The 57,671-nt window shown below is 52.1% G+C and carries 46 protein-coding genes and 1 tRNA gene (1 of these 47 running past the window's edge); 24 read left to right on the forward strand and 23 right to left on the reverse strand.

The features are described from left to right. Positions 1–1,007 (forward strand): FISUMP domain-containing protein (locus Q0W37_RS09330; protein ID WP_297700849.1); only part of this gene is annotated, 1,007 nt, incomplete at its 5' end. A 119-nt stretch (positions 1,008–1,126) separates the two neighbouring features. Here Q0W37_RS09330 and argH read toward each other — a convergent pair. From argH to Q0W37_RS09355, 5 genes are read right to left on the reverse strand one after another with little or no spacing between them, the layout of a single operon-like run. Then, positions 1,127–2,560, reverse strand: coding sequence for an argininosuccinate lyase (gene argH / locus Q0W37_RS09335; protein WP_297700851.1), 1,434 nt, complete (start codon positions 2,558–2,560; stop codon positions 1,127–1,129). An 11-nt stretch (positions 2,561–2,571) separates the two neighbouring features. Beyond that, positions 2,572–2,976, reverse strand: coding sequence for a hypothetical protein (locus Q0W37_RS09340; protein WP_297700853.1), 405 nt, complete (start codon positions 2,974–2,976; stop codon positions 2,572–2,574). Continuing rightward, positions 2,973–3,758, reverse strand: coding sequence for a lysophospholipid acyltransferase family protein (locus Q0W37_RS09345; protein WP_297700855.1), 786 nt, complete (start codon positions 3,756–3,758; stop codon positions 2,973–2,975). Before Q0W37_RS09345 ends, Q0W37_RS09340 begins: the two co-directional genes overlap by 4 nt. Next, a complete protein-coding gene (locus Q0W37_RS09350) occupies positions 3,755–4,369 on the reverse strand; it encodes a beta-ketoacyl synthase chain length factor (RefSeq protein WP_297700857.1) in 615 nt (204 codons plus the stop codon). Before Q0W37_RS09350 ends, Q0W37_RS09345 begins: the two co-directional genes overlap by 4 nt. A 28-nt stretch (positions 4,370–4,397) precedes the next feature. Continuing rightward, positions 4,398–5,489 (reverse strand): methyltransferase, encoded by a 1,092-nt coding sequence (locus Q0W37_RS09355; protein ID WP_297700859.1) that lies wholly within the window; start codon positions 5,487–5,489, stop codon positions 4,398–4,400. 118 nt (positions 5,490–5,607) lie between these two features. On the opposite strand from Q0W37_RS09355, the gene Q0W37_RS09360 reads away from it, so the two are divergent. From Q0W37_RS09360 to Q0W37_RS09425, 14 genes are read left to right on the forward strand one after another with little or no spacing between them, the layout of a single operon-like run. Further along, the gene (locus Q0W37_RS09360) at positions 5,608–5,877 is read left to right on the forward strand and encodes a phosphopantetheine-binding protein (RefSeq protein WP_297700861.1); all 270 of its coding nucleotides are present in this window, start codon (positions 5,608–5,610) and stop codon (positions 5,875–5,877) included. A gap of 11 nt (positions 5,878–5,888) precedes the next feature. Continuing rightward, positions 5,889–6,146: an acyl carrier protein gene (locus tag Q0W37_RS09365; protein WP_297700863.1), complete on the forward strand. Its 258-nt coding sequence runs from the start codon at positions 5,889–5,891 to the stop codon at positions 6,144–6,146. Then, positions 6,146–8,482: an AMP-binding protein gene (locus Q0W37_RS09370; protein WP_297700865.1), complete on the forward strand. Its 2,337-nt coding sequence runs from the start codon at positions 6,146–6,148 to the stop codon at positions 8,480–8,482. The genes Q0W37_RS09365 and Q0W37_RS09370 overlap by 1 nt, the downstream gene beginning before the upstream one ends. Then, the gene (locus tag Q0W37_RS09375; RefSeq protein ID WP_297700867.1) at positions 8,475–9,245 is read left to right on the forward strand and encodes a glycosyltransferase family 2 protein; all 771 of its coding nucleotides are present in this window, start codon (positions 8,475–8,477) and stop codon (positions 9,243–9,245) included. The genes Q0W37_RS09370 and Q0W37_RS09375 overlap by 8 nt, the downstream gene beginning before the upstream one ends. Then, entirely contained in the window at positions 9,242–10,222 is a 981-nt protein-coding gene (locus Q0W37_RS09380; protein ID WP_297700869.1) for a lipid A biosynthesis acyltransferase, read from the forward strand. The genes Q0W37_RS09375 and Q0W37_RS09380 overlap by 4 nt, the downstream gene beginning before the upstream one ends. Before the next feature lie 3 nt (positions 10,223–10,225). Next, positions 10,226–11,752: a histidine ammonia-lyase gene (hutH, locus tag Q0W37_RS09385; RefSeq protein ID WP_297700871.1), complete on the forward strand. Its 1,527-nt coding sequence runs from the start codon at positions 10,226–10,228 to the stop codon at positions 11,750–11,752. Between the two features lie 12 nt (positions 11,753–11,764). After that, the gene (locus Q0W37_RS09390; protein WP_297700874.1) at positions 11,765–12,202 is read left to right on the forward strand and encodes a thioesterase family protein; all 438 of its coding nucleotides are present in this window, start codon (positions 11,765–11,767) and stop codon (positions 12,200–12,202) included. Continuing rightward, entirely contained in the window at positions 12,199–12,897 is a 699-nt protein-coding gene (locus tag Q0W37_RS09395) for an outer membrane lipoprotein carrier protein LolA (RefSeq protein ID WP_297700876.1), read from the forward strand. The genes Q0W37_RS09390 and Q0W37_RS09395 overlap by 4 nt, the downstream gene beginning before the upstream one ends. Beyond that, positions 12,894–15,221: an MMPL family transporter gene (locus Q0W37_RS09400; RefSeq protein WP_297700878.1), complete on the forward strand. Its 2,328-nt coding sequence runs from the start codon at positions 12,894–12,896 to the stop codon at positions 15,219–15,221. The genes Q0W37_RS09395 and Q0W37_RS09400 overlap by 4 nt, the downstream gene beginning before the upstream one ends. 37 nt (positions 15,222–15,258) lie before the next feature. Then, positions 15,259–15,930 carry a DUF3261 domain-containing protein gene (locus tag Q0W37_RS09405; protein ID WP_297700880.1) on the forward strand — a complete coding sequence of 224 codons (672 nt, stop codon included), beginning with the start codon at positions 15,259–15,261 and terminating at the stop codon, positions 15,928–15,930. Further along, complete coding sequence (locus Q0W37_RS09410) at positions 15,927–17,123, forward strand: beta-ketoacyl synthase N-terminal-like domain-containing protein (protein WP_297700883.1); 1,197 nt, start codon at positions 15,927–15,929, stop codon at positions 17,121–17,123. Before Q0W37_RS09405 ends, Q0W37_RS09410 begins: the two co-directional genes overlap by 4 nt. Before the next feature lie 3 nt (positions 17,124–17,126). Beyond that, positions 17,127–17,600, forward strand: coding sequence for a thioester dehydrase (locus tag Q0W37_RS09415; RefSeq protein ID WP_297700885.1), 474 nt, complete (start codon positions 17,127–17,129; stop codon positions 17,598–17,600). A gap of 26 nt (positions 17,601–17,626) precedes the next feature. Beyond that, positions 17,627–18,355, forward strand: coding sequence for a 3-oxoacyl-ACP reductase FabG (fabG, locus tag Q0W37_RS09420; protein ID WP_297700887.1), 729 nt, complete (start codon positions 17,627–17,629; stop codon positions 18,353–18,355). Further along, positions 18,355–19,578 carry a beta-ketoacyl-ACP synthase gene (locus Q0W37_RS09425; protein ID WP_297700890.1) on the forward strand — a complete coding sequence of 408 codons (1,224 nt, stop codon included), beginning with the start codon at positions 18,355–18,357 and terminating at the stop codon, positions 19,576–19,578. Before fabG ends, Q0W37_RS09425 begins: the two co-directional genes overlap by 1 nt. Before the next feature lie 74 nt (positions 19,579–19,652). Here the strand turns inward: Q0W37_RS09425 and Q0W37_RS09430 are convergent, their stop codons facing one another. The 3 genes from Q0W37_RS09430 to Q0W37_RS09440 form a co-directional block, all read right to left on the reverse strand. Beyond that, entirely contained in the window at positions 19,653–21,137 is a 1,485-nt protein-coding gene (locus Q0W37_RS09430) for an NCS2 family permease (protein WP_297700892.1), read from the reverse strand. Positions 21,138–21,351: 214 nt separating this feature from the next. Then, positions 21,352–22,239: a TIGR01212 family radical SAM protein gene (locus Q0W37_RS09435; protein ID WP_297700894.1), complete on the reverse strand. Its 888-nt coding sequence runs from the start codon at positions 22,237–22,239 to the stop codon at positions 21,352–21,354. 15 nt (positions 22,240–22,254) lie between these two features. Continuing rightward, a complete protein-coding gene (locus Q0W37_RS09440) occupies positions 22,255–24,699 on the reverse strand; it encodes a DEAD/DEAH box helicase (protein WP_297700897.1) in 2,445 nt (814 codons plus the stop codon). A gap of 267 nt (positions 24,700–24,966) precedes the next feature. Here Q0W37_RS09440 and Q0W37_RS09445 point away from each other — a divergent pair. After that, positions 24,967–25,051 (forward strand) — tRNA-Ser (locus Q0W37_RS09445). A 619-nt stretch (positions 25,052–25,670) separates the two neighbouring features. Further along, positions 25,671–26,216 (forward strand): DJ-1 family glyoxalase III, encoded by a 546-nt coding sequence (locus Q0W37_RS09450; protein WP_297700899.1) that lies wholly within the window; start codon positions 25,671–25,673, stop codon positions 26,214–26,216. Positions 26,217–26,223: 7 nt separating this feature from the next. Here Q0W37_RS09450 and sufB read toward each other — a convergent pair whose 3' ends face one another. Continuing rightward, a complete protein-coding gene (sufB, locus tag Q0W37_RS09455) occupies positions 26,224–27,669 on the reverse strand; it encodes a Fe-S cluster assembly protein SufB (protein ID WP_297700901.1) in 1,446 nt (481 codons plus the stop codon). A 51-nt stretch (positions 27,670–27,720) separates the two neighbouring features. Here sufB and Q0W37_RS09460 point away from each other — a divergent pair, with 51 nt between their 5' ends. Next, entirely contained in the window at positions 27,721–29,127 is a 1,407-nt protein-coding gene (locus Q0W37_RS09460) for a sodium-dependent transporter (RefSeq protein ID WP_297700903.1), read from the forward strand. 61 nt (positions 29,128–29,188) lie between these two features. Then, positions 29,189–30,205, forward strand: coding sequence for a UDP-glucose 4-epimerase GalE (gene galE, locus Q0W37_RS09465; protein ID WP_297700905.1), 1,017 nt, complete (start codon positions 29,189–29,191; stop codon positions 30,203–30,205). A 179-nt stretch (positions 30,206–30,384) separates the two neighbouring features. On the opposite strand, the gene Q0W37_RS09470 is transcribed toward galE, so the two are convergent. Next, positions 30,385–33,315: a type IA DNA topoisomerase gene (locus tag Q0W37_RS09470; protein ID WP_297700907.1), complete on the reverse strand. Its 2,931-nt coding sequence runs from the start codon at positions 33,313–33,315 to the stop codon at positions 30,385–30,387. After that, positions 33,312–33,935, reverse strand: coding sequence for a hypothetical protein (locus tag Q0W37_RS09475; RefSeq protein WP_297700909.1), 624 nt, complete (start codon positions 33,933–33,935; stop codon positions 33,312–33,314). The genes Q0W37_RS09470 and Q0W37_RS09475 overlap by 4 nt, the downstream gene beginning before the upstream one ends. A gap of 217 nt (positions 33,936–34,152) precedes the next feature. Between Q0W37_RS09475 and Q0W37_RS09480 the strand changes: the two genes are divergently transcribed. Further along, the gene (locus Q0W37_RS09480; protein WP_297700912.1) at positions 34,153–36,927 is read left to right on the forward strand and encodes a fibro-slime domain-containing protein; all 2,775 of its coding nucleotides are present in this window, start codon (positions 34,153–34,155) and stop codon (positions 36,925–36,927) included. Positions 36,928–37,134: 207 nt separating this feature from the next. Here the strand turns inward: Q0W37_RS09480 and Q0W37_RS09485 are convergent, their stop codons facing one another. From Q0W37_RS09485 to Q0W37_RS09540, 12 genes are all read right to left on the reverse strand, one after another. Further along, on the reverse strand, positions 37,135–38,541 hold the full coding sequence (locus Q0W37_RS09485; RefSeq protein ID WP_297700914.1) for a tRNA (N(6)-L-threonylcarbamoyladenosine(37)-C(2))-methylthiotransferase: 1,407 nt from the start codon (positions 38,539–38,541) through the stop codon (positions 37,135–37,137). Positions 38,542–38,545: 4 nt separating this feature from the next. After that, positions 38,546–39,937 (reverse strand): SpoIID/LytB domain-containing protein, encoded by a 1,392-nt coding sequence (locus Q0W37_RS09490; protein WP_297700917.1) that lies wholly within the window; start codon positions 39,935–39,937, stop codon positions 38,546–38,548. A gap of 69 nt (positions 39,938–40,006) precedes the next feature. Further along, positions 40,007–40,546: a peptide deformylase gene (gene def / locus Q0W37_RS09495; protein WP_297700920.1), complete on the reverse strand. Its 540-nt coding sequence runs from the start codon at positions 40,544–40,546 to the stop codon at positions 40,007–40,009. Positions 40,547–40,564: 18 nt separating this feature from the next. Then, positions 40,565–40,945 (reverse strand): preprotein translocase subunit YajC, encoded by a 381-nt coding sequence (yajC, locus tag Q0W37_RS09500; protein ID WP_297700921.1) that lies wholly within the window; start codon positions 40,943–40,945, stop codon positions 40,565–40,567. A 128-nt stretch (positions 40,946–41,073) separates the two neighbouring features. After that, positions 41,074–42,009 carry a Crp/Fnr family transcriptional regulator gene (locus tag Q0W37_RS09505; protein ID WP_297700924.1) on the reverse strand — a complete coding sequence of 312 codons (936 nt, stop codon included), beginning with the start codon at positions 42,007–42,009 and terminating at the stop codon, positions 41,074–41,076. Next, positions 42,006–42,956 carry a hypothetical protein gene (locus tag Q0W37_RS09510; RefSeq protein WP_297700926.1) on the reverse strand — a complete coding sequence of 317 codons (951 nt, stop codon included), beginning with the start codon at positions 42,954–42,956 and terminating at the stop codon, positions 42,006–42,008. The genes Q0W37_RS09505 and Q0W37_RS09510 overlap by 4 nt, the downstream gene beginning before the upstream one ends. A 30-nt stretch (positions 42,957–42,986) precedes the next feature. Further along, a complete protein-coding gene (gene rplS / locus Q0W37_RS09515) occupies positions 42,987–43,334 on the reverse strand; it encodes a 50S ribosomal protein L19 (RefSeq protein WP_297700928.1) in 348 nt (115 codons plus the stop codon). Positions 43,335–43,349: 15 nt separating this feature from the next. Beyond that, complete coding sequence (gene trmD / locus Q0W37_RS09520; RefSeq protein ID WP_297700930.1) at positions 43,350–44,054, reverse strand: tRNA (guanosine(37)-N1)-methyltransferase TrmD; 705 nt, start codon at positions 44,052–44,054, stop codon at positions 43,350–43,352. Further along, entirely contained in the window at positions 44,051–44,608 is a 558-nt protein-coding gene (gene rimM / locus Q0W37_RS09525; RefSeq protein ID WP_297700933.1) for a ribosome maturation factor RimM, read from the reverse strand. Before rimM ends, trmD begins: the two co-directional genes overlap by 4 nt. Before the next feature lie 122 nt (positions 44,609–44,730). Next, entirely contained in the window at positions 44,731–45,171 is a 441-nt protein-coding gene (gene rpsP, locus Q0W37_RS09530; protein ID WP_297700935.1) for a 30S ribosomal protein S16, read from the reverse strand. Between the two features lie 220 nt (positions 45,172–45,391). Then, positions 45,392–46,870, reverse strand: a complete 1,479-nt coding sequence (locus Q0W37_RS09535) for an amidophosphoribosyltransferase (RefSeq protein ID WP_297700937.1) — start codon at positions 46,868–46,870, stop codon at positions 45,392–45,394. 100 nt (positions 46,871–46,970) lie between these two features. Further along, positions 46,971–48,755 carry an FISUMP domain-containing protein gene (locus Q0W37_RS09540; protein WP_297700940.1) on the reverse strand — a complete coding sequence of 595 codons (1,785 nt, stop codon included), beginning with the start codon at positions 48,753–48,755 and terminating at the stop codon, positions 46,971–46,973. 148 nt (positions 48,756–48,903) lie between these two features. Between Q0W37_RS09540 and Q0W37_RS09545 the strand changes: the two genes are divergently transcribed. The 4 genes from Q0W37_RS09545 to sprA form a co-directional block, all read left to right on the forward strand. After that, entirely contained in the window at positions 48,904–50,277 is a 1,374-nt protein-coding gene (locus Q0W37_RS09545) for a sensor domain-containing diguanylate cyclase (protein WP_297700942.1), read from the forward strand. Positions 50,278–50,366: 89 nt separating this feature from the next. Continuing rightward, positions 50,367–51,362 (forward strand): metallophosphoesterase, encoded by a 996-nt coding sequence (locus Q0W37_RS09550; protein ID WP_297700944.1) that lies wholly within the window; start codon positions 50,367–50,369, stop codon positions 51,360–51,362. Beyond that, positions 51,362–53,431 carry a cytochrome c biogenesis protein gene (locus tag Q0W37_RS09555; protein ID WP_297700946.1) on the forward strand — a complete coding sequence of 690 codons (2,070 nt, stop codon included), beginning with the start codon at positions 51,362–51,364 and terminating at the stop codon, positions 53,429–53,431. Before Q0W37_RS09550 ends, Q0W37_RS09555 begins: the two co-directional genes overlap by 1 nt. A gap of 141 nt (positions 53,432–53,572) precedes the next feature. Beyond that, positions 53,573–57,671, forward strand: the 5' portion of a protein-coding gene (gene sprA / locus Q0W37_RS09560; protein ID WP_297700948.1) for a cell surface protein SprA. Its footprint extends 2,726 nt past the window's final position; the window shows 4,099 of its 6,825 coding nt (coding positions 1–4,099); its start codon is at positions 53,573–53,575; the stop codon falls past the right edge of the window.

Genomic DNA, 57,671 nt, shown 5'->3' on the forward strand with positions numbered 1-57,671 from the left:
TGTGGAACGACGATCGCTCTGCAAGGATTAAGGCTGAAATTGCAGACTGGGCGTTCTTCCAGGATTTAGCGAAATTCCGCAAGAACGTGGAAGGCTGGGGCCTGAACACCAAGGAAGGCATCGGAGGCTTTGAAAAGTATATCAACAACTTTATTGCAAAATCTTATGACATCGATACGTGTGTCGCCGTAAACTACGATACCGTTCAGAAAATAAACAACTCGTTCAGCGCGTATAATGGAAGGACTTATCAATGCTATCCTGATTCCGGATACAAAAGACCTAATCGCATTACGTGGGTAGAAATAAAGGATAATCCGTACTTAAATGATACTATCGAGTACAAAACGATGATAGATTGGCGAAATCGTCGACTGTACCATATTATAGACGTAATGAATGGACGGAAATATTTAGGCTCCTGGATGGCGGAGGACCTGGATATTGAATATCGGGTGAAGGGGGCGCCCTACGGTAATTCGTATCAGTTAACGCACGGCTACACATGGGCTGCGGCAATGGATAGCGCTGCTGTCTATTCTTCTGCAGGGGCTAGTTGCGGTGACGGAAAGACCTGTAGTGCATCTGGCGATGTGCAGGGGTTGTGTCCTGACGGTTGGATTCTTCCGACTAAATCGGATTGGGTGGAACTTATTGAAACTGTAGACGGTGTTGATTACACGGAGGATAATTTCGACAAGAATACTGCCGCAAAGGCGCTCAAGGCGACAAGCGGATGGAACGGCGATGAAGGCAGTACTAATGAATATGGTTTTTCTGCCATTCCAGAAGGTAGTTCAGATTTCTATTGGGATAGTGACTTTCGTTCCGATTGGGGGGACAAACTCGGCTATTGGAGCTCTACGGAGAATGGCAACAGTCTCGTGTACATGGCTGGAATCTATTCTGAAGAGTATCAAGTTGAATTGACGAGCAGCCGAAACTTCAAGAGTGATGCCCATCCTATCAGATGTTTACAACGGCCCGTAATGGTTTTTCCGAATTAAATCTTGCGTCTAGTCCGAATTTCTATTTAAGAATCCTTTTATAACAGAAAATGCCCGCGAAAGCGGGCATTGCGTTTTAACAGGGGCATCCTGGAGCCTCGAAGAGGCGAATGGAAATATTACTTCTTGAATTTCTTCAAGAGAGCATCGGCCTTGCTGAACTGCTGCTTTACAGACTTCGGACCCGTGCCGCCTTCGATGTTACGTCGGGATACGCTGTATTCGAAGGTGAGCGTCTTTTTCATCTGCTTCACATTCGGCACACCGGCGCTTGCCCAGGCCTCATCGGAGAGGTCCGTGAATTCGAGGCCTTGGCGGGCGGCTTCGCCGACCAGGCTACCGACCACGTGGTGGGCATCGCGGAACGGCACGCCAGATTCGACCAGCAAGTCTGCGAGGTCGGTAGCCAGCAGCGCCGGCAGCATCTTCGCATGCATCTTGTCGAAGTTGAAACGTGCGCTTTCCAAGGCTTCCTTCATCACGCGGAGAATCACCTTCACGTTATGGACGGAGTCGAATACCGGTTCCTTGTCTTCTTGCAGGTCGCGGCTGTAGCTGAGCGGCGCACCCTTCACCAGAGTGTAAAGTGCGCTGAAGTTACCCAGCATGCGGCCGGACTTTCCGCGGATAAGTTCCATGGAATCGGGGTTCTTCTTCTGCGGCATCATCGAGGATCCGCTAGAGAATGCGTCGTGCAGGGTGAGGTAGCCGAATTCGCTGGTGCTCCAGTTCACAAAGTCTTCGGCGTAGCGGCTCATGGTGTTTGCGATAATCGCGAGGTCGGCTTCGAATTCAAGCATCATGTCGCGGTGGCTCACGGCGTCGATGCTGTTCGGACTAACACCGTTAAATCCGAGTTCCTTTGCAACGAGGGCGCGGTGATACGGGAATGCAGAACCGGCCATGGCGCCGCTACCGAGCGGAAGTTCGCTGTGCAGTTCCAGGAAGTTGTCGAGGCGCTTCACGTCGCGGCTCACGGCAAAGAACATGCTCATCAGGTAATGGCTGAAGTAGATGGGCTGTGCCTGCTGCAGGTGCGTGTAGCCCGGCATCATCTTGCCGAAGTATTTCTTGGCAAGGTCCAGCACCGTTTCCATAAGGTTCACTTCGAGAACGCGAATTTCGGCAGCGCGGTGACGCATGTAGAGCTTGAAGTCCGTGCAAACCTGGTCGTTACGGCTGCGGCCCGTGTGGATCTTTTTGCCGAGGGCGCCGATGCGTTCGGTGAGCACACGTTCCACGGCCATGTGGATATCTTCGTCAGATTCCTTCCAGAGCGGCTTGCCTGCCTTGTAATCCTTGAGGATGCTGGCGAGGCCGTCGCAAATTTTCTTGTAGTCTGCCTTGCTGAGTACGCCGGATTCCACCAGACCCTTGCCGTGACCGATGCTACCTTCGATGTCTTCTTCGATGAGCTCGGCGTCAAATTGCAGGCTGAAGCTCAGGTCCACCATGCTCTGTGCCATGCCGCTAGCAAAACGGCCGGTCCACATGTTGGTCTGGGTGCCTTTCTTGGCTTTGTTTTCGGGTTTCTTTGCGCTGGTCTTTGCCATAGTTTACCTTGTTAGAATTGCTGTGCGTTGACGTTCGGCATGGGGGCGCTTTGTGCGGGGGCGTTTGCGGCACGGAGCTTCATGCATTCGTTCAGATTTGTTCTTGTCTTACCCATGACAAGGCAGGTAGTGTAGCTTTCGTTGTCCTTGATGTACTTTGTCTTTGCGACCAACTGTCCACCAACGGCGAATTCAAATGTGCCGTGCTTCATACCCTTGGCGCAGGAACCCATAACATCGACCTGCTGACCGAAGTCATCAACAAAGTGCCACTGAGCGTGCTTTACATGAAGCCCTGCGCAGGTGTAAGGAGACATTTGCTCTTCCATGGATTGAACTTTTCTGTAGCTTCCGCCGCAGGAGGTGAGTAAAGCTGCAAGGCCGCAGAGGGCGAGTGTGAGAGTGATCTTTTTCATAATTTTTCCTGTTTATGTTCTTGTTCTAAAACTTCTTTCATCTTGTCGGTGAGCAAAATGGCGCTCCTGGACATCGGCATGTCCTTGTAGGGTGCTACCGGAATGTTCGGCAAGACCTTCAAATTGTACATGTAGCGTTCGGTCGGGTGGAACTCCAGCATCTTGTCTTCTTTGCGGAGTCCGATTTTTTCGTTACCGCCAAAGTAGATTGGCACTACGTCCGCCCCGGCGAACAGTGCAAAGCGTGCCGCCCCTTTCTTGAAAAACCAGGGCTCACCCGGCTTGGATCGGGTCCCTTCGGGGAAGATGATGAGGTTGTTGCCGTCTTCGATCATCGACTTCTTGGCGCGTTCCATCTGTTCTTCGAAGGGGAGCGTGTTTGGAATATAGAGGTCGCGAATAATCAGGGAAATGAATTTGTTCTGGATAAGCGCCCCTTTCACGATGCAGTTTGCGTTCGGAATGAGCGAAATCAGAATCACCACGTCTAAAAGCGAGGGGTGGTTTGCAATGACGACTTTTCCCTGGATGTTTTTCAGGAGTTCGCGGTTCTCGACGCTTAGGCGCATGGCGCCGGTCACTTCGATGTACTTGACAAAGAACTTGAAGAACTTGTTGACGAACCTTCGTGAAATCACGTTGAAACGTTTTTCGGAAAATCCGGCAAGTACATGGAACAGGGGCAAAAGCGTCGTGCCAAGAATCAGGCTGCTGATGCCGAAAACGGCAAAAGACGACAGCTTGGACACAAGACGCCGGATGTATTTAATCCGTCGGATCATGCAAGCCTCTGCTGAATGAAGGCAATCGCTTCTTCGGCGGCCGTTGCAAAGTTCCCTTCGAGGGGAGTCTCGTCAAGAACCTTACCGCCCTTGCTTGCATCGGTCGTGAGGCGAAGCGCTAATGCGCATACGGCGTTCGGGTACGGTGTTCCTGCCACGGGAGCGTAGGTTTCGGGAATCTTCTCGTCAGCGAAGATGAATACGCGTTCTGAATCGGAGCCCGCCTTGAGGGCGGCCATGCAGTCGCGGAGTCCTTCGCGGAAAGCCTCTTTCCCGGAGAACACGGCGGAGTAGCCTGCGGTGTTTTTCTCTAGGATAGTGGCGTTTGCAATCGAGGCGTTGAACACCGAAAGGCTGAAGTGGGCCGGCGAAACGTTCCCCGTATCGAGGAGCGCTTGCGATATCTTGAGCTGCTGCGTGATTTCGCCATACTGCGAGGCGAATGTCACCTTGCAGGGCGACATGTCCTTACTAATGGCGGCATTCACGTACACAACCATCTTCGACAGCTGGCTTAGGCGCCTGCGCGTAAGCATCGGCACGAACTTCACGTCGGGGAGCGGTTGCTCCTCGCTAGGAATAAAGTATTCGGCGCGTTCGATATAGATCATTTGATTTTCCCTAACCACTAATCCTTAATCACTTGATTCTGAAACGGAGCAGAGAGTAGCTGTTCGGGCCTACCGTGTGGTGCGCTTCTTTCAGCTCAAAGCCGGCGATTTCGATGGCGTGCTTGAGTTCTTCGAAGCGGTACATCTTGGAGTTGCCGTTTGCAATGCAGGTGAAGTAGAGCGAGGTTGCCTGGAGCGAGTAGGCGGCAGCCTCGAAACGCTGCTTGTCCCACAGCGGTTCGAGCACGTACACGTCGGTTTCGGGAGTGGCGGCCGTGTGAATCTTGGTGAGAATCTTCGTGATTTCTTCGAGCGAGAAGCAGTCGAGGAACTGGCTCATCCAGACGGCGTCGGCACCCTTCGGGAATTCGGTCGTTTCGTCGAGGACGTTGCAGGGGACCATGTCGATGCGGTTTTCGAAACCGGCGGCCTTCGCATTCTTTTCGGCGACGGCAGTCTGGCCCGGGAGGTCGATGATAGAAACCTTCACGTCGGCATTGTACTTGCAGCAGGCGATGGCCCACTTGGCGGTGTTGCCGCCGATGTCAAAGAGGCGCTTGCAGGGGTTCGAGAAGACGATGGGGAGCGCTTCGGGGAAGGCGAGGTCGGAATAGAAGTGGTCAAATCCGAACCAGCTCTTTTTCTGCTGGTCGGTCAGCTGCGACAGCCCCTGGTACACGGTCTTCCAGTTGCCGAGGTGCTTGAGGCCTGCGGGCTTCCCGTCGCGGATGGCTTCTTGCATGTCCTCTGCCCCCAGGTAGCAGATGTCTTCGGAAAAGTCCATGTTGACTTTCGTCATTTCGTCGCTCATCAGGAAAAATCCGATTTTGCCGAGCGTAAGCTTGAGGTCGTCCTCCTTGGAATCCTTATGAAGCTTGATGGCCCCCATGCCAAGTCCCATTTCGATCAGAACGCCAATGCCGTAGAGCGAAATGCCAAGCTTTTGCGAAAGTTCCGAAACGGTAATCCCTTTCTTGCGGGCGCTGCAGATGGCGTCCAGAATCCCCATGTCGCGGAGCGCTTTGGCGGCGTGGAAGCTGAGGGGGGCAAATGCGATTTTCTGGGCTTCGAACTTTGCGTCGGTAGCCGAAATCTTGTCATTATAGTAGTAGTCGAACATAGAACTCTTTTGTTTAGCTTTATTGATTTTGTCCACAAATTTAGCAATAATCACCGATGCCTGTACTTGACGGTTCTTTTTTTTTAAGTTATTTTTGCGCTCAAATTAAGGGTGAATTATGAACGAATTAAAATCTCGTATAAAAGAAATGATTGTGTCTGCTCTGGAACTCGAAGACGTTACGGCTGCAGATATCGTAGATGACGCTCCTCTCTTTGGCGAAAGCGAAAAGGGCCTGGGGCTTGATTCTATCGACGCCCTCGAATTGGGGATTGCGGTCAAGGAAAACTTCGGAGTATCTTTCTCTGTGGTGAACGAAGAAACCAAGAAGCATTTTTATTCTGTGGATACCTTGGCGGCATACATTTCGGCAAATATGCCTAAATAAGGGAGTTGAACGTGGAAAAACAAGCTATTTTTGACAAATTGAAGGCCGCCCTTATCGAAGATTTCGAAATGGACGAAGCCAAGGTGACTCCTGAAGCTCGCCTTTATGAAGATCTTGAACTGGACAGCATCGATGCCGTTGACCTGATCGTGAAGCTCAAGTCTCTCTTGCCGACCAATATTGACCCTGAAGTGTTCAAGACTGTACGTACCGTGCAGGACGTCGTTGACGCTATCTACAATCTGATCCAGAACGCGGAAAACAAGTAATGAAAACGGTGGCGGGGAAGGTAGTCTTTGCCACCTTTTCTGTTCTCTATCCTGCGCTCGTTTTTTGCGGGCTTGAATTCTGGGGGCTTTCTCCTCGCCGATTGAGCTTGCTGCTCATCGGTCTTGCTTTTGTACATTTCTTTAATGTGACGCGGGGGCGTTCCGGGGAGAGGAAAGGTGGAAATTTCGACAGGACGAATGTCGTTAAGGGGCTTGCCCTTGTCGCATTGATGCTTTTGTGCGGGGGACTCGCCTTTTTTGCAGATAACATAATGTTTCTCAAGTTCTATCCTGTAATGGTGAGCTTGAGCCTTCTTTCTTTCTTTGCCTTTTCCCTTTGGAAAAAGCCCAGTTTTGTTTTCCGTTTGGCAAATCTTGGGGACAAGACGCTAAGGACATCTCCGGAGCGCTTTTTCGTGGAGCGTTACTGTGACCGGGTGACTTTGGTATGGTGTATATTCTTTATTCTGAACGCCTCTATCGCTTTTGCCACTGCATTGGTGGGTAGCGACCGAATCTGGTCCCTGTACAACGGTTTAATCTCCTATATTTTAATCGGCATTTTGTTTGCCGTAGAATTTATGGTCCGTAAAATGATGCAAAAAAAGATGCACTCCTATATACCCGTCTGTGATTTGCAGCGGGACAGCCGCCCCGAAGGTTCCGTCGTCTGCTTTGACGGAGAAAATGTAAGGACGTGGGCTGAATTTGTCGGTGACGTGTCCAAGGTGCGCCGCTTCTTGGAATCGAGCGAAAATCGCCCGTGGATTCTTCATTGCGAAGATTCCTACTTCTTTATCGTGGCTCTCCTTTCGATGTTGCAGAGTGGCCGGAAGGCGATGGTGACTGCGAACCGTCAGGAAGCCTTTATCAGGGAAATTAAGAAACCCGAATACGGCTTTATTACCGATACCCCGTTTGGCGATGCGTCTGCCGGTGCGGTGCAGATCCAGGATATTTTGAATGGCCCCGCTGTCGAGACTTTGTGGAATTCCTTTGATAAAAATGATGCCCAGATGGTGATGTTTACCTCGGGTACGACGGGTGAACCCAAGTCCGTGCCCAAGCGTTTTTCACAATTTGAAAATGAACTGTTTGAACTGGTGAAGGTCTTTGGTGATGACTGGGTGGGCCGTAAGGTCTATAGCACGGTGAACCACCACCACATTTACGGTCTCCTGTTTACGGTGCTTCTGCCGACTGCGACGGGGCTACCGTTCCGCAGGCACCGTATCGACTATCCGAGCGAACTTACAAGCCTTGCCGCAGAAAAGGCGGTCATTGCATCGAGCCCGGCCTACTTGAAGCGCCTTGCCGCCGATACCGACAAGCCGATCGATTTCAAGTGCACTCCGATTATCTATTCGTCGGGTGGCCCGCTCCCGGAAGAGGTTGCACGCAAGTGCGAGGGCATCACGGGTTACTGGACCACTGAAATTTACGGCAGTACCGAAACCGGTGGCATTGCCTACAGGCAGTCCAAGAACGGCCCCATCTGGAAACCGTTCGAAGTCTGCAAGATGAGCATCGGTGAAAACGATTGCCTGAACGTGAAGTCGAGCTATATTCTGGAACCCGAGGGCTTTACCACGGGAGACCTCGTGGAAATTTACGAGGATGGCCGTTTCCTGTTGAAGGGCCGCGCCGATTCTATCGTGAAAATCGAGGAAAAGCGTATTTCGCTTCCGGAAGTGGAAAACCGCCTGAAGCAGACGGGACTGGTGCAGGATGTGCGCGTGGTTCCGATGGTGGGTAGTCGCCAGTACCTGGCTGCGGCGATCGTGCTGAATGCCGAAGGCTGCGAAAAGTTCAAGGGCCTGCCGAAGCTCGAAATCAACAATTTCTTCAAGAAGCACCTGATGCAGTTTATCGAGAATACGGTTTCGCCCAAGAAGTGGCGCTACCTCGAAGAACTCCCGCAGGACACGCAGGGAAAAATCAAGATGCGCGATATCCAGGCGCTGTTCGGCATTCCCGAAAGCCCGAATTTCAAGATACTGAAGATGCATCGTGAACCGGGCGCGGTCAAGCTGAAACTGGTTTTCCCCGAAACAAGCGATTTCTACAGCGGGCATTTCCCGACGTTCAAGTTGCTGCCTGCGGTGGCGCAGGTGGACATGGCGGTGATGTTCGGCCATGCGCTTCTCGGAACGTCGCAGACGGTGCAGCGCATCCAGCGTACCAAGTTCAGCTATCCGATTCTGCCGGGGGTCCCTGCGATTCTTGAAATGACCTACAAGGCCGAAACGGCCAAGCTTGCTTTCTCCTATACGCTCGAAGAGGGCCGTGCCCTTTCCGGCGGAACGCTCGTGATGACGGAGGCCACCGATGCGTGAACCTAAGATGAAACCCGAGGATATGAAATTTTGTGCCATTGTGCCGGTGTACCGTCACGAAAAAGCTTCGCGGAATGTCGCCGAGACGCTTGCCGCACAAAATCTCGCCGTGATTCTCGTGGATGACGGCAACACCCCCGAAGGTCACGAAATCCTGGAGCAGATTGCAAAGGACGTTCCGAATACGACGCTTGTGACGCGTGAAAAGAACGGCGGCAAGGGTGCCGCTGTCATTAGCGGTCTTGGGAAGGCTTACGAAATGGGCTTTACGCACGCGCTTCAGGTGGATGCCGACGGTCAGCATGACATGGATGCGATTCCGTTCTTTCTGAAGGCCGCCAAAAAGCATCCGTTCGATCTGGTCGCCGCAATGCCCCAGTATGACGGCTCTGTGCCCAAGGCGCGTGAACAGGGAAGAAAGATTACGAATTTCTGGGTCGCGGTCGAAACGCTTTCAAAGACGATTCCCGATTCCATGTGCGGTTTCCGCGTGTATCCGCTCCAGTTCGTGTGGCCGGTCGCCAAAAAGATCCGTACCTACCGCATGGGTTTCGATATCGAAATCCTGGTGCGTCTTTCCTGGGCGGGCCTCAAGATGTATTTCTACCCGATCAAGGTGAAGTACCCCGAAGATGGAGTCTCTAATTTCCGTGCCTTCGGCGATAATGTTGAAATTTCCTGGACGCATACCAAGCTCTGCCTTGGAATGCTGATTCGTTCCCCGATGATTTTGGGCCGTCGCCTTTTCAAGAAGAAAAAATGAACTCCGTGAAAAGTGAATCGCCGCAGTGGTACGAAGTGAAGGAAGTTGGCGGAAGCCTTTGGCATTTCCGTTTTATGCTGTGGATTACCTGCCACCTGCCGCTCCGTATTGTTGAAGTCTGCACGGCGATTATCTGCTTTTTCTTTTGGATGGGGGCGACCCCGGTGCGTGAACGCTCGGCCGCTTACCTAAAGCGCCTGTTTGCGGTGCGCGGGGAACGCATGCCGGTGCTTGGAACGTACAAGCACGTGCTTTCGTTTGCTCTTTCGATGATTGAAAAACTGCTCGGATGGCGCGGTGCCATCAAGCTCAATCAGGTGGAAACCCAGGGCGACGACCTGAATCTTCTGGTCGAACAGCTTGACCGTGGCGAAGGCGCCTTTTTGTTGTGTTCGCATCTTGGAAATATGGAAATGCTCCGTTCCTTGACGGGACACGGTGAAATCCACACTCACAGACAATTCAAGGTTTTTCCGGTCGTCGATTTTTCGGGAACCTCCAAGTTCAATGCGCTGCTTTTCGAGCTGAATCCGGACCTGATGAACTCGGTGCTCGACGCCAACAAGATTGGCGTGGATTCTGCCGTGTGGATGAAAGAGCAGATTGCAGGCGGTAACCTGGTGGTGATTGCGGGGGATAGAACCTCCGCCAATTCCACGGACCGAAACGTCGAAATGGAATTCCTCGGCGAAACGGCCAGTTTCCCGGAAGGCTCCTTTACGTTAGCGAGCGTCCTGCACGCTCCCATTTATTTTACGTTCGCCATTCGAAAGCACGACTTTGATATTCGCTCGCCCTACGAAATGCACGTGGTGAAGGCGAAGACGTCTTTTGACTGTAGCCGCAAGGAGCGTCCGGAAAGGATTCGGATGCTTGTGCAGGAATACACGGAACTTTTACAGAAATTGTGCCTGAAACATCCTTACCAGTGGTACAATTTTTACAATTTTTGGAAAACTCAAAATAAAGGATTGTAGATCATGAAGACTGTCGTTATTGGACCGGAAAAGTTGACCATCGAACAGGTGGTGGCCGTCGCAAAGCGCGAGGTGCCCGTGGAATTGGATTCGTCGTCCAAGTTCCAGAAGAAAATCGATGCGGGTGCGGCTTTTTTGGATGAAGCTCTCGCGAAGCACGGTGGCATTTACGGCGTGACGACGGGTTACGGCGATTCCTGCACGCAGGTGGTGCCGCCCGACCATTACTACGATCTTCCGGTGAACCTGACCCGTTTCCACGGTTGCGGAATGGGGAACTATTTCGACGAAGAGACGACGCGTGCTATTATGGTGGTTCGCCTGAACACCTTGGCCCGCGGCTTTTCCGGCGTGAGCTACGCCTTGTTGAAGATTATCATGGATTTCCTGCAGAACGACATCTTGCCGCTTATTCCGCAAGAAGGTTCTGTGGGTGCTAGCGGCGACCTGACTCCGCTTTCTTACTTGGCGGGAGCCCTGATCGGTGAACGCGATGTGCTTTACAAGGGTGAACGTAGGCCGTCGAAGGATGTGATGGCTGAACTCGGCATTACGCCGCACCGTTTCCGCCCGAAGGAAGCGATTGCCATTATGAACGGAACTGCCGTGATGAACGCTGTCGCTTGCATGGCTTTCTCCCGCGCACAGTATTTGGCCGACCTCTCTTGCCGCATTACGGCGATGAACACGATTGCCATGAAGGGGAACGCTTACCACTTCTATGAACGTCTGTTTGCAGTGAAGCCGCATCCGGGCCTGATCACCGCCGCAAAGAAAATGCGCGATGCCATGAACCTGGAAGTCGAGAAGAACGTGGTTCCCGAAAAGATACAGGATCCGTATTCCCTGCGCTGCGCCCCGCATGTGGTGGGCGTGTTCTACGATTCCGAACCGCTGCTCCGCCAGCTGATTGAAATCGAAATGAACAGCGCAAACGATAATCCGATTATCGACCCCGAAACCGAGAATATTTTCCACGGTGGACATTTCTACGGCGGACATATCTGCCTTGCAATGGATACGCTGAAAAACATTGTCGCAAACTTTGCCGACCTTCTGGACCGCCAGCTTGCAACGATTGTGGATATCAAGTTCAACCGCAACTTGCCGCCTAACCTTTCGGGAAGCCAGGGCGAATTCTCGCTCAACCACGGTTTCAAGGCGGTGCAGATTGGCGTGTCGTCTTGGACTGCAGAAGCTCTGCATAACACGATGCCGATGAGCGTATTTAGCCGCTCCACCGAATGTCACAACCAGGACAAGGTGAGCATGGGCACCATTGCCGCTCGCGACTGTATCCGTGTGATTGAACTTACCGAACAGGTGGCTGCCGCGGTACTCCTCGCCGCGTCCCAGGCTCTCCGCATTCGCCTCGAACGCGGTGAAATTTTCGACGTGCGCATTGCCGGTGTCCGTGCCACTTACGACCAGGTGTTCGAACACTTTGCACCTCTCGCTTGCGACCGTCAGCTCGAAGGCGACCTTCGCAAGACGCTCCAACTGATTCGCGAAAAGCATTACGCTGTTTAAACGGAGGCGTTTATGGCCGAAAAGAAACTGAAAACGACTGTGGAATTCAGGGTAGAATTCTACGACGTGGACTCCATGAAGGTTGCCTGGCATGGCAACTATGTGAAGTACATGGAGGTGGCCCGCTGCGCGCTCCTTGCCAAGATGAAGTACGACTACTTTGCCATGGAAAAGAGCGGTTTTGTGTGGCCTGTCGTTGACATGCATATCCGTTACCTGCGCCCGATGATCTTTATGCAGAAAATCCGTGCCGAGGTGACGCTCGAAGAATACGAGGTATGCATGAAACTTTCGTACAAGTTCTTTGACGCCGAAACGGGAACGCTTTTGTGCAAGGCGGAAAGTATGCAGATGGCGGTGGACATGAATAAGCGTGAATCGCTCATGGTCTGCCCCGCCTACTTTATCGACAAGGTTCGTGCGGCACTTGCTGCCGAGGAAAACGGATGAACCCCATTTTTAAAAGCGTCGTAGTCTCGGTTTTTGCCCTTGGAATTCTTGGGGGGACAGCCTTTGCGGCAGGTTCTGCTTCGGATGTTTTCAAGAAACCGCTGACTGAAATCTCGAAGCCTGCCTTGCAGGAATCGATTGCCGTGCTTACGGCAAGCCCCCTGACGGTTGGAAATTTCAAGCAGACCCGCAACATCAAGAAACTGAATCGCGAGTTTGTCTCGACGGGCTCCTTTGCGATTTCACGCGAGGAGGGTATTGTCTGGGATACGGAAAAACCGTTCCCGTCGGTGCTGTGGGTTGGCGACAATGCCATTGTGCAGTGGGATGTGAACCGTAACGTCAAAAAGACGATGGCCGCGAAGGACAATCCTGTATTCGCCGAATTTTCCGGTACCATCCAGTCGGTGTTCTCGGGTAAGTTCGACGAGCTCGCCCGGAATTTCGACATCTATTTCGATGATTCCCGCAAGGGATTTTGCGTGGGGCTTGTTCCCAAGGAACGTACCGTGGCCCGCATTATCGCGTCTATCACCCTCGAAGGGGTAAACGAACTTGAAAAGGTGTCGATTGTCGATGGCGAACAGAACCTGGTGACATACGAATTTACGGGACAGGCGCATTTTAAGGACCTTGATTCCGTGGAAGGGACTTTTAAGGACTTGGCCCAGAAATTCAAGAATGTGAAAAAATGAGTCCTGAGTCGAAAAAGATTGTTTCGGTTATCATATGGGCGGTATTTCATATTGCCCTTATTTCGCTTGGACTGTTGCAACCGTGGAAGGTGGAGTCGGACCTTTATTCGGTTCTGCCGGACTCCAATGAATTGAGGAATGTCGCCGAGGCGGAAAAGGCGCTGAGCGCCCGTTCGATGAGGAACATTTCTGTTCTTTTGGGGCATCATGATTTTGTTGCGGCAAAGGCAGCCGCATTTGCGCTGGAGTCGAGCTTTGCTCGGGATTCCTCGTTTGCCGAGATTCGGTTGCGAGTCAATGATGCGACTATGCAGCAGATGCGGAATTTCTATTACGATTACCGCAACGTTCTGCAGGGGCGCCCGGTATGCGACTTGCTGAAAGCAGGCGATGCGTCTGCATTAAAGAGCATGGCGCTAGAAAAGGTCTATGGCGCCTTTACGCTTGCAGACTTGAGTCAAATCGAAGAAGACCCGTTTTTGCTGGGGGCGGAATCGTTTGATCATTTTACGCTTCATTCCCAGCTGATGGGTGGGCGCTTTACGTTGCGGGAGGGGGTGCTTGCCGCCGAAGATTCCTCGATGACGTACGTGATGTGGAGTGCCGCTCTTTCTCCGAACGTTTCGACAATGGCCTCTGACGACCATGTGCTTGCTCGCCTCGATCGCGTGTTGGATTCCTTGCAGGTTGAATACAAGGGACTACGTATCGAAAAGTCGGGCGTTCCGTTCCATAGCTACGAAAGTTCGAAAAATGCGAAGTCCGAGGTTGCCTGGATTTCGGGCGTTTCGATGGCGCTCATTCTGCTTTTGTTGCTTTGGGCGTTCCGCACTCCTGTTCCGATTGTCTGTACGCTTGCAACCATCGGTGTTGCCGTGTGCGCGGCCCTTTCTGGAACGTGGGCCGTGTTCGGAAATATTCACGTGTTTACGTTCGTTTTTGGAACAAGCGTGATTGGCGTAAGCATCGATTACGCGATTCATTTCTTTACCGAGTGGAAACACGGAACCTCGAAAAATGGTCTCGAAATTCGCCACCACATATTCAAGGGACTTTTGCTCGGTTTCATGACGACGGAACTCAGCTATATCGCGCTTACGTTTGCCGATTTTCCCTTGCTTCGCCAGATGGCTGTTTTTTCGATTGTCGGACTTGCGAGTTCCTTTGCGACGATTCTCTTGTTGTTCCCGAATTTGTCGCATTCTGGGGCGCGTTCAACGAAAACGCTACTTCCGATGCGGCTTCCTCAAGTATTGTTGTCTCTTTACGACAAGCTTTCTCCCCAGAAAGTCCGCTATTTGCTGCTAGTCCTGTTGCTTGCGATTGCACCTGGAATATTGCTGCTTGATATCCATACGGATATGCGGACTCTTTATTCCATGAGCGAAAGCCTCAAGCGTTCCGAGGCCCTGAATGCGCGTCTCAATAACCTGGGAATTTCTCCGAATTACTTTATTGTAGAAGGCGCTACGGAACAGCAACTCTTGGAAAACGAGGAACGTCTTAGGGATAGGCTCGAAAAAGCGAAAGAGGATTCCCTGCTTACGGGGTATTTGGCGACTTCTACCTACATTCCTTCGGTCAAGACACAGAAGGAAACTTTCGAGGCGGTAAAGAAACTGCGCGATTCGGAGGCGTACCATGAACTGCTTCGTGACTTGAACCTTGCCTCGGATTCTCTTTTTGCGCGAAATTTGGCCTTGAAACCGGAATTTCTTACGCCGCAGTCGGATATTCCCGAATCGTTCAAGAGCATCCTTTCGATGATTTGGATTGGAGAGGTTAACGGTAAGTATTACAGCGCCGTGTTCCCGCTCCATGTTTCGAAGAACTTTGCTATCGATCAGTATGCAGAGGGAATGCCTTATGTGTATGCGGTAAACAAGATGGAAAACGTGAATGCGACGTTGACGGAACTTTCGAAGGTTGCCTTGATGCTTGTGGCGGTGGCCTATTTGGTCGTGTTTATTGTACTTGTCTGTGTCTATAAGTTCTTTACGGCGCTCAAGGTGATTCGAGCCCCGGTGATTTCTAGCCTTCTTATAGCAGGCGTTTTCGGCTATTTGGGACTGCCGTTCAACTTCTTTGCGATAGTGGGGGTAATCCTTACGCTTGGAATCGGCATTGACTATGCGCTGTTCTTTAAGGAGGGCGGCGAACGGAGCGTGACGACAGCCCTTGCCGTGATGCTTTCGGCCTTGACGACGCTCATTTCTTTTGGCAGTCTATCTTTCAGCAGCTTTGTCCCTGTTGCGACATTCGGCTTTTCGGTGCTCCTCGGTATTTTTTGCTGCTTTGTCTTGTCGCCATTCAGTAGAAGGTAGAAATTTTTAAATTTGTGGCACTTTTATGAATTTTTTGATGACAAAGATGAAGTCCTTGCGGAATTTGAAGGCCCCTGCCTGCACTGAGCATGGCCGAAGTGAGCTTGCCGAAGGGCTGCGATTGTTCCTTGGCGCATTTTTGTTACTCTTTTTAGTCGCCTGTCACAATACGCATCAGGTGCCGGGGACGACTCCTGTATATTATTCCGATGACCGCGCCGTTTCGCTGTTGTCGACATCTGCGATGACCGAAAGCATTGACATGCCGCAGCATATTGCCGGAAAATTCAGGAAACCCGACGGAACGACCGATTTGTTTGAGGCGGATTCCTGGGTAAGGGCGAACGACAGCATTTTATCGATTGTGCTTTTTTCGGGTTTCGGAACAACCATCGGCGAAATTAGCTACTACCGCGATTCCGTAAAGGCGGAAAGTTCTCTGATCGATGTGGAAAAGCTGAAGGCGGAATACATGCTTGCCGACTTTCAGGTCTGTTTTTATCCGTTCGAAGCTCTTCGCCAAAATTTTGAACAGGCCGGATTTGATTTTTCCGAGACTCGCACCGGTTCCCAAAATACGGATTTTGTGCGTACGCTCGCCGAAAAGGGGGTGACGATTGCCGTTGCCCGCAAGAATGGAAACGAAATTGAATTTGTAAACGAACTGCGCGGTTACAGTTACCATATTACGTTAGGAGATGCAAATTGAGAAAGCCCTTGTATATTAACGACTTTGCTTTTCACTGCATTTTGGGGGGCGAAAAGGAATCGGTTTTCGATAAATTAAAGAATGGCGTCCGTGGCGAATTCACCACCTACGATGTAGCGGGTGTGATGCGCCCTGCCGCGACAATCGATCCTGCGACTTTAGCTCCGGTGACGGAACCTGGCTTTGATAACCGTGTAAACAGGCTTTCGCAGGCGGCGCTTTCGCAGATGGAAAAGTCGATCGTTGCTGCTATTCAGAAATATGGCGCCGATCGCATAGGCATATTTATCGGGTCTTGCGACAATGGCTCCGAAGCATCGATGAATGCTCTCAAGAGTTTTAAGGAAACGGGGGCTTTTCCCGAAGGTTATGTCCTAGATTATCAGGCGGCAGATTTTCCGGCGCGTTATATTGCAAAGCGTTATGGCATTACGGGAATGCTTTCGGTGCATTCTACGGCGTGTGCCTCCAGTGCGAGCGCTTTTGTTTCTGCCCGCAACAATATTTATGCCGGTAACTGTGATGCGGCTATCGTGGGCGGTGTCGATATCGCTTCGCAGTCGGTGATTCTGGGCTTTGCCTCGCTCGAGGCCATGTCCGATAAGCCGACGAATCCGTTTAGCGCAAACCGTACAGGCCTTACCCTTGGCGATGCGGCGGCTTTTTTCCTGGTGACTCGCGAAAATTTACCGGACCTTGCAACCGAAGACTGCAAGAATCTTTCGGTGGTGGGCTTTGGCGAAAGTGCCGATGCAGACCACATCACGGCTCCCCGCGCCGATGGCGAAGGGGCTTTCCTGGCGATGAAAGCCGCCCTTGCCGATGCAGAACTCGATGCTTCTTCGATTGGCTACGTTAATTTGCATGGAACAGGAACTCGGCTGAACGATTCCATGGAAGCGATCGCCGTGAACCGTCTGTTCGGTGAAAATACACCGGCAAGTTCCACGAAGGCGCTGACGGGACATACTCTTGGTGCGGCTGGTGCACTGGAAGCTTCGTTCTGCTGCCTTGCGCTCCAGAATAGGGGCGTTCTTCCGGCGCATCTGTTCGATGGATGCGAAGACCCGAAACTCCCGAAGGTTCACCTGGTCAAGTCGGGAGAACAGGCAACGGAGCCCTTCAAGTATTGTATCAGCAACTCGTTTGCTTTTGGCGGTTGCAACGTGTCTTTAATTATCGCGAAGGAATAAAGAATGAGTACGGTAGAATTTCCGACAAGAGAATTGGTTTCTGAACTGGTTCCGCATAAGGACAAAATGCTTCTGCTCGACCGGGTTAATTATCATGACCTGAACGAAATTGTGATCGAAACGGAAGTGGATATCCACAAGGACTGTATGTTCTTCAAGGAAGACCTGCAGGGGGTTCCTTCGTATGTGGCGTTTGAATATATGGCCCAAAGCATTTCTGCCTTGTCCGGAATTTATGGACGTACGCTAGGACAAAAGCCCAAGGAAGGCTTTATCATGAGTGTGTCGAACTGCAAGGCCGAAGTCCCTGTTTTCAAGTCGGGAGATGTTGTTCGAATCTGGGTGCACCAGACGATGCGTGTCGACATGGCCGTCACCTTTGAGGGCAAGGTTTTTGTGGGTGACAATCTTGCGGTCTCGGCTTCGCTTTGCACAGTCGAAGTGGACGACCCCACCTCGATTCTGAAGATGAATTAGTAGTCTTTTACTATATTTGGGCGCGTATGGAAAATAAGAAGAGTGTTTTGATTACTGGCGCAAGTGGCGGCATCGGTTCTGCCATTGCTAAGGCTGTCGCATTGGCGGGTTACGAAGTCGTGGCGCATTACAATAGGAATGCAGCTCCTGTCGAACAGCTTGCAAACGAAATTCGTGAACAGGGGGGCTCTATTCGCCTGCTTCAGTTCAATATCCGCGACCGTGAACAGTGCAAGGCTGTACTTGAAAAGGATATCGAAGAAAACGGCGTCTATTTTGGCGTGGTGACCAATGCGGGTGTCTGTGCCGATACGGCTTTCCCTGCCATGACCGATGAATATTGGGACAAGGTGATCGACACGAACTTGAATGGCTTTTACAACGTACTTCACCCGATCGTGATGCCGATGTGCCGCAAGCGTCGTGGACGCATCGTGACGATTTCGTCGGTGTCGGGGGTTATCGGTAACCGTGGCCAGGTGAACTACAGTGCTTCCAAGGCGGGGCTCATTGGGGCGACCAAGGCTTTGGCAACAGAGCTTGCTAGCCGTGGCATTACGGTGAACAGTGTCGCTCCGGGTGTCATCGAAACGGAAATGATCAAGGATGCTCCGCTCGACATGATTTTGCCCGCTATTCCGATGAAGCGCGTAGGTAAACCCGAAGAAGTAGCCGCGACGGTCGTGTTCCTGCTTTCGGAAGGGGCCGCCTACATCACACGTCAGGTGATTTCTGTGAATGGGGGACTTGCTTAATGCGCCGTGTCGTTGTTACGGGTGGATCTTGTATTTCTTCGCTTGGCTTTGATGCCGATACCGCTTTTGAAGGTTTGAAGTCGCTTAAGAACCGCGTGGTCCGTATGGACGCTTGGGATGTCTATAAGCAGATGAATACGCGCCTTGCCGCTCCGATTCTTGAACCGTTGCCGCAGTATCCGCGTAAGAAAATTCGCGGGGCAGGCCGTGTCGCGGTGATGGCACTTCTTTCTGCCGACAAGGCTCTTGAAGTGGCTGGCCTTACGGGTGAAACCGACCTGATGAAGTCGGGCCGTATGGGGGTTGCCTATGGTTCTTCTATGGGAAGCATCAACCCGTTGCTCGAATTTTTCTCGATGCTCAACACCTATGACTGCTCCAATATCACGGCGACAACCTATATTCGCGCCATGCCGCAGACTTGTGCGGTGAACATCAGTGTGATTCTTGGACTGACGGGACGTCTGGTGACGACGAATACCGCATGTACGAGCGGAAGCCTTGCAATCGGCCAGGCGTATGAACTTATCAAGTACGGTAAGCAGGACGTGATGATTGCGGGCGGCGCCGATGAACTCGACCCGACGGAATCGGCTGTTTTCGACACGCTGTTTGCGACCAGTACCAAGAACGATCATCCGGAGCTTTCTCCGGCGGCCTATGACAGGGACCGCGACGGTCTTGTGATTGGCGAAGGTGCGGGAGCCCTGATTCTTGAAGAGTACGAACACGCTAAGGCTCGCGGTGCAAAGATTTATGCGGAACTGGTCGGCTTTGGTTCCAACACCGACGGTGAACATATTACGCAGCCCAAGAAAGAAACCATGCAGCATGCTCTCGAATTGGCAATCGAAGATTCGGGAATTTCTGCCGATGCTATCGGTTACGTGAATGGCCACGGAACGGCGACGCACCACGGTGACATTGCCGAAACCTGGGCCACTTATAACGCTCTCAAGCAGCGCACGGTTCCCCTTTCCAGCCTCAAGAGCTATGTCGGTCATACGCTTGGTGCCTGTGGTGGAATCGAGGCCTGGCTTGCCATTCACATGATGAACCGTGGTTGGTTCAGCCCGAACCTGAACCTGAACAATGTGGACCCCGAATGTGCTCCGCTGGATTACATCATGGGGAGCGGCCGCGAAATGGACGTGGAATATATCATGTCCAACAACTTCGCCTTTGGCGGAATCAACACGTCGCTCATTTTCAAGCGTGTCTAAACTCCGTTCTATTTTGAATTGAAAAGCGCTCCGAGGAAACCTCGGAGCGCTTTTGTTGTATAGGAAATCGGCGGTTAAAGTAGAATGTACTTTAGCAGGAAGAACACGGTGAGAGCCATCATGATCCAGTGAACTTTCCTGATTTTCCCGATGACGATGTTGATGAGGGTGTACGAAATGACTCCGAACATAATGCCGTCTGCAATGGAGTAGGTGAGCGGCATCGATACCATGCAGATAAAGGCGGGAATGGCTTCGCCGGCGTCGTTGAAGTTGATTTTTGCGATCGAGGTTGCCATGATGAAACCGACGACGAATAATGCGGGGGCTGTCGCAAAACTCGGAATGGCAAGGAATATGGGTGCAAAGAAAATGGCCGAAACAAATAGGCCTGCCGCTGTAATGGCGGTGAGGCCGGTGCGAGCCCCGACGGCAACGCCTGCAGCGCTTTCGACGAAGGTGGTCGTTGTAGAGGTTCCGAGAACGGCTCCGACAGAAGTGGCGATGGCATCTGCCGAAAGGGCTTTTGACGTGCGGGGGAGTATCCCGTCTTTGCTCATGAATTCGCCCTTGAGCGATACACCGATTAACGTTCCTAGCGTGTCAAAGAAATCGACAAAGAAGAAGGCGAACAGTACGATAAAGAAATCGAGAGACTTGAGCAGCGAAAATCCCTGCCCGACAATGGCGCCGTTGATGGAATGGGTCCATGAATCGGGGTTGAACAGAGCTCCGCAGGTTGCTCCGAATTCGTTGAACGTGTTGCCGAGTGTCCCGAAGTAGTTCTTGAAATGAGGAATGATGGAATAAAATCCCTGTTCCGGGTTCGGCACGTAAATGCCGAAGATCTCGGCAAAGATGCCTAGGAACCAGGTGGCGAAAATGCCGATCAGAAGCCCTGCATGAATTCCTTTGGCGATAACGGCAGACGTGATGAGGATTCCGACAAATGTAAGGGTTGTCCATATTCCAGTCGTATGGAAGTCGGCTTTTCGGAAATCAACAAGTCCTACCAGAGTCGAGTCGTTGCTGACGATGATTTTGCCGCCCTGCAAAGCGATGAACGCGATAAATAGGCCAATGCCAACGGCGACGGCAGCCTTGAGTGAAAAGGGAATGCTGTTGAACAGTTTTTCACGAATCGAGGTAACCGAAAGGATAAGGAAGATAATACCTTCAATGAATACCACCAACAGGGCAAATTGCCAACTGTATCCCATCATCAGTACGACCGTGTAACTGAAGAAGGCGTTGATGCCAAGTCCCGGTGCAAGCACAAAGGGATAGTTCGCCAGGAATCCCATGAGGGCGGACCCGATGGCCGCGGCAAGGGCGGTTGCCATGAAAACTCCGCCTTTGGGCATTCCCGAAGCCGAAAGGATTTCTGGGTTCACGGCAAGAATATAGGCTACCGTGATGAAGGTGGCGAGTCCTGCGAGAAGCTCCGTGGTGATATCGGTCTTGTTTTCGGTCAGTCTAAAGAATTTTTCTAGAATGAGGCCTTCTCTCTTGAGTTCACGACCGGCCCAACGTTTGACTTTTTTGTTGTTCTCAGACATTTTTCTTCCTTCTTATTTACTTTGTAATATAAGAATTTTCGAACATAGTCATGTCGAAGAACAAGGTTGGTGCGCCTGTCGAACCAACCCTATTGTCATCCCGAAGACCAAGATTGGTGAGCCTGTCGAACCACCTCTCTCGTCATCCCGAAGACCAAGGTTGGTGAGCTTGCCGAACCACCTCTCTCGTCATCCCCGCGAAGGCGGGGATCCCTCAATCCGCTTTATCAAGCAGCTTTTCTACTGTAGCGATAATCTTGTCCCTTTCGCCGCACCAGTCGGGGGCGATGAGCATGTCGCTTGGGCTTTCGCCGCTGAACCGCTCGATGGCTGTCTCGAAGCCGATAATCTTGATCATCTCGGCGACCGCTTCGCAGTATTCCTCAAAAGTAAGGAGCTTGATTTCGCCGTTCGCGTAGTCCTGCGCCATCACGGTGCCCGCCACAATATGCAGCGGATGAATCTTGACTGCGGCGAGCTTCAAGTCGCGAACCACTTGTGCGGTGTGCTTGAAATCTTCCATGGTTTCGCCGGGGAGGCCCACGATGACGTGCGTGGTGACGGTGAGTCCTGCCGATTGGCAACGCTTGACAGCGTCCGTGAACTCGGCGAGGGTATGCCTGCGGTTGATGGCGGCAAGCGTCAAGTCGTTTGCTGTCTGCAGGCCGATTTCCACGATAATCGGCTTTTTGCGGTTAAGTTCGGCGAGGTAGGCGACCTTGTCGTCTTCGAGGCAATCTGGGCGCGTACCGATGGCAAGACCCGCAATCTCCTTATGCTTGATAATCGGGTCGATGATTCCCTTCAGGTGTTCCAGCGGAGCGTGCGTATTCGTGTACGGCTGTAAGTAGGCGAGAATTCCTGCGTTCGGGTACTTTTCGCGGAGCCTCGGCACGAACTTGTCGAGTTGTTCCTGAATCGAGACCTTCGCCTGGTCAAATACCGGGCTAAAGCTGCGGTTATTGCAGTAGCTGCAACCCGAAAAACTCTTGGTGCCGTCCAGATTCGGACAACTCATACCGCCGTTCAGCGGGAGCTTGCGCACTTTCAGGTAATTCGGGAAAACCTTCAACAATAAATCGCGATAAGGAGTGTAGTGCATAATTTCCTTTGTGAACTAAACTCTTCCGAAACGGCGGGTTTTGCGGAAGGGTTTATCGCCAAAGCTACGCTCGTCGTGGTCTTTGTGGAAACGGTCTTCTTTCTTGCCGAATTTCTTGTCACCGAACATCTTTTCGCGGCGGGCCTTGCGGTTTTCGAAGGGCTTGTCGTCGAAATTTTTGCCGTGGCGGTCACCGAAGTCCTTGCGGCCTTCACCGCGGTGGAAACTGCGGCGGTCTTCGCGGCTGGCTCGCGGGCGGGTTCCGGGAGCGGGGCCGGTCGGCGGCTCGTCAGTCATCAGGCGGAACCTAGATTCGTTCCCGCGGATAGTCATGTCGGCGAGAATGTCGAGGACTTCTTGCGGCATGGTTTCGGGGAGTTCCACGGTGCTGAACTTGTCGAACAGCTTGATGCGTCCGATGTTGGAACTGCTGATGTTACCTTCGCCGGCGATAGCGCCTACGATGTCTCGCGGCGTCACGTGGTCGCGGCGGCCCACGCCCAGATAATAGCGCAGGTAGCCTTCTTCGACGCCGTTCGCGCCTTCGTTGCGTTCCTTGCGGAGTCGGCTCTTTTCTTCGCGGTCAAGGCCAAAATTATCATTGCGTTCGCGGCGTTCACGCGGAGCGTCAAGCGGCTTGAGTTCCGGGAACAGCGGCTGTTTCTTCTGCCAAATCTTGATGACGGCGGCGGCGATGTCGATGGCGGTTAATTCTGGCACTTCGGCTGCTTCCAAGGTCCCTGAGCTCTGTCGAAGGGCCGAACCATCGGCGACCATGCTTTCCACGAGTTCCTTGAACTTGTCGAGTTCGCCGGTGGTAATGACGCTCTTGATTTTATCCTTGAAGGCGGCGACGCGCTTCGCGCTGATGACTTCTGCGGTCGGCAATTCCATCGTTTCGATCGGCTGACGGGTTGCCTTTTCGATAATTTTCAGCATCTTCTTTTCACGCGGGGTGATAAAGAGGATGGCGTTGCCGCTGCGGCCTGCGCGGCCTGTACGACCGATGCGGTGCACATAAGATTCGGTGTCGAAGGGAATGTCGTAGTTCACCACATGCGTAATGCGGTCTACGTCGATTCCGCGAGCGGCCACGTCGGTCGCGACGACGATGTCGAGCTTGCCCATCTTGAGTCGGTTGATGGTGCGTTCGCGCATGGACTGGGCGAGGTCACCGTTCAGCGGAGCCACGTTGAATCCGCGGCTTTCAAGTTTTTCGGCGACTTCGGTCGTGTTCTGCTTGGTGCGCACGAAAATCAGCACACCGTCAAAGTCTTCGCCTTCGAGTACGCGGGCGAGTGCTTCGATCTTGTGTTCGTTCTTTACGAGCAAGTAACGTTGGCGGATGTTTTCGACGGTCGTCGTCTTGCCTTCGATGCAGGCTTCTTCGTATTCGCCCAAGTGCTGTTCGATAATCTTCTTGACTTCTTTAGGCATGGTGGCGCTAAAGAGGGCGCGCTGGGCGCTTGCAGGGATTTCCTTGAGGATGGTTTCGACATCTTCCATGAATCCCATGTCGAGCATTTCGTCGGCTTCGTCGAGCACGATTGCCTTTACGCCTGAAAGTACGATGGAGCCGCGCTTGATATGGTCAATCAGACGACCCGGGGTGGCGACCACGATGTTCGCCTGGCGCTTGAGGGCTCGCAACTGCACGGCGATGTCCTGACCGCCGTAAACCGGAACCACATGCACCTTCGGCATCTTGGCGGCGTACTGCTGGATGGCTTCTGCCACCTGGATAGCGAGTTCGCGGGTCGGCGTGAGCACGAGCATCGAAGTTTCGTGACCGTTGAAGTCGAGCCTCGAAAGTAGCGGAAGCGAGAATGCAGCGGTCTTTCCGGTACCGGTCTGGGCCGTGCCGAGCAGGTTTCCTCCCTGCAAAAGGGCCGGAATCGCCTTCGCCTGAATGGGGGAGGGCGTCTCGTAGCCCATGGCCTTGATGGCTTCAAGAACTTCGTCTGCAAGTCCGAGGTCTTCAAAAGTCACCAACGCTTCGTCGGCGGGTTCGTCATCAGAATCGTCTGCAGGCTTGTCGTCAGAATTATCGTTGGAACCTTCTGCCGATACATCTTCGTTTTCTAAGATGTTGTCATTCTTGACCCCGAATTCAGTTCGGGGGAGGGAATCCATTGTAGATTCAGAAACATCTGCGCAACTCTTTTTAGATTCAGCGTAATCTTCGTCGTTTTCGTCTTCTTCGGGTTGCTCGGCTTCGCCTTCTTCGAATTCGACCTTTGTGCCGACTTCGATGGCGGACTGGGGACCCTTCTTGAGCACGTCGCCTTCTTCGTCGACAATCACGCCGTTCGGATTCAGGGTAAGAAACGCGGCTTCATCAGCCTCGTCTTCGTCTGCACCACCTGCGATGGCGTTCAAAAATGCGTCAGCTTCGCGGGCAATTTTTGATTTGGGGTCAATAGCTTCTTCGGGAATACGTTCTTCGGTATTCTTCGTCATAATGCACCTTCAGGACCCGTAAACTTCATCTGCGGCCCATGCCGCACTATCGAATGGTTCTGGCGCCGGTTGTCCGGCTGAACCTTGAAAAGCCCCGAAGCGCACTCGCGCTTATAAACCTGAAGTTTTTTGGATCCATTTTGTTGGATTTGCGGCCAAATGTAGAAATAAAGCCCCTTATTTCAAAGGGTCGCAAGATTTTATTAAGAAAAGGGCTGAATTATGTGTAGACAACTTTGAAAATATTTGCTAAATTGTGCAAACCTCGGAGAGATGCCAGAGTGGTCGAATGGGCCGGTCTCGAAATCCGGAGTCTGTCACAGGACCGAGGGTTCGAATCCCTCTCTCTCCTTGAAACGAATAAGGAACCCCTTGTGGGTTCCTTATTCGTTTTATAAGCAAAGAGGGATGAGAACCCTCGTAGGGGTTCGACAAAACCCGCAAGAGCGAAGCGAATACAGCGGGTTTTGAGATTGCGGTCAAAGACCGCAACCCGGAGGGCAACAATTGAACGGAGAGAAAATGTTGTCTTATCCCTCTCTCTCCTTGAAACAAAAAGCGGAGCCGTAAGGCCCCGCTTTTTGTTTCATGAAAAAGGATGAGAACCCTCGCAGAGGGTTCGACAAAACCCGCAAGAGCGAAGCGAATACAGCGGGTTTTGAGATTGCGGTCGAAGACCGCAACCCGAAGGGCAACAATTGAACGAAGAGAAATTGTTGTCTTATCCCTCTCTCTCCTTGAGAGGGGGATGTCAAGCGAAATGAAATGAGCTTGTAGTCCCATCCCTCTCTCGTATTGAGAGAGGGTCTTTAGCGGCGAAGGAAACGAAGTGACTGAGTCGTCCTATCCCTCTCTCTCCTAGAAGAATGTGGAAGGTGGCAAAGCTTGAAACGAAGTGAAAGCTTTGTCCTATCCCTCTCTCGTCATCAATTTCCCCTATTTTTTGTATATTCCTATAAAAAGAGGTTCCTATGCAAATTTTATTCCTGATGGCCGATGGTTTCGAAGAAACCGAGTTTGTTACCCCGTTCGATTACCTGCAGCGTGCCGGAATCGATGTCGCCCTGGCGTCCGTTTCGGGTAAGTCCGAAGTTGTGGGGGCCCATGGCCTTGCGATAGCAACCGACTTTGCTCTTTCGGGTGCCGATACGGCTGCCTTTGACGGTATCCTTTTGCCGGGTGGCGGTCCGGGCGTCAAGAATTTGAAAGCCTCTGCCGAAGTGGAAAAGGTCATTCACGAATTCAACGACAAAGGCAAGTGGATTTTTGCGATTTGTGCTGCTCCCTTGGTCTTGAGCAAGGCGGGAATCCTTGCCGGTAAGACCGCGACCTGTTTCCCGGGCTGCGAAAGTGAACTTGTCTGTAAAAAGTTCGTCGAAGACCGCGTGGTCGTAGACGGTCATATCGTCACGAGCCGTGGCGCTGGTACTGCCGAAGAATTTGCGTTTGAATGTATTGCGCAGCTCGGTGGCCGCGAACTTTCGGAAAAAATTCGCAAGCAGGTCATCGCGCGATAGATTTCCGCTACCCGACGCTGTGTTCGAGCTTTAGCGTCAGCAACTGGCGGGCCTCGGTGGCGAATTCACCGGGGAGTTCCTTGAATACGTCCTTGCAGAAACCGCCGACCATCGCCTGGATAGCGTCTTCGCGCTTGATGCCGCGGCTTTCGAAATAGAAAAGCTGGTCTTCGCTGATGCGGCTGGTGGTGGCTTCGTGTTCGGTGGTGGAACTTGCGTTTGCGACAGTGATGTACGGGAACGTGTGGGCCGCACTCTTGTCGCCCACCAGCATGCTGTCGCACTGGGTGTAGTTGCGGGCGCCCGTGGCCGACTTGCGGATGCTCACTTCGCCGCGGTAGGCGTTGCTGGAGTAGTCGGCGCTGATGCCCTTCGAAATGATAGTGCTCTTGGTGTTCTTGCCGATGTGGATCATCTTGGTGCCGGTATCGGCCTGCATGTGCCCGTTGGTAAGGGCCACGCTGTAGAATTCTCCGACGGAGTTGTCGCCCAGCAGCACACAGCTTGGGTACTTCCACGTGATGGCGGAACCTGTTTCCACCTGAGTCCAGCTGATGCGGCTGTTCTTGCCTGCGCACTTGCCGCGCTTGGTGACAAAGTTGTAAACGCCACCGGCTCCCGTTTCGCGGTCGCCTGCGTACCAGTTCTGCACGGTCGAATATTTAATCGAGGCGTTGTCCTTCGCCACCAGTTCCACGATGGCGCTGTGCAGCTGCTTGCTGCTGAATTCCGGAGCGGTACAGCCTTCCAAATAGCTTACGCTCGCGCCTTCGTCGGCGATAATCAATGTACGTTCGAACTGGCCTGCTTCCTTGTTGTTGATACGGAAGTAGGTGGAAAGGTCCATCGGACACTTGACTCCAGGCGGAATGTACACGAAGCTTCCGTCGCCAAAGACTGCACTGTTGAGTGCTGCAAAGTAGTTGTCGCCTGCGGGTACCACCGAGCCCAGGTATTCCTCGATGAGTTCGGGGTATTCCTTGATGGCGTCGCTAATGCTGCAGAACAGAATGCCCATTTCCATGAGCTTTCTTTTGTGCGAAGTGTAAATGCTTACCGAGTCAAAGACCGCGTCCACGGCCACGTTGGCAAGGCGCTTCTGTTCGTCGAGCGGAATGCCGAGCTTTTCGAAGGTGGCCAGGAGTTCCGGATCCACGTCCTCGATTTTTTCGTGACTCTTCTTGGTCTTCGGGGCGGAGTAGTAGACGATGTCCTGCAGGTCGACCGGCGCAAAACTCAGTTCGCCCCAGTTCGGCTGCTCCATCGTCTGGAGTTTTTCATACGCTTTCAGTCGGAAATCGAGCATGAACTGCGGTTCCTTGCGCAAGGCTGATGCCCTGCGGATAACATCTTCGTTGAGTCCCTTTTCGAAGGCCTCGTTCTCGATATCTGTTACAAAACCGTATTTGTAGTTTTCGCTCATGCTACGCTCTTTTTCTTTTTTCGGCGTCAAAAATAGAAAAAAATTGATGTTGCTTTTGTAATTCCTATCTATATTTTAGCTATGAATAGCAATAGAGAATCTTTTGCGTCCCGTTTGGGATTTATCCTTATTTCTGCAGGCTGCGCCATTGGCCTTGGTAACGTATGGCGATTTCCCTTCATTACCGGACAGTACGGCGGTGCCGCCTTTGTCATCATCTACCTGTTCTTTTTGCTGATTTTTGGTCTGCCGATCTTGATGGCTGAATTTGCCGTGGGGCGAGCCACTCAGCGTAGCGTGGGCCGTGCTTTTGAACGTTTGGAACCCAAGGGCGCTAAATGGCACTTGGCAAAGTGGCCTATGATTGCGGGTAACTACCTGCTCATGATGTTCTATACCACAGTTTGCGGTTGGATGCTCTACTACTTCTACCGTATGGTGGTGGGGGATTTCTCGAATGTGACGCCTGCGCAAGTCGGTGCCATGTTCGGGGAGACGCTCGCTAGCCCGGCCATTCAGGTGGGCTGGATGGTCGCGACGACGGTTATCGGTTTCGGCATTGTGTCGCTGGGCCTCCAGAAGGGCGTCGAACGCATTACCAAGTGGATGATGTCGTTCTTGTTTGTCATTATGATTGTGCTTGCAATCCGTGCCGTGACGCTCCCCGGTGCCGATGAAGGCCTGCGTTTTTACCTGTTGCCCAATTTCGATAACCTTGTGAAAAATGGTATTGGCGAATCTCTCTTTGCTGCTCTTGGGCAGAGCTTCTTTACGCTGAGCCTTGGTATCGGCGCCATGACCATTTTTGGAAGTTACATCAAGAAAAATCATTCGATTGCAAAAGAGGCTGCCAACATTTGCGCCCTGGATACGGGGGTTGCCTTGCTTGCGGGGCTCATTATTATTCCGAGTTGTTTTGCGTTTGGCCTTGAGCCGAATGCTGGACCGGGACTTATTTTTGTGACCCTTCCGAACGTGTTCTCGCAGATGCCGGCTGGGCGTCTTTGTGGTGCCGCCTTTTTCCTGTTCCTTTCGTTTGCGGCTCTTTCGACCGTGGTGGCGGTGTTCGAAAACATTACGACCTATTGGCGCGATGCCCGTCGCTTTGACCGTAAGGATGTTGTCCGCGTGAATGCGGTGCTTATCGTGCTGCTTTCGCTCCCGTGCGCTCTCGGCTTCAATATGCTTTCGGGTTTTCAGCCCTTTGGCGAAGGTAGCTGTGTACTGGATCTCGAAGACTTCCTCGTTTCCAATACGCTCCTTCCGCTGGGATCGCTTCTGTTTATTGTGTTCTGCACCTACAAGCGTGGCTGGGGCGAAGCAAAATTCTACGCCGAGGTCAACACGGGTAAGGGGTTCAAAATTCCGACCTACAAGATTGTTCGCTTTTATGTCAAGTGGGGCATTCCCGCTGTGATTGCAATCATCTGGCTTCAGGGGTATTTCCAGAAGTTCGCTCCGGATTTGTACAACAAGATTTTCGGCTAGTATAGGTTTCGAAGATATTGAATTTGTAAATTTGGCTTGATATAATTTATAGAAGGTTTATATGAAAATTGCCGTGATCGGTGGTGCGGGCTATATCGGTAGCCATACGATTATTGAACTTTACAAGGCAGGGCACTCGGTTGTCGTTGTCGATAATCTTGTGAACTCCTGCGATGAATCCTTGCGACGTGTTGCCGAAATTGTGGGTCAGAAAATACCCTTTGTCAAGGCGGATGCCCGCGATTATGCGGCGATGGACCGGGTCTTTAAGGAAAACCATTTTGATGCGAGTATTCACTTTGCAGGGCTAAAGGCCGTGGGCGAATCCGTTGCGAAGCCGCTTGAATACTACGAAAACAACATGAACGCCACTTTCGTATTGCTTGACGTGATGCGCAAAAATGGCGTGAAGAATATCATCTTCTCGTCTTCGGCGACGGTCTATGGCGACCCTGCAGAAATTCCCATTACCGAAAAGTGCCCGAAGGGTGCCATCACGAATCCGTATGGACAGACGAAGTCGATGCTTGAACAGGTGATGATGGATGTGCAGAAGGCGGACCCCGAATGGAATGTGGTGCTGCTCCGTTACTTTAACCCGATTGGCGCACATCCGAGTGGACGCATCGGCGAAGATCCGAATGGCATCCCGAATAACCTGATGCCCTACATCTCGCAGACTGCGGTCGGAATCCGCAAGGAACTCGGCGTTTTCGGAAACGACTACGATACTCCCGATGGAACGGGCGTGCGTGACTACATTCACGTTTGCGATTTGGCGGCGGGGCACGTGAGTGCGCTCCAGGCAATCGAACGCAAGTGCGGCCTTGCCATTTACAACCTGGGAACGGGCCACGGTTATTCCGTGCTGGATGTGGTGAAGGCTTTCGAAAAGGTGAACGGCGTCAAGGTGCCTTACAGCATCAAGCCGCGCCGCGCCGGTGATATTGCCACTTGTTACTGTAATCCTGAAAAGGCCTACAAGGAACTTGGCTGGAAAGCTCAGTTCGGTATCGAAGAAATGTGCCGCGACGCCTGGAACTGGCAGAAGAACAACCCGAACGGCTACAAACATTAACCGCGAATTTTTATGCCTGTGAGGTTCGGCCCTTTGCTTCGACAAGCTCAGCACAGGCATAAGCTCAGGGACCTTATCAGCATCCATAGCGGGCATTTCCTGTTATACCGCGCGGATTGTCATGCCCGCGTGGTTCGGCAAGCTCACCAACCTTAGCGGGCTTCTTTTAATTGAACAATTTATTTCTTGTTGATGACTTCAACGGTTAGCTTGTTGAAGCCTATCTTCCCATCTTCGCGGATTTCGAGGGCGGCGCGGAATGTCGTCTCGTTTTTCTTGAACGGTTCAAGTACGGCTGTAAACTTGTTCTTCAGGAGCCCCTCGACTTCTTCGTCGCTGAACTTGCGCTGATAGAAAATTTGCGGAATTCCGTAGCCGCATTGCGGGTTCATGCAAACGTAGGCGGCATGCGTCTCGTTGCCGGAATTTTGCGGCGTGGTGCCGCTGCGGAAACGGAGTTGGTCTCCGCAGATAGGGCAGGGGAGGTTCCTGTGTGCAAATTCGAAAACGGCGCGCCCCTTGTCGTTCCCGGTACCCCACTTGAGGCGTGCGGCGAATTCGGTGCCTTTCTTGCTCTTGAAATCTTGAATGAGCGGTGTTTCGCCGTTGGTGAAAAGTTCGCCAATTTCGGTGGCGGTCAGGGCGTGACCTGCAACGGTCTTGAACAAAGTAAAGTTGCAATCGCCCTCATTTGTCATCCCGGCCGTAGAGCCGGGATCTCTAGTTGCAGTACAGAATATTGCGTTCTTGTTTTCTTCGAGGATTGCGCCGCATAGCGGACACTTGTATTCCGTTTTCTGACCGTGGAACTTGCCGTCGCTTTCGAATTCGAAGTTGATGTTGTAATCCTTGTCGACGGTAAGTTTCGCCGAAAATTCAGTTCCTTTCTTGCTCTTGAATCCGCTGAGCGGTCCTACGTGACCTTCGGCAAGTAAGTTTCGCATTTCGCTGTGAGAAAGCATGCGGCCTGCCAGGGTGTGCCCAATCTTAAATCCGCAATCTGCGTTCTTGCACACGTAGCCCCATGGGGCTACTTCGAGCGCGCCCCCGCACTTGGGGCAGTTGATCGCTTCGGTTACGGTTTCGCGCTCGAACTGGCAACCGTACCGCGCGTGCAAATCGGCAAAGAGCTGCTTCACGTATTCCACAATTCCGTCGCGGAATTCCACCGGCGTAAGCGTTCCCTTTTCCACCTGCGAAAGCTTGTATTCCCATTCGCCGGTCATCTCGGGGGACTTTACCTTTTCGTCCATGAGGCTGATGACTTCGCGGCCTCGGGCGGTACTTACCAGGTAGTTCTTTTGCGCCTCGATAAAGCCGCGCTTCTTGAGGGTCTCGATGATTCCCGCTTGCGTGGCTGGCGTTCCGAGCCCGCGGTCCTTCATGGCTTCGGCGAGTTCTTCGTTTTCAATCTGCTTTCCTGCCGTTTTCATCGCGGCAAGGAGAGTTGCCTCGGTGTAGTACTTGGGCTTGCTCTTCTTTTTCTTTTGCAGCTCGATGCTATCGAAGGGGGAGTGGTCTCCTTCTTTCCATTCGGGGAATGTCTCGACCACGTTCGTGATATCGTCGCCGTCACCCTTGCCTTCAGCTGCGGCTGTTGCGCCACCATCTGTCATTCCGGCCTCCGAGCCGGAATCTCCCTTTTTTTTCTTCTTTCCCTTCGCTTCTTCTTTGACGATGGCGCGGAATCCTAAATCTTCGTTGCGCTTGAGTTTCAATCGGAATAGGTCTGGATCCTTCGACTTCGCTGCCGCTTTGTCGTTCACTTCGGCAGGCTCAGTGAACTTTACTTCTTGACTTCCGGCTTCCGAATTATCGCCTCTCGTTTCTAACACCACCTCCATCTCGTTCCATACGTACGGCTTGAGCCATGCCTGTACAAAACGTTCCTTGGCGAGGTCGTAGATCTTCTGCTCCATTTCGGGGAGCCCGTTCGGCGTTTCACCCGTCGGAATAATGGCAAAGTGGTCCGTTACTTTGCTTGAATTGACAAAGACGAAACTTTCGTTTGCGTCACGCATCACGCCCTTTTGTTCTGGTGTCGCGAGCTTTTGCGCAAGGGCGTAGGCTTCTTGCTGCATCGTGTCGGGCAGGTACTGCGAATCGGTACGCGGATAGGTGAGCAATTTCTTTTCGTACAAGTTCTGTGCGCAGTCCAGAACCTGCTGGGCGCTATACTTGAAACGCTTGTTGCCCTCTTTCTGCAACTCGGTCAGGTCGAAGGGCTTTTGCGGAAACTGCTTCTTTTGCTGCGTGTCAATTTTGACGATGGTGGCTTCGGCGGGAGGGCTGCACCGTGTAACGACTGCATTCGCTTGCGCCTCTTTTTCGAATACAGCAACTTTGAGATTGCTTTGCTCGCCTTGCTCTTTCGCCTCTTTTTTCTCGTCTTTACTCTCGCGTCTGACAAGTTGCGCCTGGAACCCTTTCCACATTCCCAAGACACTATAGTAATACAGTTCCTTGAACTGCTCCACCAGGGCGTCGCGTTCTACAATCAGGTTCAGGGTCGGGGTCTGTACGCGCCCGACAGAAATCATCTTGCCGCGTCCGGCCGTGAGGGTGTAGGCGCGGGTGGCGTTCAGGCCGACCATCCAGTCGGCACGCTGCCGAAGTCTTGCCGCATAGCTCAGGTTCACACGCTGGGTGGCGTCTTCCAGGTTTTTCCAGGCCTTGTCCAGGTCCTTTGCCACGTAGCTGTTCACCCATAGGCGCTTGATCGTCTTTTGCTTGAAGGCGGGGGTATAGTCCAGCACCAGGTCGAAAATCAGGTTACCTTCGCGGCCGGCATCCGCTCCGTTCACAAGAACGTCTGCCTGTTCCATCATCTGGCGCACCACGGCGAGCTGCTTCTTGGTGCTCTCGATTTCCATCAGCCGGAATTTTTCGGGCAAAAGCGGCAGGTTCGAAAGTCTCCAGCCTCCTTCGTACCCGGGGTAGGCGTCCAGCGGCGCAAGCGTAATCAGGTGACCTACGCACCAAGTGATGCAGTGGTTCTTTCCGATTAGGCATCCGTCGCCCTGGGTGAATTTTTCCCCCTCGATGCGCTCGAGCATCGGACGGTAGTGCTGGTTGGCGACAGAGGGCTTTTCTGCAACAAGCAAAATCACGGTTCAAATTCCACTTGTAAAAGTGATTTTTCCCACGCTTCTTTTGCGTCGCGCAATTTTTTCAGGGACTTGTCGTCTGCTCCACTTTGGTCGCGCAGGTCCATCAATTGGCGGTAATCTTCGGCAAGCTTGCCTGCCTTGGGGTATTCGGCGACCAGCAGGTCCAGTTCGCTTAAAATCGCTTCGTCCGAATAGAGCCGGGCGATACCTTCCAGGGTACAGAGCAGATAGTCCTTTTGCCGGTTGTCTTTTTTTGCTTCTTCGGCGTCCCTGAATTCGAGGGGGCGAATCTGGTCCATCCATTTGGCTTCTTCGCTGAAAAGCTCGTTGTCTTCGGCCAGGGCGTCCTTTCGTTTAGAAAGTTCCAGCTGCTTTTTGAGAAAGGGGCGGTAGGACTCCGTATCCAGGTTTAATGCGTTTTTTTCTGCAAAATCCTTCAAATTCTGGAGGTTTCCTTCGGTCGGGTTGTTCAAAAGGCATTCCTTGAGCACAGCGAGCTGGTCTTTTGGAGGAAGTCGCTTGAAATTTTCGCCTTGGGCGCTTGCTGCCTTGATTTTTAGCCAGAAAACGCGCAAAAGAAGAAGAACCATCAGGAGGGTAAATAGCGTTGATAATGACATCTTGGCCTATTATTTAGAAATTTGGCGCCTAAAAAAGAGAAATTGAACGGAAATGTTCCGGCGTTGTTACAAATTGGGGCATCCTGGATCACGCTAAATTGTCTAGGGGGCTTTTTTAACAGAATTTTTCAATTTTGTCGTTTTATAAAGGGCTTAAAAAGGTGTATATTTAGGAACGTATGTTCTTAACCTATCTTTAGGTGTGGAGATTGATTTTATGAAACTGTTTGGTAAAAAAAGAAAGAGCTTTTTCGGAATAGCACTGGGTTGCGCCTCGATGCTTTACGCTGCCGGCGACGAAATGACCCAGTTGGATATCGTTATCCGCGATTTCCAGCCGAACCACCCGGACTTCGAAAACTTTTCTGAAGAATATGCGGGCACCTATGACGGTTACGCCAGTGGCGAATTGGACTATTTGAAAGAGAGAAAGGGCCAGTACAAGAACCTTTACATGGAACCGGGGACCAAGCAGAACTACGTCGGTTACGATATGGCTTGGTACTCCAAGGCGAGTTACCATAAGTCCTGCGGAAACAAGGCGTCTAAGACGGGCGCTCGCGTGGGTCAGGATGGCCTTCCGATGACGATTAACACGTTCTTGCCGACGTACCTGCAGGCGACGTCCACCGCTGCCGTGCTGGAATACGGTGAATGTGAATCTCCCGATTCCAGATTCCCGGGTCTTGTGCAGCGTGGTTTCAAACAGGTGACCGATACTGCAAACGTTCGTGGCTTTGTCTGTAAAGGTGGTGCAACGAACTGGGCGAACGAAGTTTACTACACTCCGGGCATGGTGCAAAGCCACCTGTTGTTCGACGTTCCTGCCGATGGTGGCGACTACGATATGTACGATGGCGTGCATATCCAGAAGGCTCAGGACCTTTGCGATAACGAGTTCTTCCACCAGTGGTTTGCCGACGATGCATCTGTGAACTATCGTATCAACACGACGATGGATATTTACAAGGACGGCGATACCAAGTATTATGTTTACGACTATAACTACAACAACGGTGGTTATTCTCCGCTGGACTCCATCGATCCTACGACAAGGCAGTGGAGTGGCTATAAGTCTTGCGTTAAGGAAGTTCAGACCCATATTCCGGAAGAGCTGAGGGATGAACTTGCCTGTAAGCAGTTTGGCCCCCAGAGCCTTTCCATTTTCTGCCCGCCGTACGAGTACGAATATGCGAATACTCAGGTGGACTATATGAAACAGAATACCTATGGCCTGTGTCAATCTTGGTTGACTAACGGTGGCCCGCGCGCGGTCCAGTCCCTGACGGGAACGGGTAATAGCGCCGCCTGGGATGCCGCACAAAATGGTGGTGCTTTGGGTATGCAGCATTTGCGTAACTATGCGTTCACCATGATGGGTTATGCTAAGTTCAAGTACCGTAAGTCTAACCAAACTCCGAATCCCGAAGTGTTCCAGTTCGCCGGTGACGACGACATGTGGATTTTCGTGGATGGTGTGCTGGCGGTTGACCTGGGTGGTAACCACCTTGCAACGCCGGGTAGCGTGAACATCAAGACTCTTGCCGACAACAACCACGGCTGCCATGAAGGTGAACCTTTGGCGAATTATACGAACTGCCAGGGCGCAGATGCCAATGGCTGGGCCGACAATACTTGGCACCACCTCCACTTCTTCTACGCAGACCGCCAGAGTGATGGTTCCAACATTTACATTCGTACCTCCCTTGCAGAAGTGGCTCCGTCCCGTTACGGTCAGCCGGCTGTGGGTAGCGTGACCGTGACGATGGATGAAAACGGACAGCAGAAGGTGAGCATGAACTTGAACACCTCCCTGGACGAGGCCACTCTCCAGAAGCTGAACGATCCTTCCAATCCGAGCCCTGCCATTCTGGTTATCCGAGAAATTGACAACGGCGATGGCACCACGTCTAAGGTTGTCTATGCTTACTACGTTACGGCTGCGGTCCAGGGTGCAAGCGAAGGTGCCTCGGGTATCCAGTACGACTTTGCTGGTGAACTCCGCGACTTGAACGGTAACGTGATTACGACTGGCATTGTCGCTGCAGACAAGATTGCCTTTAACTTCCCGTACAACGAAGAACTGTTTGGCGAAGGCAAGGTCGACGACAACTACTCTCCGGAATTGTGGCAGCAGTTCGCTTCCTGGAGTACCGAAATGTCCAAGTATGGCTACAAGGTTACCTCCGTTTCCAACAAGGGTGTGGTCGGTCCTCCGAACTCTTTGGAAGACTGGGCCAAGACTCAGTTCATTCCGAATACCAAGATCGCCTCGTTTGTTCTGGATGACGAAATTGACCGTCCGGACTTTACGGCTCAGTCGAACCTCTTGACTCAAAAGGCCAAGGATAACGGCGGTAAGCTGCCGACCGATATGACGGCTGAACTCCAGATTGTGCTTGTCCCGAAGGATTGCGGCGCTGGCCCCGGCTCTTGCGGTAATGGTGGCAACCCGCTTGACCTGAAGGAAGATTACAAGAAGGCCTTCTCGCTTTCGGATGGAAACATGCCCGGTAACGCTTCTGCGTCTATCGTGGGCGGCTTGAACGGTGCTGGCCTCTGCTATGCCGGTGGTAACGGTAAGAAGAGCAGTGTCGAAAGCTGCGCAAGCTTCTCTTATCCGGTTTCTGGTCCGTTCCGCATCAATATCCGCGTGTTCGACCACCTGGGACATTTTGTGAACCAGTACCAGAAGAAGGTTGAAAAGGAAGACCTGCAGAGCGTCTTTGGCACAGGTTCCTCGGAATCCGCTTGCGTGAATCCGCGCTATGGTGAAACGGGTGCTGCATGGGTGACCGCAAAGGTGTATCCTGTGTCGCAGAACGGTCGCCTGCTTGCAACGGGTCCTTACATTTACCAGGTGACCTTCGTTCTCGATGAATATTCTCCGTGCGTGGTGGTGGGCGAAATGCCGCAGAATGGTACGGTGCCGTACACCCGTCAGAACGACACCTACCGCTTCGGATATCGTCGCGCTAAGGCTAAGAAGTAATTCTAGAAAGTATCGAAAAAATCCCGCAGGTATCTAAACCTGCGGGATTTTTTTGATAGGGCTCGTTTGACGCGATAAGAGGGTCCTAAGTCATCCTCGACCAACTCTGGAGCGTAGCGATAGAGGCGGGAGGGGATCCATCAAAAATCTTCTACCTGGATTCCGTCGGTCGTTCCTCCCTCCAGGATGACCGCATCTAGCTACTTCCTACTGTTTACGGCCGATAAGGGCGAAGGGTTCCGCAGAAGTAATCGTGACAGTGAATCTTTCGCCCGGAATAAGCGGTGTTTCGCTGGTGATGGCGACGGGGCGGTAGGCGGCGTTCCGGGCAATGTAGGAGCCCTTGCGGTAGCCGGGCTTTTCGACGACGACGGTTTCGGTGGTTCCTACCCAGCGGGCGTTGTTTTCTGTGGCGATTTTTTGGAAGGCTTCGGCAAGGGCAGCGGAGCGCTCGTGCTTGATGCTGTCGGGAACGGCGCCTTGCATATTAAAGGCGGGGGTATTCGGGCGGGCCACGAAACGGGTAATATTGCAGACTGTCGGGCGGGTCTTTCCGAGGATATCCAAGGTGTCTTGAAAGTCCCGCTCGGTTTCGCCGGGGAATCCGACGATGAAGTCGGTGCTGAGCGTGAATAGCGGAAATCTGCTGCAGAAGGCTTCGGCGAGGTCTACATAGTCCTGGGCAGAATGCTTGCGGTTCATCGTCTTGAGGATTGCTTCGCTTCCGCTCTGCACAGGCAGATGGATGAACTTATAGACGCGCTCGTCCTCGAAGCATTTCAGGAGCGCGTCGGTGTAACGCAACATGTGCCGCGGATTACCCATGCCAAGGCGCATCTTGTAGTTGCCGGGAACTTCTGCTAGAATCTGCTCCACAAGTTCGGCGAGGTTCGTGCCCGTATCGAATCCGTAGCAGCCGCAGTCCTGTCCGGTCAGCTGGATTTCGACGCAACCGTCTGCAACGAGGCTCTTGACCTGTTGCACGATATCTGCGGCAGGGTAGCTGTGCAAGCGGCCTTTCACGAGTCTTGTTGAGCAATAGGCGCAGGCATCGAGGCAACCTTCTTCGATGTTCACGATGCCCACCAGCGACGATTCTCTGAGGGGGGCGTCATTGCGAGCCCCATGAGGGGCGCGGCAATCACTAGCAAACAGTTCCTTTGGATTCGTCTTGTCATCCCCGCCTTGCCAATAGCCACTTGCAGCTTTGCTGCTTAGTGGATATGGTCCTCGGAACGGGGAAACAGGAATCTCCTTTCCTTGTTGCAATAGTTCCTTTAAACTTGTAAATACAGCTTTATCAGTAATCTTCGCGACTTCTTCGCGGAAATCTTTGGGCGCACAGCCCGTAATAAAAAGACTCGCCTCTGGGGCCGTGCTCATAGCTTCGCGTAACAGCTTTAAGGCGCCTGCGTTTCCCTTGACCGTGCAGACGTTTAGCACAAAGGCCGCGGGCTTCTCGGCGACATTGCTACCAGCCGTTTCCTTGGGCATTCCAAAAATGATGCGGTAATCATTCGCAAAAATGCGGGCGATCTTTTCACCGTCGCCAAAGTTCGCTGCGCAACCTTGGCTAATTACGGCAAGTAGCGGCTTTTCGTTGGTATAGACCATCTGCTTACCGGTCGAATTTTTCCAAGGTGATTCCCTGGTAGTAGTGGCTCAGAATTTCCTGGTAACTCTGCCCGGCCTGGGCACGAGCCCGCACTCCCATTTGGCACATGCCCACGCCGTGCCCGAATCCTGTTCCCGTCAGTACCCATTCCTTGCCTTCTTTTTTCACGGTAAAGAATGAGGAGGGGAGGATGGTGCCGGCCTTCTTGAAAAGCCAGCGGGTACGGTCGGTCAGCACATCGAAATGTCCCTTATCCGTTTCAATGCGGAGCGTCATGATGCGTCCGCTTTTAAGCTTGTCTTTCACCTTGATGGATTTGACTTTCTTGAAATCCTTCCCGTTCGCGTTGCTGAAGGTCGCTTTGGCCTCGGTCACGTTCGCCTTAAAAAGTTTTGCGATTTCTTTGTCCGTAAAGCGGCGCTCCCACTTGGTGTAGCTGGATTCGTCGCACCAGGGCTTTCCATTCGGGCGCCTGTCTTCGACTGATTTTAGGTAAGGAAGGTCTGCGCGGTTCCAGGTGGCAAGCGTTTCGGTAATGCCCCCGCAGGTGGAATGGTAGTAGGCGATGATGAATTCTCCGCCGTAGGTCATCACGACGCCTGCGGTCGCCTTGACGGCCGCATCGGTCAAGGGCGTTGCCGATTCGAGTCCCTTGTAGACCTGATCCTTGGTGTCTGCGTAGACGTCGAAGCCGACTGCCTCTCGGCTGTTGAAATGCTTGTATGCGTAGGTGCGAGCGGCCACGGCCTGCGCCTTTAGGGCTTCGATACGGCTGCTGTCGAGTTTTCCGATTTCGTAAGGTACGACTCCACGCAGGTAGTCCTCCACATCGACCGAATTGATGGCGTCCAGCTTGCCGTTTGTGTTGCGGAACAGGATGCTTCCGGGGTAACATGCTCTGCCGAGGGTTTTCGTGTCTGGAGCGACCGCGAGGCAGGCTCCCTCTTCGCTGTTGAATTCGCGTGAAATGTCTTCGGTCGAATTGTCTCCGGTTTCGAACTTGACTTTGTTCTTGGTGGCTGTCACGTGGACGGTTTCGCCCTGGTATTTAAAGTAGAGTTCCTTGACTCCCGTAAAAATCCCTACGCGAAGCGGCCGGTTCAGTTCTTCGGGAATCCGGTGTTCCTTGAATGCCGCCGGCTTGTCTTGATTCGTTTCTTCTGTCATCCTGGAGCCACTGCCGTGGCGACGGGATCCATCAAGAGAATCTTCTCGGACTTGTTTCGGGATCTCCTTTTTAGAAGAATCGGTTGTCCCGGTCGTAGTCGTTTCTATCGGTATAAAACGCATGACCTCCGTACTCTGCACGTCATCGGGTAAGTCAAAATCGTCGTCTGCTATTGCAGCCGAAAATCCGATGAAAAATGCTAGAATAGGTGAAAGTCTGAAATGCATTTTGTTGTTTCTTGAAACGGAGATGCCCGCTCTGTGGCGGGCATGACTTTGAATTTTTTGAGAAGATTTTTATTTCTTCTTCAGTCGCGCCTGCGTTTCCTTTGCCATTTTCTTCAGCTTGGACTGGTTCATGGTGCGGTCGGCAGTCGAAATCTTATCAACGAAAAGATCTCCGTTCAGGTGGTCCGTTTCGTGCTGGATGCAGCGGCCGAAAAGACCGTCGCAGTTGTGGATTTCCTGCGGCTCGCCGTTGATGTCGAAGAAGCGTACGCAAACCTTGTCCGGGCGCATCACGTTGCAGAAAATGTCGGGGACCGAAAGGCAGCCTTCGTCGTAAGGAACGACCTTTGCATCGGGTTCAGCTTCCCATTCGGGGTTGAACATGATGTAGGGGCGCGGTTCCTCTTCGCCAGGAACGGCGGTGTCGATGACGACCAGTCGAATGTTCTTGCCAATCTGTGGGGCGGCAAGTCCACATCCCGGAGCATCGTACATGGTTTCGAGCATGTCCTTTGCAAGTTGACGCAGCTCGGGCGTAATTTCGGTGATGGGTTCGCATTTCTTGCGAAGCACCGGATCACCGTAGGTCTTGATTTCGAGAAGTGCCATGGGCTACTCCTTTAAAGCTTACTTCTTTTCTTCGGTCTTGGCGGCGGCCGGTGCGGCTTCGGCGTTCAGAACGCGGAGAATTGCGGACTTTTCGAATTCAATCAGCGTGGTAGATGCGGTACGGACGGTGATGCTCGTACCTGTTTCGTCGATGTTGGTGACGGTGCCGATAATGCCAGCGGTGGTAATCACCTTGTCGCCCTTCTTGAGCGCCTTGCGCATTTCTTCCATCTTCTTCATTTCCTTGTTCTTCGGACGGATGAAGAAAAGCCACATCACAACAAACAGAAGGATGAGCGGAAGGAAGCTCATGATGCCACCCTGTTGCTGTTCAGGAGCTGCTTCCTGGGCAAATGCGGCGATGGAGGAAAGGGTGATAAGGAGTGCAGAGAGTTTCATAATTTTACCTGTTTGGGGTGAATTGATTTACGGGAGTAAATATAGAAAAAAGAGGGGTGGACTAATGTGTGGTGTGTAATTAGTCATTCCACATTTCACACTCCACATTCCACATTGCGCCTACGGCGCTACACCAGTTTCTTGTCCAGCAGCGGGTAAATGCGGTTGAGTTCCATCAGGTCGAGGATGGTGTCAAAGTCGCCGTGGAAAGACGGTATCGATTCTATCTCGGGGAGTGTGCTTGCGCCTTCAAAGGAAATCGGTGCGTTCAGTAGCTTGCGTTCCAATAGCGGAAGCAGGGTGCGTGTCGTAAGGGTGGCGCCGAACATGGCCCGCTTCGCAACTTTCAAGAGAGACTCCGTCTTGACGGTGAACATGCCGTTCTGGAGAGGCTCGGTGCTTTGCTGCACCGTCTTGATGACGGCGTTCAGCACCATCTGTTCGGTCATCGAAAGAATCTGCGGCGGCATTTTCTTGTAGCGGGCGCGATAGCGGATAGATTCGTACAGCAGGTGCACGACGTTTGCGTTCTTGAGCTGTACCTGATTTCCCAAAATCTTGAGGATGTCCAGATCCTCTAGAATCTGTAGAAGGTTTTCGGTGCTGTCTTTGGAAAGGTTGAAAAGGTTCCGGACTCCGTCGTAAACTTCCGAAAGAGAAAAGCTGCTTTCGGTGTGGCCCGTCGCAGATTTGGAATCCAGAATGTAGAGCAGGCTGGGGAGCGCCTTGATCTTGTCGCTCTTGAGCTTGTTGTCGTCTGCGATTTGAAGACGGCTCGTTAAGAACGAAATAATGGACTTGAACCAGGCGGGTTCTTCTTCGAGTGTCTGGGCTAAATTTTCCGGGGTGATTTCTTGAAGTTCGCAGTCTTCAATGGCCGTCACCGTTTCGGTGCAGGGACTGCTTTTTAAAAGCGAAAGCTCGCCAATCAGGGCTCCGGGACCGTAAGTGTTTTCGCCTCCGTTATGGGTGCTTGTTCCAAGTAATTCTCCGTTACGGACAACGTAAAGATTCTTGCCGATATCCCCTTCGTGAAAGAGAACTTGACCTTCTTCGAGTGTCATAGCACCCCCCGGATATTTGTTTCGTAGCGCAACGCTTTCAGGAAGTAGTGGACGTTTTCCTTGTTGACTTTGTACAGGTCGCCGATGGAATTTTCAATCTCGATTTTCTCGAACCATCCGAGCGAAAGCAGGTTTATCCACAAAGATACGTCTGTTTCGGGGAATTTTTCCTGGATGCGAAAAATCCATTCGGGGCCGTTTTTCGGGGGCTCTTCTTCGAGGGTAGACAGAAATACGAGTATCTTTTTTTGTTTGACGCTTAATTTGTATGGACCGAAGTTGGTTTCGTTTTCGGAATTCTTTTCTTCGCTTTCCAGATAATCCGCGAGAATATGCAACAGTTCCGGATCGACAACCCTGCAGAAAATGCGTTCGCCCTTTTGCGAAAGCTTAATCAGGTGCCTCCGTAAAAGAGACTTCAGGTCTTCTTGAGTCGTCGCTGTCGAAATCTTGGTCAAGAAGCTGAATTCGCGGATAAGTTCGGCCAGGTTGAATTCGGTATCCTTCGGCTTGTGGCTTAGGTATTCGGCGAGGCTCTTGAGCGTGTTCTGCACGCGGGTTTCCACGGTGGCGCGCTTGAGCTGGTGCGTTTTCGCCGAAAGGTTTCGGATAAGCGCCAGTAGCCAGAGCGGGAGTCGCTTGAGTTCCGATTCCATGCAATCTTCGTCGACAATTGTGATGCGCGAATCCTTGCTTGCCGAAAGCTCGTATTTGAAAGGTTCCCTTTCCAGGAGTGCGGCCACGCCGACCAGGTCTCCCGGTCGCATGGTAAATACAACTGAATAGGGGGGAGTCGTTTCGCGGGCGATGAGTTCCCCTTCTTCGAGGATCACGATGCTCCGGTTCTCGCTTTTGGGCGAATAAACGACAAAACCCGCCTTCACGCTTTGGTGCGTGGGCGGGATAATTTGTTGACGCGAGGATTGTTTTGAATTCCCCTTATTCATAGGAATGCAAACGCCTCGATGAAAGGCTAATTAAGCCTGACGTTCGTCGATACGAGCAGCCTTACCGCGGAGGTCGCGCATGTAGTAGATGCGAGACTGGCGAACCTTACCCGGACGGTCGAGCACGATGGAGTCGATGCGGGGGGAGTGGAGCGGGAAAATACGTTCCACGGCCACAGAGCCGCTCATCTTGCGGACGGTAAGAGTTGCAGAAATACCGGAGTTCTTCTTCTGGATCACGACGCCCTTGAACGGCTGGATACGTTCCTTGGTGCCTTCGATCACCTTCACGTTCACGGTGACGGTATCGCCAGCGCGGAGTTCAGGAAGGTCGGTCTTCAAGTTTTCGTTGTGGATTGCTTCAATGTTCAGGGACATTTGTGTACCTCGTTTTTATTTGATGCCAAATTTAGTATCTTCTTCAAGATTTTTAAAGATGTCTGGGCGTCTTTCTTGCGTTCTTTTTAACGATTCTTGGCGCCTCCAGGCTTTAATGTTCGCGTGGTGGCCCGAAAGGAGCACTTCAGGGACCTTTTTTCCTTCAAAAACTTCGGGTCGGGTATAGACCGGCCATCCCAGTACCCCCTGCGCAAAGGAATCGGTTTCGCCGGATTCCTTGTTGCCGAGAGCCCCGTCCAGGAGCCTTACCACGGCATCCGTCACGAGCATGGCAGGGAGTTCACCCCCGCTCACGACAAAGTCGCCGATAGAAATCTCCAAGTCGACCTCGGACTGGCGGATGCGGTCGTCGATTCCCTTGTAGTGCCCGCAGATGAGTACCAGGTGGCTTTCCTTGGAAAGTTCCTTGGCCATCTTGTGAGTGAAGGGGATACCGTCTGCAGTCAGGTAGATGACCTTGCCGCCATCTTCCTTGACTCCCGTGCTGCGAATGGCTTTTGCGAGCGGTTCGGGCCTAAGGACCATTCCCGGTTCGCCGCCGTAGGGCACGTCGTCCACCTGGCCGTAGTCGTTGATGGCAAAGTCGCGCAGGTAGATGGTGTTGAATTCCATCAGTCCCTTGCTCTGGGCGCGTCCCATGATCGATTGCTTCATGGGGGCAAACATTTCGGGGAAAATGGTGATGCAGTCGATTTTCACCTTTCCTCCGGGCACAGGCTCTTTAAATAGTCTGTGCTAAAAATGATGCTCTTGCCATCTTCGTCCACGTCCAAGACACAGTCGTCTATCCAGGGGGCGAGGATCGTCTTTGTGGAAAATTCGCTCTGAAAAGCGGCGTCGAACTGAACGTGAAACGCGTTCACGGTGGGGAGCTCTTCGACTTCGAGCACTTCGCCGATATCTCGACCGTCTTCCAGTTTTACGCGGAACCCCTCCAGATCGTCCAGGTAATATTCACCTTCGGGGGCGGGGAGCCTCTCCGATTCAGGAATCATTACGTCTGCATTTACGAAATGGGTGAGCGATTCCGGCGTGTCGTACCCCTTGAACTTGAGTAACCACAGATTGTTTGCAAGCCTGGAATCTTCCAGAGTCAATTGTACCTGTTCACCATTGGTCTTCTTTAGCATCACATCCTTGAGCTTCTCATGACGCGTGAGGTCGTGAGTGAACGGCATCGCCTTGATGTAGCCCTTGACGCCATGCGTGCGCATGAGCTGACATACGGTGATGTATTCTTGGGATTCAGACATGAAAGACTTAGTGGGGTTTTGAATCAGCGGAAGGTGGTTGCCTTGTTCAAGCGGCTTTTTGTGAGAAAAAAAGCCCCGTGCCAGTTTGTGTTGTCGGCACGAGGATCCTTTTCAAGCGAAAATTATGCTTCGGCAGCGGGTGCTTCTGCAGGAGCTTCTGCGGCGGCAGCGGCTTCAGCAGCGGCGGCTTCCTTGGCGGCCTTTTCAGCTTCGATCTTGGCGAGAGCCTTAGGACCGAGCTTGGCCTTCTTGGCCTTTTCAGCACGCGGAGTAGCGGTCTTGCCTTCGATAGAACGGCCAGCGCGGATTTCGTGGAAGAGATCCATGATGCCGACCTTCTTGAGGAGGCTACGGACGGTGTCGGACGGCTGAGCGCCGACCTGGAGCCACTTGAGCACCTTTTCCTGTTCGAACTTGATTTCAGGAGCCTTGGTGTTCGGGTTGTAGAAACCCACCTGTTCGATAAAGCTATCGTCGCGAGCCTTGCGGGAATCAATCACCACGGCGCGGTAGATGGGGTTGTGACGCTTGCCGAAACGAGCGAGACGGATAACGGTTGCCATTTTAACCTCTTATTTGTTTATCTTCCCGTTTTTCAGGGAAAATGGGGTTTGTTTTATTGTTTTGGGCCAAATATAGCAAAATAACCCTTGTGTGTAAAGGACGGAATGTAAAATTTTTTCCGTTCTTTACATATAAATTAACTGAAATTTAAGGCTTTTTAAGCACGAAAAAAGCCCAAAAACGTCGTTTTTGGGCTAAAATCGGTGATTTTACTGCTTTTTATTCTTTATCCTTGCCTTCGCGGTCTTTATCCGCATGGCAAGGGCAATGGTAGCAGTCTCCCGTTTCGGCGTAGTCCTTGCCGCTCCAGCAGTAGGTGCAGAGCTGGTCTTCGGGGAGGCCGATTGCCTGGATTACGTCGTCGATGCGTTGGAAGGCGAGTGTCGTGAGGTTCAGCTTCTGGCGGATATATTCCACCATGCCCTTGTAGGCTTCGCCATCCGGATCGGTGTACTTCTCGATATCGGCGTTTTCGCCTTCCTGGTCGCGGATGTAGCGACGGGTGATCAGGTCGTATTCGTTCTTGGAACGGGAGAAGTTGATGAACTTGCAGGGGTAAACGAGCGGCGGGCATGCAATGCGCATGTGCGTTTCTTTACAACCAAGCGAATAAAGCTTCAGGGCCTGCTTACCGAGCTGCGTGCCGCGTACAATGGAGTCATCGCAGAACACCAGGCGGCGGTCCTTGATGAGACCCGGAATCGGGATCAGCTTCATGGAAGCCACGCGTTCGCGCTGCTTCTGGTCTTGCGGCATAAAGGAACGAGCCCAGGTCGGCGTGTACTTGACGAACGGGCGTGCGAACTTGATGCCTGCTTCGTGGGCGTAACCGAGGGCGTGAGAAGTTCCGGAGTCAGGAATGCCGCAGGCGGCGTCGGCTTCGGTGGGAGTGCGCTTTGCAAGGGCGGAACCGCAGCGGTAGCGGGTCATTTCCACGTTGCGACCTTCGTAGGTCGAAGCGGGGTAGCCGTAGTAAACCCAGAGGAAGGAGCAAATGGCCATCTTCTTGCCTGGGGCAACGAGCGTCTTGTCGCCGTCCGGTGTGAGTTCGGCGATTTCGCCCGGGCCCATGTCGCGAACGTATTCAAAGCCGAGGTTGTGGAGGGCGCAACTTTCCTGCAGGGCGATCATGGCGCCGTCTTTCTTGCCGAGTACGATCGGTGTGCGGCCCCACTTGTCGCGGCTTGCGTAGAATCTGCCTTTTTCGTCCATCAAAAGGACGGAGCAGCTACCCTTGATTTTTTCTTGGACGTACTTGAGACCGTCGACAATGGAATCCTGCGTGGCAATCAGGGCGGACACCACTTCGGTCGGTCCGACCATTCCGCTGGTCGTGGAGTACTGGAGCTGCATGCAGTTATTCTTGAACAGCTCGTTCTTGATATCTTCGATGTTTGTAATCAGGCCGACCGTCACGATGGCGAACGTGCCGAGCTTGGAGGTCATCACGAGCGGTTGCGGGTCGGTATCCGAAATAACGCCGATGCCCACGTTTCCGGCAAAAGAGGGCAAGTCGTGTTCGAATTTGCTGCGGAACGGGGTGTTCTGGATATTGTGGATAGAACGATGAAAATGACCGTTGGCCTTGAGAACAGCCAAACCGCCACGGTGGGTTCCCAAGTGTGAATGGTAGTCGGTCCCGAAGAAAAGGTCGCTTACGCAATCTTCTTTAGAAACAACACCGCAAAAGCCGCCCATATATACTCCTTGAGTGATTGGGAAATTTTGAACCTAAAGGTAGAAATTTTTGCGCGGGTTATTAAGCCCCCAAAAACATATTTATTCATGTTTTAAGGGACTAATCTTCGTCCAAGACGCAACGGATTGTATATGCATAGGCCTTGTTGGAAGTTTCAACAGAGCTGTTATCATTGTCTACGATAACCAAGCCCCAAGCCTGTTCATCCGATTCAGCATCATCGCTAGACCAGAAGTTAGCTTCAGTGCCCATAGGCTTCTTCGCGCTGATATTATAGTATCCCAAGAAGTCAACATTGAAATTGAGAACCTTATCAGTATTATCAAGGTCTGCAAAGCCACTCTCGGCCACATCGTTAGCAAATTCGCTAAGCGCTTCGAGTTCGTCCTTGGTCGGCAATCTCCAGCCAGCCGGGCATGCTCCTACAACCTTGTCTTTTTCCTCAAGGCTCGTTTCACTAAGATCAACGTCACTTCTCATATCACCGATACCCATTGCAGAGTTCCAAGTATAGTAGCGACCTTCAGCAGCCTCGAAGTTTTCAAAGGGGTCGTCCTCGTAATACAGCACACCGCTTCTAGCATCAAGAGAAATACTTAAAGTATCGCCCGTTGCTTTGTCAATTTCATACACCTTCTTCGGCAGTTTATATTGGAAGGCGAGGTTTTCAGTAAACCAGGTCACCCCGTTAATCTTCTTAAACGCATAGATGTGATTATCTCGAATATCGCAGAACTTCTTTTCTGGATTATAGGCAACCCCACCGCACAGATTAGGATCGGATTCAACACCACAGGTGGTTTTCAGTCCTTCAAGAGTGGCGAAAAACTCCTGCAGCTGTTCTGGTGTATAGTTTTTAGGCGGTTCTCCAATCAAATTACCAAATAAGCTTGCGCTAGAGGACTCTACATCGTTATTTTCTTCTGTAGGAAAAAGAGACTGGCCGATTATATTGTAGGCGGCTTCAAGTCTATCGTCATCTGCATACTTACAGTAGTCCCTGATAGAGTCCGTTACACCATCATGCTTCTTATCGCAATACTGATTCATGGAAAATTCTTCACCGCCGCACTTTTTCGTAATGATGCCAGCCAAGCAGAATTCATCTGTTTTGGTTGCACGGTTGGTTACAACTTCGTAGGTTCCGCTTTTTGTCCTCTTTATTTCAGAGCACAATGGGGCAACAACACCATTATTGCAGAATTCTCTATTAATAGTGTATGTTTTGTCCCCGCACTTGTCGTAGAGCTTGCCAAGCACGCAGAACTGATTGGCTGGATCATAGGGCTGATTGCCGCACATAGCCTTGTAAAGGGTTACCGCAGCTGCATCACCGCACTTCACGGTAACGGAACCTTCACCATTGTCCGTGCTGACGCAGTTTACTCCATCATTACCATTCCAGATGGTGCCGACAAGTTTGTCATCGCAGTACATTTCCATACCGCTTTGGCCATCCTTTTCAACGGTCTTGGCAGTACAGTTTGTTCCATTAGAACCGGCTTCTCCGTTCAGCAGTTTACCGACAGACTTGCTGCCGCAAATCACTTCGTAACCATTTTTGTCTGAAAGTTCCTTGACGGTACAGCTTTCGCCTGCTTTGCCATCCTTACCATTCGTTCCGTTTTCTCCATTGGCTCCTGTAATGCCTTGCTTACCGGTAGCGCCGTTTTTACCATTTAGCAAGACGCCTACAGAGTCACCTCCGCAAAGGACTTTATAGCCAGATCCGTCCTTCAACGACTTGACTTCGCAGCTGGCGCCGTTATCACCGTTAATGCCATTAACTCCATCAATTCCATCGCGTCCGTCTTCGCCGGAGCAAGCGAGGAGTCCAAACATGAGTGCGACACAACCCGCAACAATGAGATTCTTGTATTTCATAGGACAAATTTTACATAATTTCGGGACAATTGTGTCAGAAATATGCTGATTTTCTTATTTCTATTGTGGAAAAAGCGAAAATCCTGTTACCATTTCCCCTAAAAAAGTTTATTTTTTTTGATAGAAGACACAAGTTTGGGAAGAAAATATGAATATGCAGCTCACCTTTGAAGATGTCGCTTCGGCACTTTCGCTTGACTACGAGTGCGTCTTCTTTGTTGATATTGAAACGAATAATTATTCGATGTTCGCTTTCCGTGGTAAGCACCAGAAGCTGGATTTGGTGGATTCCCGTGATTTTTGGGCCGACACCAAAGTCAATATGGCGGCGGTCGTGTATCCGGAAGACAAACAGGCTTTTGGGGAGCATATCAACCGTGAGTCGCTGCTAAAGGCCATTAAGGACGACAAAGTCTTTGATTTCAAGTACCGTCTGTTGGTTGAAGGGGAGCCCGTCTGGTTTCAGATGAAGGCTGTCCAGGCTCGTTCCCAGGGGCGTGAATATTTGATTATCGGCGTGAACAATGTCGATAAGCGTGAACGCGAACGCATTGAACTGGAAAAGAAGGCCGACAAGAGTCAGACGTACGGCCAGATTGTGATGGCGCTTGCGGAACGTTACGACGCCCTTTACATGGTGGATTTGAAGACGGACCATTATGCTCTGTACAAGAGTGAACGCCTGTTCTGCGAACTCAGTGTCGCTTTCGAAGGAGAAGATTTCTTCAACCAGTTGCAGAAAGATGCGATGACCGTCATCTATAAGGAAGATATTCCCCTGATTGCGACCGGATTGGAAAGAGAGAGCCTTTTGAGGGAACTCGATGAACACGGCATGTTCTCCTTGACGTATCGTCTGAATACGTCGACGGGCCCGCAGTATGTGAACCTGGTGGCGGTTTATGCCGACAAAAATCACGTGGTGATCAGCGTGACAAACGTGGATGCCAATGTGCGCCGCGAACAGAAGATTAGGGATGAGTCAACGGCTAACTACGAAAAGGCGCGTCGTGACGACTTGACGGGAATCAAGAATAAGAATGCCTACGGCGAGTTCGAAAAGAAGCTGGACCAGCAAATCCAGTCGGGCGAACCGGTGGAATTTGCCATTGCCATTTGCGACGTGAACGGCCTCAAGACCGTAAACGATACGCAGGGGCACAGGGCGGGCGATGACTATATCAGGGGTGCGTCGAAGCTTGTCTGCGAAACCTTTAAGCATAGCCCCGTATTCCGTGTGGGTGGCGATGAATTTGTTGCGATTCTTCGCGGCTACGATTTTGAAAATCGCGACAGCTTGGAACAGAATTTTGTTAAAATCGTTAAGGATAATTCAGAGCACGACAAGGTTGTTGTGGCTTGCGGAATTTCCGTGTTCGATCAGGCCCATGACAAGAGTGTTTCTGCGGTGTTTGAACGTGCCGATGCCATGATGTACAAGAACAAGATGTCCATGAAGGGCGGACGTGACGAAATCATCAATACGATTATCCGCACCATCGGCGCAAGAACAACAATCTAGTTCCTCAAACGCAAGTCTCGGTCATATCCATACAAGTATGGCTATGACTCTCAACCTTTGCATTTGTCCGAATTAGTTATATTGCGGGTATGACGAATTCCCTAGACTTTATTGGCGATGTTCATGGCCACTGCGATGAACTCCGTGCCTTGCTTGCGAAGCTGGGCTACGTGGAGTCGTCGGGGGCGTTTCGCTATCCGGGCGGTGAACGTTCGGTTGTTTTTCTGGGGGATTATGTGGATCGCGGGCCCAAGGTGCGCGAAACGCTGAACTTGGTGCGCTCCATGCGCGACGCCGGGTCGGCGATCGCCCTGATGGGAAACCACGAATTCAATATGCTTTCGTTCTGGCAGAAGAATGGCGCGGGTGGCGGGCATACCTTGCTCCGTTTTAAGGACGGCTACCTGCGCGAGCATAGCTTTAACAAGGTGGCGATCCATTCGAGGACCGTATCTGACTTTGTGGGGCGCAGGCAGGAATTCGAGGAAGCTCTTGAATTTATAAAGACCCTGCAGTTCTACGTAGAAACGCCTACGTTCAGGGCGCAGCACGCCTGTTTCGATACCGATGCGGTCGAGGCTCTCCGGCGAGAAGGGATCACTTGCTTTGCCGATGGAAATTTTGACGAGTTGATCGCCCGTGCAAACGACGAGGACTTTGAATACGAAGACAGCCTCTTTTGGCCGGTAAGTACCCTTTTGAAAGGCCCCGAAATGGACCTGCCCAAGGGTGCCTATTTTACCGATGCCGAAGGGGTTCGCCGCGTAAAGACGCGTATCGCCTGGTGGGTAGACCCTGCTAGGGCGACTTTTGGACAGCTCAGTTTTCAGCCGGGCGTGTCGATGGATGTCGCGTCCGAGGTGTCGCCGCAGGTGCGTGCCCGGAAATTCTATGGAGAATCCGAACGCCCCGTATTTTTTGGGCATTACTGGCTCACAGGAATCCCGCGACTGATTCGGCACAATGTGTGTTGCCTTGACTTTAGCGTGGCAGGGTACCGCGGTGATGGCCGCCTGGCCGCTTATCGGTTCGACGGAGAACAGAACCTAGATGAAAGAAAGTTTGTTTGGGTCGAGGCTCTCTAGTGTCGTCCTTGAAGGTGACTGTTGCAATCCTTGTCGCATTTCTGCTACTGACGTTTTGGGGCGTTCTTGCCCAGGCGCAAGGTGGGAGCGTCGAGGCGGGGGACCGCTTCTTTAAAAGCTACTTTGTCTGGGTTCTAGGAGTTGTTCCCTTACCGGCGTTTAAGTGCCTCTCCCTGATTGCGGGCGTGAACCTGCTGGCCTCTTTAGCGTTTCGGATGCCCCGTGGATTTAAGTTTGCGGGACTGTGGATGATGCATGTCGCCTTGCTGGTGCTTTTGTTTGGAAGCGTTGCCGGAAGCGAATTCAAGCGGGAATATAATGGATATTCGATGTCGAAATCCGCTTCGACGGAGGCAACGGCTGAAATCCAGTATTTTTCAGTAGACGATAGCTTGGGAATGACACCTGTCAAAATCGATGCGGATTCGTGGCTGTACACGGTTCGCTACCAGGGATATGTGGAAATGTCCGAGGGACGGTTTGTGGCTTTGTACAAGGCCTGTTACGATCCGTTCCACTTTGTTCCGTATGTTTTTATGGCGCTATTCTTGCTGGGCGCCCTGTTCCACTATTCGCTTCGAAAAAGCCGTTTTGGAAAGGGAAACTTGCGCCTCTTTCTGCCCATGGTGATGTTGTGGATCGCTTTTTCACCAACGCACCTCTCGGCAATGGATCGTCCGGAAACGTTGTGGGAGAACTTGTCGGGGGAAACCCCGGTAATGGTCGATAGTGCATTGCGGCCCTTCGATTCCTTTGCCCGTGGATTCTTGGATGACTTGAGCGGTCGAGTCACTTACAAGTGCCAAAAAGACGATTTCTGTGAAGGTCGCCTTGAGGCAACGGATGTCGTTCGGAGCATATTGCTTTCTCCCGATGCGGCGTCGCATTTAGCCCTGTTCAAGGTGCTGCGTGGCGATGTCCTTTCGGCGCTGCATTTGCCGGAGTACAAGCGTTACGTGAGCTATGCCGAACTGAGGGGCGCGCGAACGCTCCTTACGCTTTACGCAAGCCGCAACGATAATCATCCGGCGACGCACGAGATGTCTCGGTTGCTCAGAAATGTTCAAAGGTACGAATCTCTGTCGGAGCGTTCCGCATTTTCTCCGGTTGTTTCGAAAGAAAATCCTTGGCGCCTGTCTGTCGAGGTCTTTTACCATAGGGCAAATCTTGCGCTGTGGGGCTTTGCCCTTGCGCTTATGGCGGGACTCCTTGCGCTGATGAATTTGATTTTTAAATCGCGCAAGCTGGATGTAGCAGCAAATGGATTCTGCATGGGGGCTTCGGCGGTTCTAGGGGCTCTGTTTGCGCTTCGGACCTATGTGAGCGAGCGCCCGCCGTTTGTAAGCTTGTACGAAATCGTGCTGCTGGTCTCGCTCCTGTTGCTCGCCTTTGAATCGGGGGCGTTTTTCTTTTGCAAGAAACGCACCTTTTCCCTGATTGTTCCGGTATCCCTTATGGCGGCAGTTCTCTTGTTCTGTGCGAAGTTTGTACTGGAACCGGGGGATACTTTTCAGGCGATTCCCGCAGTGCTGAATTCGTCTGTTTTCTTGACGCTTCATGTGGTAACGATCGCTATCGGCTTTGCTGGCGTGATTCTTTCGGGGGTGGTGGCGCATCTGGTTCTGTTTCGGGGGAAAAAAGCCCTCCCTTCGAAAGAAAATCCTAAGGGCTCTCCGCTTTATTCGCTGCTTTATGGAACTCTCGTTCTGGGAGGTGTATTTACCGTACTAGGAACGCTTCTGGGGGGAGTTTGGGCGGATTTTGCATGGGGGCGCTTCTGGGGGTTTGACCCTAAGGAAAACGGGGCGCTGTTCGTTATCTTGTGGACCATGCTTTTGTTGCACCTGCGGGCGGGGCGGCTTGTCCAGAATTGGGTGTTTGTCCTGATGAACTGTTTTAACGTAATCGTCACCTTTCTCTGCTGGTTTGGAATTAATTTGCTTGGAGTGGGGCTTCACAGTTACGGATTCGAATCGGTTTCTACGATTTGGCTTTCTTTGTTTGTCGCCATAGACTCGGCTGTTATTGCGATTATTTACGTTGCAAAGCGTCGAACTCCGTCCAAATGAAAAAAAAATTGCTAATTTCCCGCCAAATTGCGGGAATTTCCCATAATTAGAGTGGTCTTGCGCTGTGCGAATTCTGTATTTTATGGGCACCCTGTATAGAATAAAACTGTGCTTTTTGAAGGTTTAAAACGTTTGTGGCCGATGGCGCTTGTCGCCCTTGCCGTAGGAATCGCCTGGTCCCAGAGCGACTCTGTTTCGGTTATATCGGCTGCAGATGCGGAAACTTCTGATCCGGATCCCGCTGAAACTGAGTGGCAGCCGACCTACCAGTATATTTCGCTGCCTCCGTCGGTGACACCCTTGAACGGTCTTTTGCCGTTTGGTGGCGTGGGGGCCTCTCCTAGGCTCATGAGTACGAGCAAGGGACAGGTCTTTAGCCACGATATCGACGTTTCTACCCGTGAAATGGATGTGAGCGAAAAGCGAGTGAATTCGGTTTCTCGCGATACGACGACCTTGTGGACGGCGCATTACCCTGAACTTGCGGACTATGTGTCAGACATGTACAGTATCGGGCAGAAAAGCCTGTGGCTGAACGACCTGGTTGGAAAGGCGAACGACGGCTACGAGACCCCCGAGACCGGTTCGGTATTCGACATTACGATTCCGGTGACCATGCCTGCGTGGATGCGCGACTTTGGCCTGGATAAGCCGAAACTCATGCTCCAGGGTACCATGGATATCCGCTTGAAGGGCTACGGCGAAAAGGACGATGCCGAGGGAAGTACGAATACGAGCCTTTGGCCGAGCCCGACCTTGAACTACACGCCGAACTTCATGGTGAAGGGTAAGATCGGTCCTTATATCACGGTTGAAATCAACAACGTGGAAGAAGGTCTGGGCGCCCGTAACCAGGTGCGCGTGGTTTACGAGGAATCTTACAAGGACGAATTTGAAGACTACATTCTGCAGCGCGTAGAAGCCGGTACCACGAACCTTGCGCTTACCGGTACGGAACTGACGGGTTATTCCGAGAACCACCAGGGCCTGTTCGGTATCAAGGCGGACTGGAAACTGGGCGACTGGAGGCTTACCACCATTGCTTCTCAGGACGGTGGCGACCAGGAAGAATATAGCCTTAAGGCAAGTGAGTCAACGACGGAATTCCAGGTCCTCGACAAGCAGTTTGTCGCCTACCGCTACTATTTCTTGAACCTGGATGCTAGGAATACCTATATCAGGGAAGTTTCGGAGTCGGGCAGGAAGTCTTCGACCTACAACGCAACGAACCTGCAACTTTACAAGCGCGGTGCCACCAATGCGAAAAACGGTGTCGTCGACAGCGTGTATGTGAAATATGTGACGCCTAGCGGGAAAAAGGTGGTGAAGAGGGTGGAAAGAATGGCCGCCCTCCAGTCGGGTGAAGATTTCACATACGACGAAAAGATGGGTATTGTTAAGGTGAACGGCGTGAACCGTAACACCTTGCTCGCGGCTAGCTGGAGCGAAGCTCGCGATGGTAAGTCTTCTGTGACGAAAGGCGATACGATTATCCTTATCCAGTGGGACGCGACTCTTTCGGAACTGGAAGATATCGACAAGTTGATGCTCCGTAACGTGTACTCGATCGGAATTTCGGATGCCAGTGCTTCGAGTTTTGTGCTGCGCATGAAAAGCAAGTCGGGCATTTCGGGCGACCACCTCAAGAAACTTGGCCTTGTCGACGAATCCACGGGTACTCCGCTGGTGAATGACGCTACCATATTCAAGAAGGACAATTCGGGTAGCTATACGGGTGAAATGTGGCTTCCTTGCCGGTCGTATAAGGATTCCGTATATTCCGGTAAGAAAAATCCGAAAGAACTTGCAAAACAGAACTGCTTGGAACCCTTGCGTAACGTGGATTCCAGCGCTGCGATGGCTCAGCTTTATTCGCTCCCTGTCTATAACCTTTCCCGCTATACGAACCGCTTCTATTTTGAAACGGTCGGAAAGCGCCGTAGCTCGACCTTGAGCGTGCGCGACCCGAGCTCCAGTTATTCTGTTAGCGGTAGTTCCTGTATGGATATTTCGCCGGGTACCGAAAAGGTGACGGCGGGGTCTACGACGCTCATCCGTGGCACCGACTACGAAGTCAACTACGAACTGGGTCAGATTGAACTTTTGAGCGAACGCGCCCTTGACCCCAACAAGGAAATCAAGGTCACCTACGAATGCGAACCGCTTTTTGAAATCGACAACAAGTTGTTGCTTGGTGCCCGTGCGGAACTTCCGTTGGATCTGTATGGCATGGGTGCGGGGTCTGTGTTCGGTATTACCGCCCTTTACAAGAGCCAGAGTACGACTGCCAAAACTCCGACGCTCGGTAACGAACCTTACTCCAGCGTTCTTTGGGGCATGAACCTCCGCTTGCAGGATACGGTTCCCGCCCTTACCGAACTGGTGAACCTGATTCCGGGTATCAATACGACGGCTCAGTCTTCTTGGCGTTTCGAGGCGGAATTTGCGGCGAGCCGTCACAATGCGAATACGAGTGACGAACAGTCGGCGTTGGTGGAAGACTTCGAAGCGACGACTTCTGGACTTGTCTATCCGCTTTCGAGGCTTTCGTGGTACAATGCGTCTCCTCCCGGTGGCGTGGATTCGGCGGCCTCGACTTATATCAAGAACCAGGATTACCAGCACCAGGGTGAATTCGTTTGGCACAGTAACAGTACCGAACTGTACAAGAATATCTATACGCCGGTCGGAAATTCCGATGTGGACAATCAGCACCTGACGGTCCTTAAGATGTCCTTGCGGGCAAACGACAACCTTACGGGTAATTCTTGGGGCGGCATTATGCGCCCGAACAGCAGTTACTATCAGGACCTGAGCGATATGAAGTATATCGAGGTGGTGGCTCGCGGAAACGTGGGTTCGCTCTACCTTGACCTAGGCTTGATCAGTGAAGACCTTGCGATTAACGGTTTTGCGCCGAACGGTGAATATAACGGTGAAAACGATCTGGGGACGACGACCGCCTTGCATGACAAGGGCCTTGACGGCGTCACGGGTTCCGATGAAGCACGACTGGAATGGCATTGCTCGGGACTGGAATGTAAGTCGAAACCCTATACCTCTACCATGAATACCGATGCCTCGACGCGCGATATCGCTCTCGATGACTTTGACGAGGACCTGGACGACGAAAGTGACCCGCCGCGTGCCATCAACGGAACCGAAAAGAACTCGGGTGAACGAGCTTTCGATACCGAAGATATCAACAAGAACGGCTCCCTGGATACCGACATCAACTTTGTGCGTTACCGGATCGACTTGTCCGATACGACGGCTCAATTTGAAAAGCTGCGCAACGGTTGGCGCAAGTGGCGCATTTACCTGAACCAGTACGATACGATTGTCTCGCCGAGCGGAAGCGATTACCTGACGATTCTGTCGGAAGCGCAGTTCAGCAGGCTCTGGCTGGGTAAGCTGAATAACGGTGTCGCCGAGGCGAAGGTGCAGATTGTGAACCTCGCGGTGGTCGGAAACGCCTGGGAAGAAACGACTGTTGCGGACTTGTACCAAACCTCTTCGACGGAACATTCGCAGGTCGTGGAAGTGAACGGTGTCGAAACGATCGTGACGGAATCGGTGGTGGCAAAGGACACAACCTACGTGAGTGTTTCGACCATCAACAACCGCGAAGATGCCGGAACGTACCACAAGTCTCCGAATACGCGTACGGAACGCGACTCCGATTCCAACGCCCCGCTCAAGGAAACGGCCCTTAAGCTTGATTTCCGCAACATGAGTCCTGGGCAGGAAGTGGGGGTCACCCGTATTTTTGATACCGACATGAAGGATTTCTCGAGCTACCGTTCCCTCAAGATGGAAATCCATTACGAAGATAGCTCCAAGGCGAAAACGGCTCCGATTCGTTTCGCGATTCAGTTCGGTGAAGGTTCGCTCGAAGGCTCTAGCGACTATTACGAATGGAGCTTCCGCCCGGTGAAGGTGACGCGCAAGAATGGCGAACGCCTGCAGGACTGCCACGAACGTAACTGGCTTGCAAACGCCTTCTCGATGGACGTTTCCGATTTTACGGACTTGAAGCGTGGACGTCATCCGCCTTACCTGAATGCCGTCGAAAAGGACTTGGGTGGCGAACGCGACGAAAAGCTTCGCCTGGTGGGTAACCCCTCCGTGACAAGCATCGACTGGATGCGCTTTGTGATTATTGCCGACTCGAACGCCTCTCCGGATGATCTTAAGGGTACCTTCTGGCTCGATGACCTGCGCCTTTCGGACATGGATA

Source organism: uncultured Fibrobacter sp., assembly GCF_947166265.1.
Lineage (GTDB): Bacteria > Fibrobacterota > Fibrobacteria > Fibrobacterales > Fibrobacteraceae > Fibrobacter.

What these genes read in the sequence shown, in the direction of transcription:
- Q0W37_RS09400 (WP_297700878.1), top strand. Translation starts at nt 12,894, where the DNA reads ATGAGTCCTGAGTCGAAAAAGATTGTTTCGGTTATCATATGGGCGGTA.
- yajC (WP_297700921.1), bottom strand. Translation starts at nt 40,945, where the DNA reads ATGAAACTCTCTGCACTCCTTATCACCCTTTCCTCCATCGCCGCATTT.
- Q0W37_RS09510 (WP_297700926.1), bottom strand. Translation starts at nt 42,956, where the DNA reads ATGAATAAGGGGAATTCAAAACAATCCTCGCGTCAACAAATTATCCCG.
- rplS (WP_297700928.1), bottom strand. Translation starts at nt 43,334, where the DNA reads ATGTCCCTGAACATTGAAGCAATCCACAACGAAAACTTGAAGACCGAC.
- Q0W37_RS09535 (WP_297700937.1), bottom strand. Translation starts at nt 46,870, where the DNA reads ATGGGCGGCTTTTGCGGTGTTGTTTCTAAAGAAGATTGCGTAAGCGAC.
- Q0W37_RS09440 (WP_297700897.1), bottom strand. Translation starts at nt 24,699, where the DNA reads ATGACGAAGAATACCGAAGAACGTATTCCCGAAGAAGCTATTGACCCC.
- Q0W37_RS09425 (WP_297700890.1), top strand. Translation starts at nt 18,355, where the DNA reads ATGCGCCGTGTCGTTGTTACGGGTGGATCTTGTATTTCTTCGCTTGGC.
- galE (WP_297700905.1), top strand. Translation starts at nt 29,189, where the DNA reads ATGAAAATTGCCGTGATCGGTGGTGCGGGCTATATCGGTAGCCATACG.
- Q0W37_RS09415 (WP_297700885.1), top strand. Translation starts at nt 17,127, where the DNA reads ATGAGTACGGTAGAATTTCCGACAAGAGAATTGGTTTCTGAACTGGTT.
- Q0W37_RS09375 (WP_297700867.1), top strand. Translation starts at nt 8,475, where the DNA reads ATGCGTGAACCTAAGATGAAACCCGAGGATATGAAATTTTGTGCCATT.
- def (WP_297700920.1), bottom strand. Translation starts at nt 40,546, where the DNA reads ATGGCACTTCTCGAAATCAAGACCTACGGTGATCCGGTGCTTCGCAAG.
- Q0W37_RS09490 (WP_297700917.1), bottom strand. Translation starts at nt 39,937, where the DNA reads ATGCATTTCAGACTTTCACCTATTCTAGCATTTTTCATCGGATTTTCG.
- rpsP (WP_297700935.1), bottom strand. Translation starts at nt 45,171, where the DNA reads ATGGCAACCGTTATCCGTCTCGCTCGTTTCGGCAAGCGTCACAACCCC.
- Q0W37_RS09480 (WP_297700912.1), top strand. Translation starts at nt 34,153, where the DNA reads ATGAAACTGTTTGGTAAAAAAAGAAAGAGCTTTTTCGGAATAGCACTG.
- argH (WP_297700851.1), bottom strand. Translation starts at nt 2,560, where the DNA reads ATGGCAAAGACCAGCGCAAAGAAACCCGAAAACAAAGCCAAGAAAGGC.
- Q0W37_RS09485 (WP_297700914.1), bottom strand. Translation starts at nt 38,541, where the DNA reads ATGGTCTATACCAACGAAAAGCCGCTACTTGCCGTAATTAGCCAAGGT.
- Q0W37_RS09450 (WP_297700899.1), top strand. Translation starts at nt 25,671, where the DNA reads ATGCAAATTTTATTCCTGATGGCCGATGGTTTCGAAGAAACCGAGTTT.
- Q0W37_RS09430 (WP_297700892.1), bottom strand. Translation starts at nt 21,137, where the DNA reads ATGTCTGAGAACAACAAAAAAGTCAAACGTTGGGCCGGTCGTGAACTC.
- Q0W37_RS09550 (WP_297700944.1), top strand. Translation starts at nt 50,367, where the DNA reads ATGACGAATTCCCTAGACTTTATTGGCGATGTTCATGGCCACTGCGAT.
- Q0W37_RS09340 (WP_297700853.1), bottom strand. Translation starts at nt 2,976, where the DNA reads ATGAAAAAGATCACTCTCACACTCGCCCTCTGCGGCCTTGCAGCTTTA.
- Q0W37_RS09475 (WP_297700909.1), bottom strand. Translation starts at nt 33,935, where the DNA reads ATGTCATTATCAACGCTATTTACCCTCCTGATGGTTCTTCTTCTTTTG.
- rimM (WP_297700933.1), bottom strand. Translation starts at nt 44,608, where the DNA reads ATGTCTGAATCCCAAGAATACATCACCGTATGTCAGCTCATGCGCACG.
- Q0W37_RS09370 (WP_297700865.1), top strand. Translation starts at nt 6,146, where the DNA reads ATGAAAACGGTGGCGGGGAAGGTAGTCTTTGCCACCTTTTCTGTTCTC.
- Q0W37_RS09360 (WP_297700861.1), top strand. Translation starts at nt 5,608, where the DNA reads ATGAACGAATTAAAATCTCGTATAAAAGAAATGATTGTGTCTGCTCTG.
- Q0W37_RS09505 (WP_297700924.1), bottom strand. Translation starts at nt 42,009, where the DNA reads ATGACACTCGAAGAAGGTCAAGTTCTCTTTCACGAAGGGGATATCGGC.
- fabG (WP_297700887.1), top strand. Translation starts at nt 17,627, where the DNA reads ATGGAAAATAAGAAGAGTGTTTTGATTACTGGCGCAAGTGGCGGCATC.
- Q0W37_RS09380 (WP_297700869.1), top strand. Translation starts at nt 9,242, where the DNA reads ATGAACTCCGTGAAAAGTGAATCGCCGCAGTGGTACGAAGTGAAGGAA.
- Q0W37_RS09395 (WP_297700876.1), top strand. Translation starts at nt 12,199, where the DNA reads ATGAACCCCATTTTTAAAAGCGTCGTAGTCTCGGTTTTTGCCCTTGGA.
- Q0W37_RS09350 (WP_297700857.1), bottom strand. Translation starts at nt 4,369, where the DNA reads ATGATCTATATCGAACGCGCCGAATACTTTATTCCTAGCGAGGAGCAA.
- Q0W37_RS09345 (WP_297700855.1), bottom strand. Translation starts at nt 3,758, where the DNA reads ATGATCCGACGGATTAAATACATCCGGCGTCTTGTGTCCAAGCTGTCG.
- Q0W37_RS09405 (WP_297700880.1), top strand. Translation starts at nt 15,259, where the DNA reads ATGACAAAGATGAAGTCCTTGCGGAATTTGAAGGCCCCTGCCTGCACT.
- Q0W37_RS09435 (WP_297700894.1), bottom strand. Translation starts at nt 22,239, where the DNA reads ATGCACTACACTCCTTATCGCGATTTATTGTTGAAGGTTTTCCCGAAT.
- hutH (WP_297700871.1), top strand. Translation starts at nt 10,226, where the DNA reads ATGAAGACTGTCGTTATTGGACCGGAAAAGTTGACCATCGAACAGGTG.
- Q0W37_RS09545 (WP_297700942.1), top strand. Translation starts at nt 48,904, where the DNA reads ATGAATATGCAGCTCACCTTTGAAGATGTCGCTTCGGCACTTTCGCTT.
- Q0W37_RS09460 (WP_297700903.1), top strand. Translation starts at nt 27,721, where the DNA reads ATGAATAGCAATAGAGAATCTTTTGCGTCCCGTTTGGGATTTATCCTT.
- Q0W37_RS09390 (WP_297700874.1), top strand. Translation starts at nt 11,765, where the DNA reads ATGGCCGAAAAGAAACTGAAAACGACTGTGGAATTCAGGGTAGAATTC.
- Q0W37_RS09540 (WP_297700940.1), bottom strand. Translation starts at nt 48,755, where the DNA reads ATGAAATACAAGAATCTCATTGTTGCGGGTTGTGTCGCACTCATGTTT.
- Q0W37_RS09355 (WP_297700859.1), bottom strand. Translation starts at nt 5,489, where the DNA reads ATGTTCGACTACTACTATAATGACAAGATTTCGGCTACCGACGCAAAG.